Origin of the sequence: Burkholderia sp. L27(2015) (genome assembly GCF_009765705.1) — a bacterium.
Taxonomy (GTDB): Bacteria; Pseudomonadota; Gammaproteobacteria; order Burkholderiales; family Burkholderiaceae; genus LMUX01.
Map to the genome: position 1 here is coordinate 1 of NZ_LMUX01000015.1, position 46,269 is coordinate 46,269.

At 60.4% G+C, this 46,269-nt stretch carries 39 protein-coding genes; 17 read left to right on the top strand and 22 right to left on the bottom strand.

Annotation, left to right across the window (positions count from 1 at the left end; genetic code table 11):
- Positions 1 to 290 precede the first annotated feature (290 nt).
- Positions 291 to 2,267 carry a tetratricopeptide repeat protein gene (locus GSQ77_RS07480; RefSeq protein WP_158900643.1) on the top strand — a complete coding sequence of 659 codons (1,977 nt, stop codon included), beginning with the start codon at positions 291 to 293 and terminating at the stop codon, positions 2,265 to 2,267.
- Here GSQ77_RS07480 and GSQ77_RS07485 read toward each other — a convergent pair.
- Both GSQ77_RS07485 and GSQ77_RS07490 read right to left on the bottom strand, forming a co-directional pair.
- Positions 2,242 to 3,540 (bottom strand): MFS transporter, encoded by a 1,299-nt coding sequence (locus tag GSQ77_RS07485; protein ID WP_158900645.1) that lies wholly within the window; start codon positions 3,538 to 3,540, stop codon positions 2,242 to 2,244. The two genes, GSQ77_RS07480 and GSQ77_RS07485, sit on opposite strands and share 26 nt — an antisense overlap.
- A gap of 94 nt (positions 3,541 to 3,634) precedes the next feature.
- Positions 3,635 to 4,720, bottom strand: a complete 1,086-nt coding sequence (locus tag GSQ77_RS07490) for a tartrate dehydrogenase (RefSeq protein ID WP_158900647.1) — start codon at positions 4,718 to 4,720, stop codon at positions 3,635 to 3,637.
- A 125-nt stretch (positions 4,721 to 4,845) separates the two neighbouring features.
- Here GSQ77_RS07490 and GSQ77_RS07495 point away from each other — a divergent pair, with 125 nt between their 5' ends.
- Both GSQ77_RS07495 and GSQ77_RS07500 read left to right on the top strand, forming a co-directional pair.
- Positions 4,846 to 5,760 carry a LysR family transcriptional regulator gene (locus GSQ77_RS07495; RefSeq protein WP_158900650.1) on the top strand — a complete coding sequence of 305 codons (915 nt, stop codon included), beginning with the start codon at positions 4,846 to 4,848 and terminating at the stop codon, positions 5,758 to 5,760.
- Between the two features lie 19 nt (positions 5,761 to 5,779).
- Positions 5,780 to 6,775, top strand: a complete 996-nt coding sequence (locus tag GSQ77_RS07500) for a tripartite tricarboxylate transporter substrate binding protein (RefSeq protein WP_158900652.1) — start codon at positions 5,780 to 5,782, stop codon at positions 6,773 to 6,775.
- Between the two features lie 4 nt (positions 6,776 to 6,779).
- On the opposite strand, the gene GSQ77_RS07505 is transcribed toward GSQ77_RS07500, so the two are convergent.
- Both GSQ77_RS07505 and GSQ77_RS07510 read right to left on the bottom strand, forming a co-directional pair.
- Positions 6,780 to 8,219 (bottom strand): MmgE/PrpD family protein, encoded by a 1,440-nt coding sequence (locus tag GSQ77_RS07505; protein ID WP_216854863.1) that lies wholly within the window; start codon positions 8,217 to 8,219, stop codon positions 6,780 to 6,782.
- Positions 8,220 to 8,331: 112 nt separating this feature from the next.
- Complete coding sequence (locus GSQ77_RS07510; protein ID WP_158900656.1) at positions 8,332 to 9,066, bottom strand: GntR family transcriptional regulator; 735 nt, start codon at positions 9,064 to 9,066, stop codon at positions 8,332 to 8,334.
- Positions 9,067 to 9,443: 377 nt separating this feature from the next.
- Between GSQ77_RS07510 and GSQ77_RS07515 the strand changes: the two genes are divergently transcribed.
- The 5 genes from GSQ77_RS07515 (at position 9,444) to GSQ77_RS07535 (ending at position 14,663) form a co-directional block, all read left to right on the top strand.
- Positions 9,444 to 9,875, top strand: coding sequence for a VOC family protein (locus GSQ77_RS07515; RefSeq protein WP_158900658.1), 432 nt, complete (start codon positions 9,444 to 9,446; stop codon positions 9,873 to 9,875).
- An 85-nt stretch (positions 9,876 to 9,960) separates the two neighbouring features.
- Complete coding sequence (locus GSQ77_RS07520; RefSeq protein WP_158900660.1) at positions 9,961 to 11,319, top strand: MFS transporter; 1,359 nt, start codon at positions 9,961 to 9,963, stop codon at positions 11,317 to 11,319.
- Positions 11,320 to 11,757: 438 nt separating this feature from the next.
- On the top strand, positions 11,758 to 13,278 hold the full coding sequence (gene adh, locus GSQ77_RS07525) for an aldehyde dehydrogenase (protein WP_158900663.1): 1,521 nt from the start codon (positions 11,758 to 11,760) through the stop codon (positions 13,276 to 13,278).
- A gap of 104 nt (positions 13,279 to 13,382) precedes the next feature.
- Complete coding sequence (locus GSQ77_RS07530; RefSeq protein WP_158900665.1) at positions 13,383 to 13,775, top strand: DUF779 domain-containing protein; 393 nt, start codon at positions 13,383 to 13,385, stop codon at positions 13,773 to 13,775.
- 36 nt (positions 13,776 to 13,811) lie between these two features.
- The gene (locus GSQ77_RS07535; RefSeq protein WP_158900667.1) at positions 13,812 to 14,663 is read left to right on the top strand and encodes a DUF72 domain-containing protein; all 852 of its coding nucleotides are present in this window, start codon (positions 13,812 to 13,814) and stop codon (positions 14,661 to 14,663) included.
- A gap of 47 nt (positions 14,664 to 14,710) precedes the next feature.
- On the opposite strand, the gene dctA is transcribed toward GSQ77_RS07535, so the two are convergent.
- A complete protein-coding gene (dctA, locus tag GSQ77_RS07540) occupies positions 14,711 to 16,015 on the bottom strand; it encodes a C4-dicarboxylate transporter DctA (RefSeq protein ID WP_158900669.1) in 1,305 nt (434 codons plus the stop codon).
- Positions 16,016 to 16,204: 189 nt separating this feature from the next.
- Positions 16,205 to 17,371, bottom strand: a complete 1,167-nt coding sequence (locus GSQ77_RS07545) for a mandelate racemase/muconate lactonizing enzyme family protein (protein WP_158900671.1) — start codon at positions 17,369 to 17,371, stop codon at positions 16,205 to 16,207.
- A gap of 130 nt (positions 17,372 to 17,501) precedes the next feature.
- Between GSQ77_RS07545 and GSQ77_RS07550 the strand changes: the two genes are divergently transcribed.
- Positions 17,502 to 18,473 (top strand): LysR substrate-binding domain-containing protein, encoded by a 972-nt coding sequence (locus tag GSQ77_RS07550; RefSeq protein WP_158900673.1) that lies wholly within the window; start codon positions 17,502 to 17,504, stop codon positions 18,471 to 18,473.
- Positions 18,474 to 18,607: 134 nt separating this feature from the next.
- Positions 18,608 to 20,182, top strand: coding sequence for a methyl-accepting chemotaxis protein (locus GSQ77_RS29755; protein WP_158900675.1), 1,575 nt, complete (start codon positions 18,608 to 18,610; stop codon positions 20,180 to 20,182).
- Here GSQ77_RS29755 and oxlT read toward each other — a convergent pair.
- The 5 genes from oxlT to GSQ77_RS07580 all read right to left on the bottom strand — a co-directional run bounded on the left by oxlT (position 20,179) and on the right by GSQ77_RS07580 (position 28,812).
- Positions 20,179 to 21,459, bottom strand: a complete 1,281-nt coding sequence (gene oxlT / locus GSQ77_RS07560) for an oxalate/formate MFS antiporter (protein ID WP_158900677.1) — start codon at positions 21,457 to 21,459, stop codon at positions 20,179 to 20,181. The two genes, GSQ77_RS29755 and oxlT, sit on opposite strands and share 4 nt — an antisense overlap.
- 465 nt (positions 21,460 to 21,924) lie before the next feature.
- Positions 21,925 to 24,108 carry an EAL domain-containing protein gene (locus tag GSQ77_RS07565; protein ID WP_158900679.1) on the bottom strand — a complete coding sequence of 728 codons (2,184 nt, stop codon included), beginning with the start codon at positions 24,106 to 24,108 and terminating at the stop codon, positions 21,925 to 21,927.
- Positions 24,105 to 24,518, bottom strand: coding sequence for a response regulator (locus GSQ77_RS07570; RefSeq protein WP_158900681.1), 414 nt, complete (start codon positions 24,516 to 24,518; stop codon positions 24,105 to 24,107). Before GSQ77_RS07570 ends, GSQ77_RS07565 begins: the two co-directional genes overlap by 4 nt.
- A gap of 11 nt (positions 24,519 to 24,529) precedes the next feature.
- Positions 24,530 to 27,043: a PAS domain-containing hybrid sensor histidine kinase/response regulator gene (locus GSQ77_RS29425; RefSeq protein ID WP_158900683.1), complete on the bottom strand. Its 2,514-nt coding sequence runs from the start codon at positions 27,041 to 27,043 to the stop codon at positions 24,530 to 24,532.
- A gap of 368 nt (positions 27,044 to 27,411) precedes the next feature.
- Complete coding sequence (locus GSQ77_RS07580; RefSeq protein WP_158900685.1) at positions 27,412 to 28,812, bottom strand: trehalose-6-phosphate synthase; 1,401 nt, start codon at positions 28,810 to 28,812, stop codon at positions 27,412 to 27,414.
- Positions 28,813 to 29,037: 225 nt separating this feature from the next.
- Between GSQ77_RS07580 and GSQ77_RS07585 the strand changes: the two genes are divergently transcribed.
- Together GSQ77_RS07585 and GSQ77_RS07590 are read left to right on the top strand one after the other, a co-directional pair.
- On the top strand, positions 29,038 to 29,346 hold the full coding sequence (locus GSQ77_RS07585) for a hypothetical protein (protein WP_158900687.1): 309 nt from the start codon (positions 29,038 to 29,040) through the stop codon (positions 29,344 to 29,346).
- A gap of 107 nt (positions 29,347 to 29,453) precedes the next feature.
- A complete protein-coding gene (locus GSQ77_RS07590; protein ID WP_254067518.1) occupies positions 29,454 to 30,872 on the top strand; it encodes an MFS transporter in 1,419 nt (472 codons plus the stop codon).
- Positions 30,873 to 30,986: 114 nt separating this feature from the next.
- Here GSQ77_RS07590 and GSQ77_RS07595 read toward each other — a convergent pair whose 3' ends face one another.
- The 4 genes from GSQ77_RS07595 to GSQ77_RS07610 all read right to left on the bottom strand — a co-directional run bounded on the left by GSQ77_RS07595 (position 30,987) and on the right by GSQ77_RS07610 (position 33,886).
- Positions 30,987 to 32,045 carry an alkene reductase gene (locus GSQ77_RS07595; RefSeq protein ID WP_158900689.1) on the bottom strand — a complete coding sequence of 353 codons (1,059 nt, stop codon included), beginning with the start codon at positions 32,043 to 32,045 and terminating at the stop codon, positions 30,987 to 30,989.
- A 55-nt stretch (positions 32,046 to 32,100) separates the two neighbouring features.
- The gene (locus tag GSQ77_RS07600; RefSeq protein WP_158900691.1) at positions 32,101 to 32,397 is read right to left on the bottom strand and encodes a helix-turn-helix transcriptional regulator; all 297 of its coding nucleotides are present in this window, start codon (positions 32,395 to 32,397) and stop codon (positions 32,101 to 32,103) included.
- A 216-nt stretch (positions 32,398 to 32,613) separates the two neighbouring features.
- Positions 32,614 to 33,357, bottom strand: coding sequence for a transporter substrate-binding domain-containing protein (locus tag GSQ77_RS07605; RefSeq protein WP_158900693.1), 744 nt, complete (start codon positions 33,355 to 33,357; stop codon positions 32,614 to 32,616).
- Between the two features lie 61 nt (positions 33,358 to 33,418).
- Entirely contained in the window at positions 33,419 to 33,886 is a 468-nt protein-coding gene (locus GSQ77_RS07610; RefSeq protein WP_158900696.1) for a CreA family protein, read from the bottom strand.
- A 148-nt stretch (positions 33,887 to 34,034) separates the two neighbouring features.
- Here GSQ77_RS07610 and GSQ77_RS07615 point away from each other — a divergent pair, with 148 nt between their 5' ends.
- The gene (locus GSQ77_RS07615; protein ID WP_174246410.1) at positions 34,035 to 34,685 is read left to right on the top strand and encodes a DNA-3-methyladenine glycosylase I; all 651 of its coding nucleotides are present in this window, start codon (positions 34,035 to 34,037) and stop codon (positions 34,683 to 34,685) included.
- Positions 34,686 to 34,689: 4 nt separating this feature from the next.
- Here GSQ77_RS07615 and GSQ77_RS07620 read toward each other — a convergent pair whose 3' ends face one another.
- From GSQ77_RS07620 to GSQ77_RS07635, 4 genes are read right to left on the bottom strand one after another with little or no spacing between them, the layout of a single operon-like run.
- A complete protein-coding gene (locus GSQ77_RS07620) occupies positions 34,690 to 35,601 on the bottom strand; it encodes a LysR family transcriptional regulator (protein WP_158900698.1) in 912 nt (303 codons plus the stop codon).
- 48 nt (positions 35,602 to 35,649) lie between these two features.
- Complete coding sequence (locus GSQ77_RS07625) at positions 35,650 to 37,287, bottom strand: DHA2 family efflux MFS transporter permease subunit (protein WP_158900700.1); 1,638 nt, start codon at positions 37,285 to 37,287, stop codon at positions 35,650 to 35,652.
- Complete coding sequence (locus tag GSQ77_RS07630; RefSeq protein WP_158900702.1) at positions 37,284 to 38,399, bottom strand: HlyD family secretion protein; 1,116 nt, start codon at positions 38,397 to 38,399, stop codon at positions 37,284 to 37,286. Before GSQ77_RS07630 ends, GSQ77_RS07625 begins: the two co-directional genes overlap by 4 nt.
- Before the next feature lie 15 nt (positions 38,400 to 38,414).
- Positions 38,415 to 38,966, bottom strand: coding sequence for a helix-turn-helix domain-containing protein (locus GSQ77_RS07635; RefSeq protein WP_158900704.1), 552 nt, complete (start codon positions 38,964 to 38,966; stop codon positions 38,415 to 38,417).
- Positions 38,967 to 39,090: 124 nt separating this feature from the next.
- Between GSQ77_RS07635 and GSQ77_RS07640 the strand changes: the two genes are divergently transcribed.
- From GSQ77_RS07640 to GSQ77_RS07650, 3 genes are all read left to right on the top strand, one after another.
- Positions 39,091 to 40,659 carry an efflux transporter outer membrane subunit gene (locus GSQ77_RS07640; protein WP_158900706.1) on the top strand — a complete coding sequence of 523 codons (1,569 nt, stop codon included), beginning with the start codon at positions 39,091 to 39,093 and terminating at the stop codon, positions 40,657 to 40,659.
- A gap of 95 nt (positions 40,660 to 40,754) precedes the next feature.
- Complete coding sequence (gene panE / locus GSQ77_RS07645; protein ID WP_158900708.1) at positions 40,755 to 41,699, top strand: 2-dehydropantoate 2-reductase; 945 nt, start codon at positions 40,755 to 40,757, stop codon at positions 41,697 to 41,699.
- Positions 41,700 to 41,868: 169 nt separating this feature from the next.
- Positions 41,869 to 43,161 (top strand): aspartate carbamoyltransferase, encoded by a 1,293-nt coding sequence (locus GSQ77_RS07650; protein WP_158900710.1) that lies wholly within the window; start codon positions 41,869 to 41,871, stop codon positions 43,159 to 43,161.
- A 62-nt stretch (positions 43,162 to 43,223) separates the two neighbouring features.
- Here GSQ77_RS07650 and GSQ77_RS07655 read toward each other — a convergent pair whose 3' ends face one another.
- Positions 43,224 to 44,123 (bottom strand): Rossmann-like and DUF2520 domain-containing protein, encoded by a 900-nt coding sequence (locus tag GSQ77_RS07655; protein WP_158900712.1) that lies wholly within the window; start codon positions 44,121 to 44,123, stop codon positions 43,224 to 43,226.
- Between the two features lie 381 nt (positions 44,124 to 44,504).
- Between GSQ77_RS07655 and GSQ77_RS07660 the strand changes: the two genes are divergently transcribed.
- The gene (locus tag GSQ77_RS07660; protein WP_158900825.1) at positions 44,505 to 44,747 is read left to right on the top strand and encodes a hypothetical protein; all 243 of its coding nucleotides are present in this window, start codon (positions 44,505 to 44,507) and stop codon (positions 44,745 to 44,747) included.
- Between the two features lie 171 nt (positions 44,748 to 44,918).
- Here GSQ77_RS07660 and GSQ77_RS07665 read toward each other — a convergent pair whose 3' ends face one another.
- Positions 44,919 to 45,953 carry an asparaginase gene (locus GSQ77_RS07665; protein WP_158900714.1) on the bottom strand — a complete coding sequence of 345 codons (1,035 nt, stop codon included), beginning with the start codon at positions 45,951 to 45,953 and terminating at the stop codon, positions 44,919 to 44,921.
- Between the two features lie 29 nt (positions 45,954 to 45,982).
- The coding region (locus tag GSQ77_RS07670) for an aldehyde dehydrogenase family protein (RefSeq protein ID WP_158900716.1) at positions 45,983 to 46,269 on the bottom strand (287 nt) is incomplete at its 5' end.

Sequence of the window (46,269 nt, forward strand, 5' to 3'; positions counted from 1 at the left end):
ACCGTGAAGCAAGGGCTAGCCATGGGTCGGCCGTCGGAGATCAGCGTGCGGTTCGCGAATCCCGCAGACGGCCCGCATGCCGGCTGTTGGCTCAGCGGCGCTGTAGAACTTGCTGGCGAAGCGGACCACTAGGCTGATCAGGGCAGCGACCGCCGGCTGGGTGCAACACAATGAAGTCCCGCTCAATCAGGTGGATAAAGGCACCGGATTAACGGCCGGGTTCCATAGAATTTGCTGTAATCTTTCGGTCGATGAGCGTGTCGATCGGACCGCCGGATTACACAACGCATATGGACACAGGACCTCTCGCCGACGCTTTCCCTGAATCGCCCGCCGCCGCGCCGTCTATGGTGTCTGCGGCGGCGCAGTTGCAGCAGGCGCTGGCGCTGCATCAACAGGGGCGTTTAAGCGAGGCCGAAGCCGGTTATCAAATTGTGCTTCAGCAGCAACCGGAGCATTTCGACGCATTGCATCTCCTGGGCGTGATCGCGCTGCAGAACGGCCAGACCTTGCGCGCCATCGACCTGATTACGCAGGCACTGGCGCACGAGCGATCGAACGCCTACGCCTACTCGAATCTCGCAAGCGCTTATCAGAAGCTGGGGCGATACCCCGAGGCCATCGTGCGCTTCGAGCGTGCGCTGGCGTTGCGGCCTGACTTCGTCGAAGCGCTCTCGAATCTTGGCAACACGCTGCGGGATGCTGGGCGCCGTGAAGAAGCGCTGGCCAGTTACAACCGCGCGCTAGCGCTCAAGCCGGATCGCCCTGATGTACTGGCCAATCGCGGTAATGTGCTGCGTGAGCTGCGCCGGTTTGACGAGGCGCTCGACGATTTCGACCGTGGCCTCGCGCTCGATGCGCGGTCTGCGGTGCTTCTGTTCAATCGTGCCAATGTGCTCTTCGACCTGGGCCGCCTCGACGGTGCGTTGGTGGACTACGACGCGGCGTTGGCCATCGCCCCCGATTACTGCCAGGCGATCTCCCATCGCAGCAGCACGTTGCGTGCTTTGAGGCGCTACGACGAAGCGCTCGCGGCGATCAACCAGGCGCTGCTGTTACAGCCCGATTCGGCCGAGATCCTGACCAACCGTGGCGACACGCTGGGCGAGCTCGCTCGGTATGCGCAAGCGTTGAGCGATTACGATCGCGCGCTTGCGCTCAAACCGGCCTATCCCGAAGCGTGGTGCAACCGCGGCAATGTGCTGCGCGCGTTGAGGCGCTATGACGAAGCGCTGGCCAGCTATATCGCCGCGCTCGACATCGATCCCGAGCATGCGGTGGCGCATATGAACGAGGGCCTGTGTCGCTTGTTGGTCGGCGACATGGCAGTGGGCTGGGAAAAGTATGAATGGCGTTTCAAGACGCCGGATATGCTGCCGCATGTTCGCCGTTTCGAGCAATCCTTGGGGCAGCCCACGCGTCAGCCTCCGACTCAGCTCCAAAGTAAGCCTCTATGGCACGGACAGCTCCCGTTGTCGGGCAAGCGCATCTTGCTCTACGCCGAACAAGGCTTCGGCGACACCATCCAGTTTTGTCGCTATGCGCAGCTTGTGGCCGAGCGTGGTGCCCATGTGATCCTCGAAGTGCAGCCGGCGCTAAAGTCACTGATCCTGCAATCGACGGATATAGCCGATATCGCGCAAGTATTTGCCCAGGGCGAGGCCTTGCCGGAGTTCGATTATCAATGCCCGTTGCTAAGCCTGCCATTGGCTTGCGCGACCACGCTCGAAAACATCCCGGCCCCAGCTTCATACCTGCACGCCGAGGACGCCAGGATTCGACGCTGGGAAACGCGCTTGGGCAAGAAGCCCGCTCACGCGAGGGTCGGCTTGGCGTGGAGTGGTAACCCCGAACACAGCAACGATCGTAATCGCTCGTTGCCATTGACGGCGTTGGCTTCGCTGCTGGACATCCCCATGCAGTACGTGAGCGTGCAGAAGCTGCTACGCGACGAGGCGACGCAAGCGCCATGGCTTGCGCAGCACGGCGTCGCACATTTCGGCGACCGATTGCAGAATTTTGCCGATACCGCGGCCTTGCTTTCCTGCATGGACCTGGTGATCACGGTCGATACCGCGGTCGCGCACTTGGCCGGTGCGTTGGGCCGGCCGGTATGGGTTTTGTTGCCCTACGGCCCGGATTGGCGTTGGTTGACCGAGCGCGACGATAGCCCTTGGTATCCGTCGATGCGCTTATTCAGGCAGACCGCGCTCGGCGATTGGGATGGCGTGATCGAACGCGTCAGGCAGCATCTGCAGATTCGATAGCTACCTTTTGCCTACTAAGCATCACCGTAAGCACCGCCGAAATCGCTAACGTCGCACCCACCACATACAAGCCGCCCGCATAGCTCCCCGTCTTATCCTTGATCCAACCAATCGCGAACGGACCGACGAACCCGCCGACATTCCCGATCGCATTGATCATCGCGATACCCGCAGCAGCCCCGGCGCCCGACAGAAACATCGTAGGCATCGCCCAAAGCGGCGCCTTGGCCGCACTGATCCCCAGATTGACGACAGTCAGCGCCACGATCACCCACAGCGCCGTCTGAGCCTGACCCGCGAGCACAAAGCCCAGACACGCGAGTACGCAAGGAATGACGACGTGCCAGGTACGCTCTTCCTTGCGATCGGAATGACGCGCCCAGACGATCATGCCCACGACGGCGATCACACTTGGGATGGCATTAAGCAGCCCGGTTTGCCAGGAGGTAAAGCCGAACTGACGAATGATTTGCGGTGCCCACAGACCGAGCGTATAAAGCCCCGCCGACGTACCGAAGTAAATCAACGCGAGCACCAGTACCCGAGGATCGCGCAGCGCTCGCCACGCTCCCGAGGAATGGCCCGCGTGCGACTTGTTAGCCTGCGCTTCCGCTTGCAAGGTTGCCTCCAACCATACACGCTCATCCGGTTGCAACCATTGCGCCTGAGCCGGTGCATCGGTCATGTACTTCAGCACCACAAAGCCCAGAATGATCGCCGGCACAGCCTCGATGATGTAGAGCAGTTGCCAGTCAGCAAGCCCCGCAATCGAGGGCATCTGCATGATCGCGCCCGATATGGGCGAGCCGATCGCAGTCGAGATGGGCGCTGCCGCCATGAACCAGGCGGCGGCCACTGCGCGCTGCCGCGCAGGAAACCAAAGGCTCAAATAAAGAATGATGCCGGGGAAAAAACCGGCTTCCGCAACCCCGAGCAGAAAACGCAGAACGTAAAAGCTGTTGGGGCCGATGACAAATGCCGACGCCGCCGAGACGATGCCCCACGTCACCATCACCCGCGCAATCCAGAGCCGAGCCCCCACACGATGGAGGATCAAGTTGGAGGGAACCTCGAACAGAAAATAGCCGAGAAAGAAGATCCCTCCACCAAAACCGAACGCCGTCGGCGATAAACCGATCGCCTTGTTCATCGTCAACGCGGCGAATCCCACATTGACGCGATCGAGGAAGCTGACGAAATACAGCAGCATGACGAACGGGAGGATGCGCAGCATGATCTTGCGCGAAACGCGTGCTTCGATATCGGTAGTCATTTGTCTCCTTCTGGGAGGTTGAGCATTGCTCTATTGGCGGCTTCAACCGGGTGCTTCAAACCGACGCTTCGGTCGGATGCTTCAGTGGGATGCTTTAGCCAGCCATGGCTTCCGCCTTGGCAAGATGCGCACACATGGCCGCCGTCACTTGGGCGGTGGTCGCTTTGCCGCCGAGATCTCGCGTATGCAGCGATACATCGGCCGTCACGGCTTCCACGGCCTGCATCACTTGCTTGGCAGCGGCAAATTCGCCCAGATGTTCGAGCAGCATCACGACCGACCAGAATGTGCCGACCGGGTTGGCCAGTCCTTTACCCATGATGTCGAAGGCTGAGCCGTGGATAGGCTCGAACATGGACGGATAGCGGCGCTCCGGGTCGATGTTGCCGGTCGGTGCGATGCCCAGGCTGCCTGCCAAGGCCGCAGCCAAATCGCTGAGGATGTCGGCATGCAAATTCGTGGCGACGATCGTGTCCAGCGACGCGGGGCGGTTGACCATCCGTGCCGTCGCGGCGTCGACCAGTTCCTTGTCCCATTTGACGTCCGGAAACTCCTTCGCGATCTGGTTGGCGATTTCGTCCCACATCACCATCGCGTGGCGCTGTGCATTGCTTTTGGTGACCACCGTCAATAGCTTGCGCGGACGGGACTGTGCAAGACGGAACGCAAAGCGCAGGATGCGCTCGACGCCCGCGCGCGTGAGGATCGTCACATCGGTCGCTACTTCGATCGGATGGCCTTGATGGACGCGGCCGCCGATACCGGAATATTCGCCTTCCGAGTTTTCGCGCACGATCACCCAGTTCAAATCTTCAGCGGTGCAGCGTTTGAGCGGCGCATCGATGCCGGGCAGGATGCGGGTCGGACGCACGTTCGCGTACTGGTCGAGACCTTGGCAGATCTTCAAGCGCAGACCCCAGAGCGTGATGTGATCGGGAATATCCGGATCGCCGGCCGAGCCGAACAAAATCGCGTCCTTGTCGCGCAAGGCATCCAGGCCGTCCGCCGGCATCATCACGCCGTGCTTGCGGTAGTAGTCGCCGCCCCAGTCGAAATCCTCGAACTCGAATTTGAAAGAAGCGCTTGCCTTAGCCAGTGCTTCCAGAACCTGCTGCCCCGCAGGCACGACTTCCTTGCCGATACCGTCGCCAGGAATGGTCGCGATGCGATATGTCTTCATGGTGTTTCCAGCCTTAATGTGGGTTGATCAATCGCATGACTTTACCGGTGTTTAGAACGATAAGATCGGTGCTAAACTAAAAGCATCTTTAACTTGAATTCATAAATCGGAGCAAGGTCAGGCAGATGCGGGAGACGATACATCCGTTGGATTTGGGGTTTTTTTCGACGCTGGCTGGCTGCGATAGCCTGAGCTCGGCCGCCCGCGAGCTGGGGATTACGGCCGCGGCGGTGAGCAAGCATCTGGCACTGATGGAAACGCGCGTTGGCGTCTCGCTCGTCAATCGGACCACGCGGCGCATGAGTCTCACACCGGAAGGCGAGCTATATCTCGCGCACGCGCGACGCATCCTCGACGACATCGACGATCTGGCCCAATTGCTGGGCAGTTCGCAAGAGCAGCCGAAAGGTCTGCTCAGAGTCAATTCGACGCTGGGTTTTGGACGCAGTCACGTGGCGCCCGCCATTTCCCGTTTCGTCGCTCAATATCCGCAGGTCACGCTGCAACTGCAGTTGTCGGCGAGCCCACCGCCGCTTAGCGACGATACCTTCGATGTTTGCATCCGCTTTGGTGAGCCGCCCGATACGCGGATCATTGCCCGCCGCATTGCGCTTAACCGGCGGCTGCTATGCGCCTCGCCCGCGTACCTCGAGACGCATGGCACACCGGCGACGCCGCACGACCTGACGAAGCACAACTGCATCGGCATACGCCAAGGCGATGAAGCCTACGGGGTGTGGCGCTTGTCGAGTGGGCGGGGCAGCACGCGCCGCACCGATACCGTTAAGATTCGAGGCAACCTGACGACCAACGACGGGGAGATCGCGGTGAAGTGGGCGCTGGACGGCCATGGGATACTGATGCGCGCCGAGTGGGATATCCGGCATTATCTGGACAGCGGCGATCTGGTTTGCATATTGCCTGACTACGAAACGCCGAACGCGGACATTTTCGCGGTGTATTCGCAGCGGCACCAGCTATCGACGCGTATCCGCGCGTTCGTCGATTTTATTGCTGTCTCACTGAAAGATCCGCACTAACTAAAAATAAAGGAGACCCATGATAGCGACCCCCTTGACGCGGCGCCTCACCCGCGCATTCCTTTGCGCAACGATACTCACCACCGGCATGAACGTGACGCTTGCCTACGCGGACGACTATCCATCGCGTCCGATCCGGCTGGTCGTCGCGCAGGCGCCCGGGTCGGGCGTCGATCTGGTGGCACGCAAGGTCGCGCAGAAAATGACCGAGGGCTTGGGCACCTCGGTCTATGTCGAGAACCGCCCCGGTGCGAATGGCATCATCGGCACCGACTACGTCGCGAAAGCCAAGCCCGACGGCTACACGATATTGGCCGTGGTGCCGAGCACGATGTCGGTCAACCAGTTCATGTATGACCACATACCGTACGACCCGCTCAAGGATTTCACCGCGGTCGCGCAAACGCACATCATCTTGTTTGGTCTGGTGGTCAATGCGGCCTCGCCGGTAAAGACCGTGGCGGACTTGATCAAGCTCGCCAAGACCAAGCCCGGTGGCCTCAATTACAGCTCTGGTGGCGTCGGTAACTTGAACCAGCTCGGCGCGGAGTTATTTTCCGCAAAGGCGCATATCAAGATGCAGCAAGTGCCGAACCGAGGCGAAGCCCCGGCGATCATCGACTTGGTATCGGGTCAAACCGACCTGATGTTTTCGACCTTGCCCACTGCGGCGCCGCTGATCGCTTCAGGTCAATTGCGTTTGATCGCCACGCTGGGCACGCGCCGCGCCACTAGCTACCCGGATGTGCCGACGTTTGTCGAGCTGGGATACCCGAGCGTGGTGGTCGAAGGCTGGGAAGGGCTGGTGGTGCCAAAAAATACGCCGCCTGCGATCGTGATGAAATTACAGCAAGAGGTCATCAAGGACCTGAAGGACCCGGACTTGCGCAAGACCATCGCCGAGCTGGGCGGCGAGCCGGTCGGCAGCGGTTCGCAAGCGTTTGCCCAGGTCATGCAGGACGATGCGAAGAAGTGGCAGGGCGTTATACAAGGGGCGGGCCTGAAAGCCCAGTAGAGCATCAAGTCCGCGTGCACAGCGCCGTCAGTTCATGAATATCGGCCAGCGTCTCCAATCGACGCACGGTCTCGATGATCGCCGTCGCTTTTGCCGCAGGCCAACGGGCGGCTTCGGCACAACCGCGAAACTTCTCGGCCACTTCCTCGTAGTTCATCGGATTGGCTGGGCTGCCCTTGCCGAAATCGGCGCGTCCTGAAATCGTGCGGCCATCTTTCATATGGATGTCGATGATGGTTGTCATCTTGTCATAGCCCGCAGCCTCGGCTTCCGGATGCACATGGAAATTGACGCGTTCGAGCATCGCCTGTACATCGGGACGCTGCACCACCGCGTCCGTGTATTGCAGCAGGCCGGCCTTGCCATCCAAAAGCAGGATCGCCATGCTGAATTCCATGCTGAATTTGGCCTGGAGTTCGTTCTGCGGGCGGCGGTGGATCAGCGTGTTCGGCATGTTGTGGTTCGTACCCACATCCACTCTCTCGACGGCGTCCGCAGTCAGACCATGCTCGGCGATGAGTTCCAGCATCTTCGTCATGCCGGGGTGCGTCAAAGAACCCGACGGATGCGGTTTGATCGACACACCGGGAAACGCAATGGTCCACGGGTTGCCGAGCCGTCCGACAATCGCGTCTGGGCTGTAGCCGCCGCCCGCAGCATGGAAGAAGCCGCGCGGCGCTTCCAGGATTTTGTCGGTTGCCGTCCATCCCATCGCGGCCAATTCCGCTGCGACTACACCGCTCTCAGACGCGCGACCCGCATGGAACGGCTTGGTCATCGTGCCGAAATTTTCACGCAGCCCGGCGGATTGGCTGCCCGCGATGGACAGCGCGCACAGCGTTTGGTCGAGGTCGAGGCCGTCGAGCTTGGCCGCAGCGGCGGCAGCGGCGAAGGTGCCGCAGGTGGCCGTCGCATGAAAGCCATCCTGATAGTGGCGCGGTGCGATCGCTTCGGCAATCTTGCACTCGACCTCGACGCCGAGGTGGTACGCGAGCATCAACGCCGCGCCGGAACTGCCGGTCTCTTCCGCCTTTGCCAGCGCGGCCGGCAATGCAGGGGCGGTCGGATGGGTCAACAGCCCATACACGCGATCCTTGGCCACCGCGAGTTGCGTGTCGTCGAAATCGTCGGCGTGTATGGCGACACCGTTGACGAAAGCGGCGAAGCGAGCCGGCACATGGAGGGCCGTGCCGATGACCGTGGCGGGCCCGCTACTGAGCCCGCTAGTGAGGCCCAGTTTATGCAAATAGGCGTGAGCGATTTCGCCGCTTTCGGCAATCGAGCCGGCCAGCGCGAGTCCGATCCCATCGAGGATGGACTTCTTGCCCAGTTCGATCACTTCCTCGGATAAATCTGCGTAGCGTGTGTCCACGATAAATCGCGCAACATCGCGGGTCAAATTGGGCGTCTTTGGAAACGCCGTTGCTTTCGTCTGGTCGCTCATCATGGTTCCTTCAAGTGAGAGTTAGGCCCGCGCACGAGTGCGGGCACTACATACGTTTTCAGGGCTGCATACAGGTCGAACAGCGGCCAATCGAAAGCAGGTCGGTCGAATCTCAGTCTTGCAAACCGCGCACATTTCGATATGAGCACTGCGTTGAATCGACGAAGCGAATGCGAAATTCGACGGGTCTATCCTTGAACGTGTAAGCCGTGCGCTCGATCCTCAAAATGGGCGCACCAGGTTGCACCCCCAGCATCTCCGCCACATCGGCTTCGGCCAGCGTCGCGCTCAGGTTCTCGGCGACCCGCACTACAGAAATCCCGTAACGCTCCTGATAAAAACCATAAATCGATCCGCGTCGCGCACTGAAACTTTCGGCGTCGAGACCCGGGAATAGATCGAGTGGGAACCACAACCGGTCGAGCATGATGGGAACGTCGCCGCGCAGCCGCAAGTTCTCGACTCGCGCGAGCCGCGCGCCGCGTTCCAACTCCAGGGTTGTCGCCAAGGCCTGCGTGGCGCGCTCTTTGCCGAAGCGCAGCAGGCGCGCACTCACCGCAAGCGTTTCGCCTTGCGTATCGGTAAAGCTGAAGTACAGATCGAACGCATGTTGGTCGGTGAATTTGGCGACGATCGTACCGCGCCCGGCTCGGCGTATGAGCAGCCGTTCCGCGACCAGTTCTTCCACCGCGCGCCGGATGGTGCCGATACCGACGCCGAATTCCTGCGCCAGTTGCGGCTCGGTCGGAATCTTATTGCCGGCGGCCCAACTACCGGTGCGTAGTCGTTCCATGATGCCCGTGCGGACAATTTCGTAAAGGGGTTGGTCTCCCGTAGGGGCTGGCATCGTGTCGGAGCAAAAAGTAATGATTAAAGGCACGTCCGGCCGGCTCGAAACCGGGCCCGCAACGCGCTTTTTTAATATCGAACCTGCATGATTCATATCAGGTTCGCCGAATTCCAGAAGGATACAGGATCATCATCAGGGCTCGACAGGTTGCGGCCGCTATGCAGCAGGCAAGGCGGGCAGTGTCATAACCGCGGTCATTGCCGCAGCGGTTGTCATGCAGTTGCCACGGGGTTGCCAAATCCGCATCAGGGTCACGATAGGGAACATACTACCATTCGAATCATTCGAATGATTCGCTTGACGTGAGAAAAAAGTGATTCTAAGATTCTTCTCGTTGCGCCACGGTTGACGCAAAAATTCCCCGGAGATCATTCATGCCTAATTTCATCAAACATATCGCTTTCAAAGTAGAGAACGTCGACACGGAACGCGCGTTCTACGAGAACGTCTTTGGTTACAAGCACGTCAATACGGTGCGCCGCAAGGGCAAAACCGGCGATCATATTTCGCATCACATGACCGACGGCTACATGGACTTGACGCTGATTCACTACGAAGCAACCAATGCCGATGAAGCAGATTTCGCAGGCCCGGCGCCTTGCATTCACCACATCGGCATGGAAGTTGAAGACCTCGACGCGTTCATCGCTTTGATCAAGAAAAACGGCGGCGAAATCTTGACGGCCCCTGGCCACTTGCCGGTGAAATTCCGCTCGCCGAACGGCCCGGTCGCGGAAGTCGTACCGATGGAACGCTGGGAAGCAAAAACGCTGGCAGCCGGCGTGCATGGCGAAGTACTCGAATAACGCGCGATAAGCTAAAAACAAAAAAATACAGCAGCTTATTCAAACGTGACGGCGACCGCCGTCACGTGCGCGTGAAGGAGACACCATGCAACCGAAGCGCACGCGGACCTTCTCCGCGGCGACTGGCGTACTGATTGTGCTGTGCGTCATGTCGTTTCTGATGTATGTCGATCGAACCAATATCTCGACGGCCGCTCTCGCCATTAGCAAAGATCTGCACCTGAACAACTCACAGCTCGGTCTGGTCTTTTCCGCATTCGCGGTCACGTATGCAGTCGCCATGATTCCGGGCGGTTTTATCGCCGACAGGCTCGGCTCGCGCAAGATGCTCGCCATCTGCGGTGTGCTCTGGGGTGCCGGCACGCTGCTCACAGGTTTTGCGACCGGCTTGGTCTCGTTGTTGCTGGCGCGTTTTGTCGTGGGCTTGGGCGAAAGCCCGATCGTGCCTGCTTCGGCCCGCGCACTGACCACCTGGATGGAGCCCGAACGGCGCGGTTTCTCGCAAGGCATCACGCACGCTTGCGCACGCCTGGGCAATGCCTCCACGCCTATCCTGATCGCGGGCTTGATCGCCGCTTATTCCTGGCACATCGCGTTTGTCGTCCTGGGCATCGCAAGCCTGGCGTGGGTGGGGCTGTGGCTCTGGTATTACCGTGACGATCCGCTGGACCACCCTGGCATCACACCCGCAGACATCGCACGCCTGCCAACCGCGGTCAGCAAGACACGCGTGCCGATGCGCTGGCGGCCGCTTTTGCGCACATTGTGGCCGGCCACGGTGGCGAGTTTTTGCCATGGCTGGACCTTGTGGTTTTTCCTGAATTGGATGCCGTCGTTTTTCGCACAGTCGTACCACCTGAACATCAAGCACTCGGCGATTTTCAGTTCCGGCGTGTTTATGAGCGGCGTGGTGGGCACCACATTAGGCGGCTGGTTCAGCGATTTTCTCTTCAGGAAAACGGGAGATATTCGCCGCGCGCGTCAGATCGTGATTACGTTCGGATTCTTGAGCCCAATCCTATTTTTCGTCCCGATGTTCCTGCACCCGACGGTGACACTTGCCGCGGTGTGCCTGGGCGCCGCGCTATTTCTCTCGGAGCTCGTCACCGCGCCGTTGTGGGCCGTGTCGATGGATCTCGCGCCTAACCATGCCGCGACGTCGAGCAGCATCATGAACACCGGTTTGGGTATCGCCGCCTCGGTGTCGCCGCCGCTGGTGGGCTGGCTGGTCGATCGTACCGATTCATGGCAGCCGGTGTTCGCGCTGTCTATCCTGTTCCTGCTGCTCGGGCCGATTGCCACGCGCTGGATCCGGCCGGACCGTCCGTATCTGGGCGAGCCCGTGACGGGGCCAGAAGCGACATCGACGTCGACGACGGTGACGGCATCTGCATCTGCGCGGGCTGCCCGGCTCGACGCATCGCTGCAGACCGGCAAGGGCTGATCGGCTGACCGCCCCTGTCGATCTGCCTCAGGCCGGTCGGATTTGATCCTGGACGCGTCGCCGCGGGGCGGCGCGTTTCTTTATTTGTGCTTTCGTTTGCATTCTCGCTTGTACCTTCGCTTGTACCTTCATTTGCGCCATTCTGGGCGTCCTGCCTCACCCCGCCGTCAACCTCATCGAACACGCGCTCGCGTCCGCGCAAACGCATCACGCTGTGCCCTTCCATTTCGGAACATTCCACGCTCTCCAGTATCTAAACGTAGCAATGCCTAGCCTGTCGTACCGCACGGCGAAACGCCATTTCAGTGCCGCCGGCAAACGCCGTGCGCACCGGGCCGAGGGCAACCGCATTGCTGGCTGGTATCTGGCATATCCCTGTTCACCGTCGATGGGTGTCATGCCTCGAGTACGTTAAAACGATATGGAAGGAGCAAGCACATGAATCATGCAGAAATGCAGTTTTTGAACGCCGAGTTCCCCTACAAGAAGCAATACGGTAATTTCATCGGCGGTCAGTGGACGAAGCCTGCCGGAGGGGAATATTTCGATAACATCTCGCCGATTACCGGTGAGCCGTTTACCTCGATTCCGCGCTCGCGCGAAGCCGATATCGAACTGGCGCTCGACGCCGCGCATCGCGCCAAGGCAGGGTGGGGCGCCACTTCGGCGGCGGATCGCGCGAATATTCTCAACAAGATCGCCGATCGCATCGAAGCCAACCTGACCCGACTCGCGGTGGCCGAAACCATCGATAACGGTAAACCCTTACGCGAATCGATGGCGGCCGACCTGCCGTTGGCAGTCGATCATTTCCGCTATTTCGCCGGCTGCATACGCGCTCAGGAAGGCTCGCTTTCGGAAATCGACCAAGACACGGTGGCCTATCATTTCCACGAACCGCTCGGCGTGGTCGGCCAGATCATCCCGTGGAATTTCCCGATCCTGATGGCGACCTGGAAACTCGCCCCGGCGCTGGCGGCCGGCAATTGCGTCGTACTCAAGCCTGCCGAGCAAACCCCGGCGTCGCTACTGGTCCTCATCGAATTGATCGAGGATCTGCTGCCGCCCGGCGTGTTGAACGTGGTCAACGGCTTCGGCCTGGAAGCGGGCAAGCCGCTGGCATCGAACAAGCGCATCGCCAAGATCGCGTTTACCGGCGAAACCACCACCGGCCGCCTGATCATGCAATACGCGAGCCAGAACATCATCCCGGTGACATTGGAGCTAGGCGGCAAAAGCCCGAACATTTTCTTCGCCGACGTGATGGATCAAGACGACAGCTATTTCGACAAGGCGCTGGAAGGCTTTGCGATGTTCGCGCTCAATCAGGGGGAAGTCTGTACCTGCCCGTCCCGCGTGCTGGTTGAAGAAAAGATCTACGACCGGTTTATGGAACGCGCGCTCAAACGCGTCGCTGCGATCAAGCAGGGGCATCCGCTCGATAGCACGACCATGATAGGCGCGCAGGCTTCGCAGGAGCAGCTCGAGAAGATCCTGTCGTATATCGATCTTGGCCGGCAGGAGGGCGCGGAGTGCCTGATCGGCGGCGAGCGCAACAAGCTCGACGGCGAGTTGAAGAATGGCTATTACGTGCAGCCGACCGTGTTTCGCGGTAATAACAAGATGCGCATTTTCCAGGAAGAAATCTTCGGTCCGGTGGTGTCGGTTACGACCTTCAAGAATGAGGAAGAGGCGCTGGAAATTGCCAACGACACGCTGTATGGGCTCGGTGCCGGCGTGTGGACGCGCGACGGTACGCGTGCTTATCGCTTTGGGCGGCAGATCCAGGCTGGCCGAGTGTGGACCAATTGCTATCACGCTTACCCGGCGCATGCGGCATTCGGCGGTTACAAGCAATCGGGCATCGGTCGCGAAAATCACAAGATGATGCTCGACCATTACCAGCAAACCAAAAATCTGCTGGTGAGCTACAGCCAGAAGCCACTGGGCTTTTTCTAGATGCCGATGATGGCGTTGGTGAGGGGCACGATGTAACAGGTGTTCGGCCGCGTCGCAGTGTCAGGTGCGATGCGGCCGACCCCAACTCTTTTCAGGAATACGTGATGGCCGAGAAGACGATAGAGCGCGTGGTCGCAACGCCTGCCGCGTTGGAATTGCTCGCTACGCTGGTGGCCCGGCATGGGCCCGTATTGTTTCATCAATCCGGCGGCTGCTGCGACGGCAGCGCGCCCATGTGCTTTCCCATTAACGAATTCATGGTGGGTTCGGTCGACGTCAAGCTCGGCACGATAGGCGATGCCCCGTTTTACATGAGCGAATCCCAATTCGCGTACTGGCAGCACACCCAGCTGATTATCGATGCGGTTCCTGGCAATGGCGGCATGTTTTCGCTGGAACGACCGACCGGCCTGCGCTTCCTGACGCGCTCCCGGCTTTACGACGACAGCGAGTCGGCATGGCTGGATCAGCATCCCGTCGAGCGGGTCGTTTCTTAGTAACAAGCCCTGCAGCAAACCTCACAGGAAGTTCACATGCCAGATGATCCGCGCACGTGCCACGAATCAGTCGAGCGATTGCCTGGCGCGCTGGCGCAACACATACGCGTGGGTATCGGTGGATGGAACTTTGAACCGTGGCGGACCACGTTCTATCCCGAAGGCCTGGCGCACACCAAAGAGCTCGCCTACGCGAGCCGTCAGATGACGGCCATCGAAGTCAACAGCACCTACTACGGCTCGCAGAAACCCGCGACGTTTGCCAAGTGGCGCGACGAAGTGCCCGACGACTTCGTCTTTTCGCTCAAGGCGACCCGGTATGCAACCAACCGTCGCGTACTCGGCGAGGCGGGTGAATCGATCGAACGCTTTGTCACGAGCGGCATCGCAGAGCTTGGCAAGAAGCTCGGCCCTATCGTCTGGCAGTTTGCTCCGACCAAGCAATTTGATGCAGAGGATTTCGAAGCGTTTCTTGCGTTGTTGCCGAAGAAAATCGATGCGCATCACTTGCGGCATGCGCTGGAAGTGCGGCACGAATCTTTCGCGGTGCCGGAGTTCGTCAAGCTCGCTCGCAAATACAAGGCCGCGATCGTGCTCACCGACTCCGAGAAATTTCCTATGGTGCCCGATTTGACTGGCGATTTTGTGTACGCGCGATTGATGCGCAGCGAGTCCGAGAGGAAGACGGGCTACGCGGCGAAGGCGCTGGAGCAATGGGCCGATCGGGCACAGACGTGGGCCAAGGGCGCGGCCCCCGACGATCTACCGCGGGTTGAAGAGAAGGCGCCCGCAGCGGGGAAGTCACGGGACGTTTTTGTCTACTTCATCAACGGGGCGAAGGAGCGCGCGCCAGCTGCGGCGCGTGCGTTGTTGGAGCGCATCGGTTAAAGCTGGCGCGTTTCGGTTAAAACTGGAGCGCCTCGGCTAAGGCGCGATCAAGCTTTGGTGGCTTCGACAGCCGGTATCGCCTCACGCGTACGCCCGCTCAAAGCCGCGGCCGCCTGACGATCGTCGAGCACACCTTCCCAGCGCGCAATCGCAATCGTCGCCACGCCGTTGCCGATCAGGTTGGTGACGGCTCGCGCTTCGTTCAGGAAGCGGTCGATACCGAGCAGCAGCACCAAGCCCGAAACCGGAATCTTGTGCATCGAAGACAGCGTGGCTGCCAACGCGACGAAGCCGGCGCCGGCCACTCCGGCCGAACCTTTGGAGGTCAGCAGCATCACGCCCAGGATCAGCAACTGATCCCAGATCGACAGGTTCACGTTGGTCGCCTGGGCGACGAAGATCGCGGCCATCGTCAGGTAGATGGCGGTTCCGTCCGCGTTGAACGTGTAACCGGTAGGCAGCACCATGCCGACCACCGATTTCTGGCAACCCATCGCTTCCATCTTCATCAGCATTTGCGGCAAGACCGCTTCGGTCGAGGCCGTGCCGAACACGATCAGGATCTCGTCCTTGATGTATTTCATGAAGCTCCACAGCGAGATCCGGCACAGGCGCATCACCGTGCCCAGCACGACCACCACGAACAGCACGCAAGTCAGGTACACCGCGACCATCAACTGGCCGAAGGACGCGAGCGTGCCTATGCCATATCGGCCGATGGTGAACGCGATGGCGCCGAACGCGCCGATCGGCGCCACATACATGACGATCCTGACGATGCCGAACATGCCGTGCAGGAAAAGATCCAGTAGATCGACCAGCGGCTTCGCGCGTTCGCCCATGCGCGTCAGCGCAATCGCGAACAGGATCGAAAACAGAATGATCTGCAACATCTCGCCTTGCGCGAATGCGCCGACCACGCTATTGGGCACGATATTCATGAAGAATTCGGTGATCGTGCTGTGTTGCGCGACGGTGGTGTAGCTCGTGATCGAGGCCGCGTCGATATGCCCCGCGTCGATGTTCATGCCTACGCCGGGCTTGACGATGTTGATCACGATCATGCCGAGCACCAGCGACAGCGTAGACAGAATCTCGAAGTAGAGTATCGCCTTCAGCCCGACACGCCCGGCCTCGCGGATATTACCCATCCTCGCGATGCCCACCACCACCGAGGCAAAGATAATGGGCGCGAGCAGCATGCGGATCAGCTTGATGAAGAGATCGCCGAGCGGCTTGAGTTCGACACCCAGTTTGGGATCCAGGTAGCCGACGATCACGCCCGCAACAATGCCGAGCAAGATCTGAAAATACAACTTGGAAAAAATAGTCTTGAGCCGTGAACTATGCATCGTTGTCTCCTCGATGTTTCGGGAATATTTTTTTATCCGGCGTTCTGGTGCGGCTTTTTATGGTTTTCACAAAGCAGGCCGCACCAGGCCGTTTGCGTTGCAATGCGGTGAGACGGTCTTGATCTCCTTACGTTGATTGTCGATTCTCGAAGCTTGGATCGCGGCGCTTGGGGCGCTGCTTCAGGTCCCTTATTCGGCGAGCTTTTTCATTTCACTGTAGAGATCGGCTTTGCCTTCGAAGCCGATACCGACCAGGTCCGGCATCGTCATATAGCCTTGCTCGACACGCACGCCGTCCGGGAAGCCGCCATAGGGCTGGAACAAGTCCGGGTATGACTCGTTACCGCCCAAGCCCAGGCCCGCGGCGATATTGAGCGACATCTGGTGGCCGCCGTGCGGGATGCAACGTTTGCGCGACCAGCCGTGCTCGTGCAGCATGTCGAGCGTGCGCAGGTATTCGACCAGCCCGTAGCTGAGCGCACAGTCGAATTGCAGCCAGTCGCGATCGGCGCGCATGCCGCCGTAACGAATCAGGTTGCGGGCATCCTGCATCGAAAACAGGTTCTCGCCGGTCGCCATCGGGTTCGTGTAGTAATTGCGCAGGGTGGCCTGCAGCTCGAAATCGAGTGGGTCGCCGGCTTCTTCGTACCAGAACAGGTCGTATTGCGAGAGCGCTTTGGCGTAGGCGATTGCGGTGTCCAGGTCGAAACGGCCATTTGCGTCGACTGCGAGCTTCTGTCCGTCCTGCAGCACGCTGAGGATGGAGTCGATGCGGCGCAGGTCTTCATCCAGGGTTGCGCCGCCGATTTTCTTTTTGACCACCGTATAACCGCGATCGATATAGCTGCGCATCTCATCCTTGAGCGCATCGTGGTTCTGGCCCGGGTAGTAGTAGCCACCTGCCGCGTAGACAAAAATCTTGCGATCCGGCGTGCCGTTGCCGTACCGGTCGGCGAGCAACTGGAACAAGGGCTTGCCGGCGATCTTCGCGGTGGCATCCCATACCGCCATGTCGATCGTGCCGATTGCCACCGAACGCTCGCCATGGCCGCCCGGCTTTTCATTGGTGTACATGCAATTCCAGATCTTGTGCGGATCGAGGTTGTCGCCGGCGTCGTCAAGCAGGCTTTCCGGTGCCGCTTCCAGCAGGCGCGGAATAAAACGTTCGCGCATCAGCTTGCCTTGGCCGTAGCGGCCATTCGAATTGAAGCCGTAGCCGATTACCGGGCGGCCGTCGCGGATCACATCGGTGACCACGGCGACCAGGCTCAACGTCATCTTGCTGAAATCGATATAGGCGTTGCGAATCGGGGAGCTGATGGGGACGGTTTTTTCGCGAATCTCGACAATCTTCATGGCTACATCTCGTAGTGAACGGGTATTAGGACAGGTGTGTCTCCTAGACTACCCAAGAAACACCTGTCTATAATTCACCTGAATTAATACCATTATTTACTTTTGGTGAATAATAAACATCAAGGGATGTATGAAGAACGATGCCGCTTCCGAGCTGACTTTTTTCGTCTTGTTGGCCAAACATGCGAATTTCTCGGCCGCCGCCCGTGCGCTCGACATCACGCCCCCGGCTGCCACCAAACGCTTGGCTCAGTTGGAGCAGCGCCTGGGCGTGCGACTGTTGAATCGCACCACGCGGCGCGTGAGCCTGACCAGCGAAGGCGAAATCTACCTGGTGCATGCCACGCGGATTCTTGCCGAGATTCGTGAGATGGACGATCTGGTGACGAGCAGCCGCGCGGCTCCGCGTGGCTTGTTGCGAGTCAATGCGACGCTGGGTTTTGGTCGCACCACCATCGCACCGCTGATCTCCGCGTTCGCGCAACGCTATCCGGAGGTGGAGATTCAACTGCAGTTGACCGACAGCCCGGTCGATCTGGTCCAGGAGGGCTTTGATCTGGGGATACGCTTCGGCGAACTGCCCGACACGCGGCTGAGCGCGCGACGCATCATGTCGAACCGCCGTTTTCTGTGCGCTTCGCCGGCATACTTGCAGCAGCACGGCGAGCCCCAGACGCTGGCCGACCTGGCGCAGCATCGCTGCATCATTCACCGGCAGAACGACAATGCTTATGGCGTCTGGCGCTTTACCCGCAATCGCAAGAGCGAAGTGGTCAAGGTCCACGGTGCGTTATCGAGCAACGATGGCGACATCGTGCTCGGCTGGGCGCTTGACGGCCACGGCATCCTGATTCGCTCCGAGTGGGATCTGGCCAAGCATCTGGAAACCGGACGCTTGAAACTGGTGCTGCCCGCGTTCACGCTGGCGCCCGCGGACCTGTTCGTCTATTACCCGAGCCGCCAGCATTTGGCCGCTCGCGTGCGCGCTTTCATCGATTTCCTGGTGGCGGGTATTGCTTCACACGCGGGTTCACATGCGGGCTCACATACGGGTTCACGAGCAACTTCCCGTGCGGCTAGGCGCACGAAGCGCTCGGGCTAGGCAGCGCCAGCGCGAATTCAACCGCCGACATAAAATGTTTTCACGCGCCTGCTATGATCGCCGGCGCCAAGCGTGCATCTAAAGAGTGCATCGATGTTCTAAACAGCGCCGTTACCCGATTTTTCCGAGGCTTTATGACTATCGTTCGACGCTTGATCCTGACGTTGTTCATCGCGCTCATCGCGCTGGTTTTTGTCGGAGGGTATGGCTTGCTACAGCTGCACCATTCCTACGAGCGAGTGGATGGTCTTGAAACCCGGACGGTTCCCGGTTTGAGGGCGATTTCAATGGCACTCGACGATGTCGGTACGATGCGCCTGACCGTGTACCGGTATGTGGTGGATGGGATAGACACTGCGAGCCAGGCGGCGATGCAGAAGGTGATAGCCGATACCGACAAAAGCTTCGACGCGCATATCGCCGATTACGCGCAAAACGACATAGCCGACGACACCGATCGTGCGCTGCTGGAAGCGGACAAGGCGCACATGACGGCCTATCGCGCCGCACGTTCGAGCTTTTTCGAAAAATGGCGCGCGGGCGACAAGGATGGCGCGTTGGCGTTATTGCACGACCAGGGTCTAGTGCATAACACGGCGGTGGCGCTCGACGACGGCCTGCACGCGCATATCGAATACACCATCAAGCATGCCGACGCGGTGCGCCAGGAAAACGCCACGGCGTATCAGTTGGCGTTCTGGCTGCTGACGGCGATCGTCGTCGGCGCGTTGGCGCTGACCGGCGGCTTCGGACTGCATCTTTATCGGCTGATCAGCCGCGGCCTTGGCGCCTTGCAGGGCACTTTGCAAAAAGTCAGCACCTCGCTCGATCTGTCCAGACATGCGCGGGTCGAGCACATGGATGAAATCGGCCATACCGCCGTTGCGCTGAACCGCTTGCTTACACGCATGGAGGAGGTGGTCGGCGACGTTCGGACGTCGAGCGATTCGGTAAGCGTGGCCTCCCGGGAAATCGTGGCGGGGAACATCGACTTGTCGGCGCGCACCGAACAGCAGGCCGCCTCGCTCGAGCAGACCGCCGCGAGCATGGAACAATTGACCACCACCGTGCAGCAAAATGCCGAGAGTGCGAAGCAGGCGAGCACATTGGCGTCGGACACCGCGGCGATTTCCGACCAGGGCCGGGCGGTGGTTGAACGTATGGTCGGCACCATGAGCGAGATCGCGGCGAGCTCAGCCAAGATTGCCGATATCACCACGCTGATCGAGGGCATCGCCTTCCAGACCAACATACTCGCGCTTAACGCGGCGGTAGAAGCCGCCCGTGCCGGTGAGCAAGGGCGTGGTTTCGCGGTCGTTGCCACCGAGGTGCGCAGCCTCGCACAGCGTTCGTCTGCGGCGGCCAAAGAGATCAAAGGCCTGATCGAACGTTCGGTCGAAACAATACAGTCAGGGTCGACTCAGGCCGAAGAGGTCGGGCAGGCCACCGCACAGGTGCAACATGCGGTGCGCCGGGTGACGGAAATCATCGGTGAGATCGCGGTCGCGTCCGACGAGCAGGGCCGCGGCATCGAACAGGTCAATCAGGCGATCGGCCAGATGGACGATGTCACGCAGCAAAACGCGGCGCTCGTCGAGCAGGCTGCGGCGGCTGCGCAGTCGCTCGAGGAGCAGGCGGAGAAGCTGAACCGCACCGTATCGATTTTTACCGTGAGCGGTGCGGCGCGCGGGATGTCCGCGACCGACTAGCGCGCGCCGGCAAGCCGCCGCGCCATCAAGCGTGCGCGCAGCGGTTTAAGCAGGAAAATCGCGAGCACCGCGGTGGCGATATCCAGCGCGATGGCGGTATCGAACACCGGCACCCAACTGCCGGTTTGCTGATGCATGAGTGCCGCGAGCGGGCCACCGAAGATCGCACCGATACCGAACGCGATATATAGCCAACCGTAATTGGCCGTGGCGAACCTCGCGCCGAAGGTATCGGTCAGCGTTGCGGGGAACAGCGAGAAAATCTCACCCCAGCCGAAGAACACGACACCCGAAAGCAAGACGAACAACACCGGGTCGGTGCGCGTCGCCAGCCACAGCGCCATCGCGATACCTTCAAGCGCGAACGCAAAACACATCGTCTGCTCGCGACCGAAGCGATCGGAGATCAGGCCGAAAAAAGGACGCGTCAAGCCGTTGGTGAAGCGATCGATCGTCAAGGCCAGCGGTATGGCGGCCAAGCCGAACACGGTCATGCTGCCCACGCCGAAGTCGCGCGCGAAGGTGGCCAACTGCGAGGTCACCATCAGGCCGGAGCTGCACATCATCGTCATCATCAGGAACATCAGCCAGAACACCGGGGTCTTCAGCATTTGCGTCGGACGCCAGTCGTTGCTGGCCTGCGCCTGAGCGGCAGCCGATAGCGCGGGCGGCGTGCGCAGGCCTTGCGCCGCGATCAGGCCGACCACGGCGAAGATGGCGCCGAACAGCCAGAGCGTCGACTCCAGGCCGCGTTGTTCGAGCGACGAAGCGATCGGGAATGTGGTCACGATCGCACCCATGCCGTAGCCCGCGGCCACTGCACCGGCCGCCATGCCGCGATGGTTGGGGAACCAGCGCACCATCAGGCCGACCACGCCGACGTACACGATGCCGGTACCCAAACCGCCCAAGCCGCCATAGGTCAGGTAAAGCATCGATGTGCTGTGCACTTGCGATGCCAACACCCAGCTCAGGCCGGACAGCACGGTGCCGATGGAGATCAGCAAGCGCGGGCCGTAGCGATCGATGAGCGCGCCCTGGAACGGGGAAAACAGCGTCTGCAGCACGATCAGGATGGAGAAGGTGACCTGTAGCTCGGGCAGCGCAATGCCGAGTTTGGCCGAGAGCGGCTTGGTGAAAAGCGTCCAGACATATTGCGGGCTGGCGATCGCCATCATGCAAATCAGGCCGAGTAGCAACTGGAGCCACCGGGTGCCGGCGGACGTCGTGGATTGCACGGATCCGATGGTCTCGAAGTTTCGTGTCGGTGTGTTCATAACTCTTTCGGGTAAAGCGCGCTATCGCGCTGAGCCGGCCGGAGCCGATCGCGAGGCACGCAAAATGGGGAAGGGGCCGTTGGTTATCGTCGTAGGGGTTCGAATGTTCCGAGGGCACCGCTCTGATATATCAACTCTGATATATCAAGCATCTTTAAAGCATGCACCGTGCCAGTTCACGCGCGCGTCGTGTCGATATGGCAGAACCGCCGCCGTATATAGGCGTGGGGCCGGAAAGGCGGACAGTGGAAGATGACCGGATACTGTCAATAGACTGACAATCGGCGAAATGCAGCGAGTTGGTGCGGCCACTGCATACACTGTGCACAGTATGGCGGCTTCGTTCCACCGTTTTGGTGCGTGCGCGTTGCTGCCGCGGAGGATCCGCTGAGGCGAGGGTTGGACTTCGAGCCTCGGACACGTTCCTGGTTAGCCACTAAAACGCCGCAACGGGAGCCGCACCCGTCACCGAAGCGGGTGGGCCCCCGCTATCGACAGCGGTGCCGAGACACGCGCGGCGACCTCGCCGCCTGGCGGCCAAAGCTGCTTTTTCTCGCGCAGCATGGATTCCAGTTCCGGCACAGGTAGCGGCGGGCTGTAGTAATACCCCTGTATCTGATCGCAGTGATGGCGATGCAAATATGCCAGCTGCGCCTCCGTTTCCACGCCCTCGGCAACCACATCGAGCTTCAGGCTATGCGCCATGCCGATAATGGCCAGTGCAATCGCTGCATCGTCGGGATTGGTCGTGATGTCGCGGATAAAGGCGATATCGATCTTCAACTTATCGATCGGAAAACGTCGCAGATAAGCCAGGCTCGAATAGCCGGTACCGAAATCGTCGATGGAAATCTGGACACCGCGCGCGCGCAGGTTTTGCAAGGTGGCGATCGTGTGCTCGGTATTCACCATCAAGGAGCTCTCCGTCAATTCGAGTTCCAGCAGCTCGGCCGGGATGCCGTTATCGTTGAGCGCCTTCACAACGTCGCCATGCAGGTCGCCTTCGACGAACTGGCGTCCAGCCACATTGACCGCCACTTGTATCGGACCGACTCCGGAGTGCATCCACCGGCTGATTTGCCTGCAGGCCGTAGCGATCACCCAGTTGCCCAGGCGCACGATCAGTCCGGTCTCTTCGAGTATCGGAATGAAGGCTTGCGGCGAAACCAAGCCGTGTCCGGGACGCTGCCAACGTAACAACGCTTCCAGGCCCGCGACCTCGCCGGTAGGCACGTGCACCTTGGGCTGGTAGTACAGCACGAATTCTTCGTTCTCGATGGCGCGACGCAGCGCTGTCTCCATGTCGAGTCGAGCGAGCACGTCGGCATTCATTTGTGCGGTAAAGAAACGGAAGGTGTCGCGCCCCGCCTGTTTCGCCCGATACATGGCCGTGTCCGCGTATTTGATCAGGGTCTCCGGGTCGTGCGCGTCGACGGGATGAACGGTGATGCCGATGCTGGCGGTCACGGCCACCTCATGGCCTTTCAGATCGAACGGTGCGCGCAGCACGTCGCGGATTTTATTGGCGATGAGCACGGCGCCTTGCTGCCCCTCTTGCATCATGACGATCAGCGCAAATTCGTCGCCCCCGAGGCGCCCCACGGTATCGCGAATGCGTACGCATTGAACCAGGCGGTTGCTGAGTTGGCGCAGCAACTCGTCGCCTACGGCATGGCCCAAGGTATCGTTCACATTCTTGAAGTGATCGAGGTCGATGAATAGCACCGCGACCATCCAGCCATTTTCCTTCGATTTGGCCAGGGTTTTTGTGAGCGTTTCGTAGAACAGTGTGCGATTGGGCAAGCCCGTGAGCGCGTCGTAGTGAGCCATGCGATGCAGGCGCCTTTGTACTTCCATGCGCTCGGTGATGTCGCGTATCACGCTGACAATGATCCAGTCGGAGCCGGCGCGATGAGCGTGCCGATGTACCTCCACGTGTATCTGGGAGCCATCCTTGTGCCGCACTCGGGTCTCCCTCAGATCGCCGCTGTCGTGCCCCGCGATCAATGCATCGTAGGCGAGCTCCAAGCGTTCGAGCGAGGTCACGCCGATCTGGGCAGGACTCATCTCGAACAATTTCTCACGCGGATAACCGAGCATTCGGGCAGCGGTCGCGTTCGCTTCGACAAACCGCATGGTGCGGCGATTGACCATGACGATCGAATCGGCTGTCGCGTCCATCGCAGCGCGAAAGCGTTGCAGGTCGGCCGTGCGAGCCAGCACCTCGCGCTCCAGGATTGCACTGTGGTTTTGCAGAAAATCGTTAAACGCTTTTATGCGCAGGAGGTTGCGTACCCTTAACCACAACTCGGCCCGATCGACCGGTTTGGTCAGGAACTCTTCCGCCCCGGCATCCAGACCCGCCAGCCGCGCTGCGCGGTCGTATAGCGCGGTCACCATGATGATGGGGACGCTCGCGGTGGCAGGGTCGGCTTTCAACATGCTGGCCAACTGATAGCCATCCATGTCCGGCATCATGACATCGAGCAGTATTAGATCGGGCGCGTGCTGCGCGATCAGGGCGAGCGCTTCGTCACCGTTGGCCGCGCACAGGGTTCGATAGCCTTCCGGCGCGAGCATCGCCTCGAGCAGCTTGCAACTGCGGACTTCATCATCGACGATGAGGATAGTCGCGACCGGGCGGATCACGGTGTTTGGCCTACAGGATGGGGCTGGGCGACCGTTTGCAACGTATCTCTTACCAGCAGCGCGTCGATCGCCGCATACAATTCCTGGTAGCGCAGTGGCTTGGCGATGTACGCGTCGCAGCCCGCGATCTGGCTCTTCTCCTGGTCCGCCTTCATTGCCAGCGCGGTCAGCGCAATCACCGGAATCGCCACTGTGGCAGGATCCTGTTTCAGCAGTGCGGTCGCGGCAAGCCCGTCCATGCCGGGCAACTGGATGTCCATCAGTATCAGGTCCGGACGTTCGGCGCGCGCCTGCATCAACCCGGTTTCCGCATCGACTGCGCTGAGCACTATGTGGCCCGCGTTGTGCAGCAGTAGGGAGGCCAATTTCATGTTGGCCGGGTTATCTTCAATCACGAGTACTTTAGCCATCGTTGGCTCTCCTACTGTGGTAATAGCGCGCGCCGTACCTCGGCGATAAAATTTTCCTTGTTGAACCCGATCTTTTCGACCATCTTGATGATTGTGCCGGAATCGCCATTGAGCGCCGCACGATCGATCTCTGTGATCGGTTTGGCAGTCACGATCAGGATGGGGATGCGGGCCGTGACGGTATTCCGCCGAAGCGCTTCCACGACATCGAAGCCACTCACCTCGGGCATGATCAAGTCGAGCAAAATCAAGTCAGGCCGCACGCGCTGCGCCAAGGTAATGGCCTCGGTACCGCTGTACGCGCGCACCACTGCGTAGGCTGGCGGCGGCAAGAAAGCCGCAATCATTTCGACGGCCTTGGGATCGTCGTCCACGACCAGTATCGTGTGGCTTTGTTCTTGAACCGAGTGCAAGCCCAGATTCGCCAAGGCGCTTTTTAACTGGGCGCGGCTGACGGGCTTTTGCAATACGGTGGCGACGCCGCCGACCAGGGCGAGGCTGTTGTCGGCCTCGCCGGCGATAATCACCACCGGCACATGCGCGAGCGCATTGTTCTCGCGAATACGGTGGAGAAATTCCCAACCATCGATGCCCGGCAATTGGATATCCAGCGTGATCAGGCTGAACGTGTGTTGCGACGCCAGCTTGAGCGCGGCTTCGGCACTCCCGGCATGCACGACCGTAAAGCCCTCGGCCTCGAGCAGCAAGCGGATCAAATCGGCGGCCAGTTCGTCGTCCTCGATCACCAGGGCCACGCATTCCCTGCACTCGACGAGGGACAGACCTAGACCGCCTGTACTCAAGGGCAGCGTGTTGCTGACCTGAGCCTGCGTGCGCAGCGGCAACCAGGCCGCGAAGCGCGCTCCCTCGCCTTGCGCGCTGGCCACAGCGACTGCCCCGCCGTGCAGCTCGGCTAGTTGCTTCACCATCGCCAGACCCAGTCCGGTGCCCTCGAATTTACGCGCCAGGCTGCTATCGATTTGACTGAAGGCCTGGAATAATTTGGCCATGTTTTCTTTGGAGATTCCGATGCCGCTATCGCTGACGCAGATTTCCAGAAAATCGTCGAATTCGTTATCCGCCAAAGGGAAGCTCTGCACCGACCAAACGCCGGGTAGCGTGCCCACGGTACTGCGCGGGACGCGTCGCGCGCGCAAGGTCACGCGGCCACCGTTCGCGCTGAACTTGACCGCGTTGGACAGCAGGTTATAGACAATCTGCTTGGTCTTGCGCATGTCCAATAGCGGAACGCCCAGATCCTCCCCGACTTCAAGTTCCAGCCTGATGCGCTGAGCGGCGGCTTTTTCCCGCACGATCGACAAGCTGTTGGCCAGCAGGCTGTTCAAGTCGACCGCTTCGAGTTCGAGTGCCATCATGCCGGCCTCGACTTTCGATAAATCGAGAATGTCGTTGATCAGGGACAGCAAGTGCTGGCCGCTGGTGAAAATGTCGCCAATGTATTCATGCTGGCTTTCGGTCATCTGACCTATCAAGCCATCCTTGAGCACCTCGGAAAAACCGATGATGGCGTTCAGTGGCGTACGCAGCTCATGCGACATGGTGGCGAGGAACCCCGACTTCATCCGGCTCGCATGTTCCAACTCGATATTTTTTTCTTCCAGCGTGCGTTCGAAGCGCTTGCGCTCGGTGACATCGCGCGCGGCGGCGAACACGCCTTGCAACTTGCGATCGCGGTCGTGGAACGTCGCGGCGTTGTACGACACCACGGTTTCTTCACCGTTGCGGGCACACACGGTCAATTCATAATTGCTCACCTTGTTTTCAGTGAGCACTCGCCGGATCGCGGCATCGGCGCGCACGGGATCGGTGAAGAAGTTCTTGCAGGGCGCGCCGATCAATTCGTCGCGCGTGCAACCGGTGAGCGCCATCATCTGCTGGTTCACGTCCGAGATGATGCCGCGCGGGTCGGTCATCATGAGCGCGTCGATGTTCGATTCGATCAGCGAGCGCGTATAGAACTGCTGATCGCGTAGTTGCTGATCGAGCAACGCTTGCGCCGCCTCGACTTGTTGGCGCGCGGTGTTATCGGTGCCGATCAGCAGATAGCCGATGATGTTTTCTTGCGCGTCGCGCAGTGCCGTGACTGAGACGATGGCGCCAAAGCGGCTGCCGTCCTTGCGGATATAGGTCAACTCGTAGATATCTTCGATGCCGCGCGAGGCCTTGAATACCAGCGCTTCGAAACCGGGCGTGATGGGCGTGTCCAGTTCAAGGCTCAGCACGGCCGCGCGTGCGATCAATTCTTGCGGATCGGATATATCGGCCGGCGTAATCCGATTTACGACATCCGCAGCTTCGTAACCGAGCATGCGCTCGGCGCCGACATTAAAAATCTGGATGACGCCTTTTTCATCGGTGGCAATGCTGGAGAAGTAGGCGCTATTGAAAATCGCATCCTGCAGCGCACCGGTTTTTAGTAATGTCTTTTGACGCTGGAATTCAATGATGCCGTCATGGTCAGCGTGCTTTTCGCCAGCGCCTTCACCGGAAACCGTTGTCGACATGAATTCGTCCGCGTGGGCAATCACATCAGCAAAGCCAAGCGAATCAGGAAAGTACGTGGCTTTACTGTAGAGCAGGGCTCACGGATTGCCGAAATGCGAAAGTCGAGCGGCAAGGAGGAGATAATGGTTTAAATCATAGCAGAGGTGTGCGAAATAAGCGTCGATTTGTGTCTGGATGCACACTTTATCGACGAATTAATAATCGCGCACCGCAATGAAGCGATTATGAAATTGGCATGTACTTCCCTCGAATATAAGCGTCGATGTTAAGTGTCGGCGCAAAAGTAATCGGGTTGAGGATTATCTAGGGAGGAGCGCGATATCGAGCGCTATCGCGCGCGATATCAGGCACGATCGCCACCGCGACGTCATGCCGGCTGCGGCACTTCCACTTCGTTCATATCGCGCAGGAACGACGCGCTCCACCAATGAATGTCTTGCTCGCGAATCCGGCGCAGCAGCGCCGCATGGCGGTTGCGCCGCTCATCGAGCGACATCGTCAGCGCGCGCTGGATCGCATGCGCTGTACCTTCGGTGTCGTAAGGGTTCACCAGCAGCGCTTCCTTCAATTGTTCAGCACTCCCGGCGAAGCGCGACAACACCAGCATGCCCGGGTCAGCCGCGTCCTGCGCGGCGATAAATTCCTTGGCCACGAGGTTCATCCCGTCGCGCAGCGGCGTCACGAGGGCGACACGGCTCGCGCGGTACAGCCCCGGCAATCGCTTGCGCGCGATGTTGCGGTGGATATAGCGCACCGGCATCCAGTCCAGGCTACCGTAATCGCCATTGATGGCGCCGCACAGGCTGTCCATCTGGCGGCGAATCTGATCGTAGGCTTTGACCGCTTCGCGGCTGGGCGATGCGATCTGGATGAGTACGGCATTGTTGCGGGTCTCGGGGTAGTGCGCGAGCAGCTCTCGGAACGCGAGAATGCGCTGCGGCAGCCCTTTCGAATAATCGAGCCGATCCACGCCCAGCAACAGGTTGCGCCGCGAATACTCCTGGCGGGTGCGCTCGAACATCGCGCGCCCCTCCTTGCCTTGGGCCATCTGCTCGAACTCGTCGACGTCGATGCCGATCGGGTAGGCGTTGGCGCGTACCGTGCCGCCATACGCGCGGTAAACGTTGTCGCCCAGCGACTCAGCCTGCGCTTCGCCTTCGATGTAGTGAATGAAATGGGTGAGATCGGTGTGGCTCTGAAAGCCGACCAGATCGTAGGCGAATAGCGAGCGCATCAGCCACGCGTGTTCTGGAATAGCCGCCATGATTTGTGGCGGCGGCACCGGAATATGCAGGAAAAAGCCGATCCGATTCGTGCAACCCAGCGCGCGCAACTCAGCGGCGAGCGGTATCAGATGGTAGTCGTGTATCCAGATCAGGTCGTCGGGCTTAAGCAAAGGCAACAGTTTGCGTGCGAAAAGCGTGTTGACGCGCCGATATCCTGCGGCAAATCGCGTATCGAAGTTCGCCAGATCCAGCCGGTAATGAAAAACCGGCCACAGCACGTCGTTGGCGTAGCCGAGGTAATACGCGTCGTGATCCTCGCGGCACAGGTCCACCGTGGCCATCGTCACGTTGCCGGTCTTGCGCACGTGCAGCTCGCCTTCGCCCCTGATTCCACCATCGGCTTCCTCGACGATGTCGCCGCTCCAGCCAAACCATAGGCCGCCGGTCTGTCTCAGGGTCTCGCCTAATGCTACTGCAAGGCCGCCGGCGGCCGCCTTGCGTAAATCCGCGGTGCGATTCGAAACTGCGACTAAACGGGGCATGGTTATGGATACTTTCTCAGGTTAATTAAGTCGCGATTTGCAAAACTATGCGCTGGGATACACGTTGTATCGCCTTGTATCCTAAGCTATGAGAGTGCCGCGCCGCCTTGCAGTTCAATTTCCCTGCGATGGCATCCTTTTAAACAGGGAATCGCGTGCGGGTAAAAGTATTCGGAACGATCTCGCGATTGCCGGGACCAAACAATAAATACGGAGGAGGGCGACATGGAAATCGATACGACGGATTGGTTTGACGCGGCCGAATTTGATCCCAAGCGGCACGGCTGGTATGAAGTGCAGCTCACCAACGCAAGCACCGCGTTTGCGAAATTTGGCGAAGAGGGATGGACCGAAAAACCTGTGCTCGCATTTACTCACTGGCGCGGCTTGGTGGCGGATCCGGTTAAATCGGGTGAGACCGACACGATAGCGGCCGACGTTTCCGTGGCCACCGGGGTACGCGCGGCATGGGACGCTTTCTTCCCTGCCGGTCACATTGGCAATCCCCTTAACGGGGCCGCATCGGGCAAATAGTGCCGAAGCCGCAGTCCGCTCCAGAGCCGGCGCTGGAGCCCGCCCGGCAGCCCGCAGCGCAGTCCGCGCATGCTGCCGGCGCGGCGGTTGAGCCAGCGGGCAAAGTCATCGAGACTGACCTGCCGCCCCGGCTCGACCGGTTGCCGTGGGGTGGCTTTCACACGCTGATCGTGGTTGCGCTCGGCATTACCTGGTTGCTCGATGGGCTTGAGGTCACGCTGGCCGGATCGGTCGCCAGTGCACTCAAAACCAGTCCCACGCTCCATTTCAGCAACGCCGAGGTCGGCTTCGCCAGTAGCGCGTACATCGGCGGCGCGGTGCTCGGCGCACTGGGCTTCGGCTGGCTGACCGACCGGCTTGGCCGCCGCAAACTGTTCTTTATTACGCTGGTCTTGTATATCGCGGCCACGGCTGCCACCGCGTTTTCTTGGAATTTGTGGAGTTTTGTACTGTTCCGTTGTTTAACCGGGGCGGGAATCGGCGGCGAATATACCGCGATTAACTCAACGATCCAGGAGTTTACGCCGGCACGCATGCGCGGTTGGACCGACTTGGCAATCAACGGCACGTTCTGGATAGGTGCGGCGATCGGTGCGGCAGGTTCGCTGGTCTTGCTCGATACGCAGCGGTTCGGGGCCGATTTGGGCTGGCGTTTGTGTTTCCTGATTGGCGCTGCGCTCGGTCTCGCGATTTTTCTGATGCGACTTTGGGTGCCTGAGAGTCCGCGGTGGCTGATCCTGCATGGCCGCGGCGTCGAAGCGCGCAAAATCGTCGAGGGCATCGAAGACGGGTTGCGTCGTGGCGGCCACGCGCTTGCTACCGGAGCGCTCGTGCCCCTGAGGCTGAAGCAAGGGCAGGCGGTGGGTTTGCGGGTGGTGTTTCACACGCTGTTTCACCTGCATCGGCGTCGCGCGCTCACGGGCCTGACGTTGATGACTGCCCAGGCGTTCTTGTACAACGCGATCTTTTTTACCTATGCGCTGGTGCTGACCGATTTTTACGGGGTGCCCGGCGATCGTATCGGCTGGTATTTATTGCCGTTTGCGCTCGGCAATTTTCTGGGGCCAGTCATGTTGGGTCATTTATTCGACACGATAGGGCGCCGCAAGATGATTGCCTTTACCTATGGCGTCTCGGGAATTCTCTTGGCGGTTACCGCGTTCTTATTCGAACGCGGGCTGCTGACCAGTACCACGCAGACCTTGGCCTGGATGGTGATCTTCTTCTTCGCGTCTGCCGCTGCGAGTTCGGCTTATCTGACGGTCAGCGAAACCTTTCCGCTGGAGATACGTGCGCTGGCGATCGCTGTGTTCTATGCATTCGGCACAGCGTTAGGCGGTGTGATCGGGCCCGCGTTGTTCGGCCGGCTGATCGATACGCATAGTCGCGTGGCGGTGTGCGGCGGGTATTTGTTGGGCGCGGGCTTGATGATAGTCGCCGCGGTGGTGCAGGCGGTTTGGGGGACGGCCGCGGAACGCAAGTCGCTGGAGGAGGTGGCCACGCCGCTATCGGCGGCAAGCGATTGAACGCCGCCGCCGATAGCTATGCCACGGTATGACGAATCGAAAGGCGGCTTCAGCCTTGCCTGAATGGATTTACCCGAGCGGACTCATCTGAGCAGCCTCACCTGAAATACCTGTTCAGGAGGCCATCGCCGGGTAATCGATATACCCCTGTGGGCTGGACGCATAGAACGTTTCGGGAATCGGCGTGTTCAGAGGCGCGTCCACCTTCAGTCGCTGCGGCAAATCCGGATTCGCAATGAACAATTGGCCGAACCCGACCGCGTCGGCCTCGCCCGAGCTGAGCAATTTTTCGGCGAGCACCTTGGTGAGCTGCTGGTTGGCAATGTAGACGCCGCCAAACGCTTCCTTGATTTTCGGTCCGATGCGCGTTTCGCTCTGCCCTTCACGGGCAAAAATAAACGCGACGCCGCGCTTGCGCAACTCGCGTGCGACGTAAGTAAACGTCTCTAGCGGGTTGGAGTCGCCCATCGTGTGGGAATCGCACGCGGGTGCCAGATGCATGCCCACGCGCGACGCGCCCCACACGTCGATACAGGCGTCGGTAATTTCCAGCATCAGGCGAGCGCGGTTTTCCAGCGAGCCGCCATAGATGTCGGTGCGATGGTTGGTGCTGTCCTGCAGGAATTGATCGAGCAGATAGCCGTTCGCGCCGTGCACTTCAACGCCATCGAAACCGGCCGCCTTGGCGTTTTCGGCACCCTTGGCGAAGGCTGCCACGATTCCGGGAATTTCGTCGAGCGCAAGCGCGCGCGGCGTCACGTATTCGCGTTGCGGCCGCACCAGGCTCACATGGCCCTTGGGCGCAATCGCGCTGGGCGCGACCGGCAAATCGCCGTTGAGAAATACCGGGTCGGAAACGCGGCCGACGTGCCAGAGTTGCAGCAGGATGCGCCCACCGGCGGCATGCACGGCATCGGTGATTTTCTTCCATCCGGCGACTTGCTCATCTGACCAGATGCCCGGCGTGTCCGCATAGCCCACACCTTGCGGCGACACGGCCGTGGCTTCGGCAAGGATCAGGCCGGCCGAAGCGCGTTGCACATAGTACTGAACCATCAAATCGTTGGGCACCCGACCCGGGTTGGCCGCGCGCGAGCGCGTTAACGGCGCCATGATGATGCGGTTGGGCAACTCGAGAGCGCCGATCTTGATCGGATCAAACAAAGTGGTCATGGATTGTTTCCTTGGATTAAGTTGAGCCGGCGGTACTGCGGCGCGGCCTGCGCCGTTACAGCTCGCCGTTGACGTGGTCGCGAAAAGCCTGCAGCGTGGCTTCGTTACGGCTGAAGAAAACCCACTGGCCGATCCGCCTTGCCTGGATTAACTGCGCTTTTTGCAGCGTGGCGAGGTGGGTGGACACAGTCGACTGCGAGAGGCCTGTGCGCTCGTCGATTAGCCCGGCGCATACGCCGAAATCGAGCGGGTGCGCCTGGTGTGCGAAGTACTGCTGCGGCTCTTTGAGCCACAGCAGTATCTGCCGCCGAACCGGGTTCGCGAGCGCTTTGTGTATGAGGTCGAAGTCCATCGCTGATTCCTGTTGCTGCTTGTTGATGCTCGTTGCTACTACTTGTCCCCTCACTTATATCCCAATATCTCGAAATTAATATCGAGATATTGGGATATAAGAATCGACATTATACGATATAGATAATTGTCGTGCTGGCCGCGTCTTGGGCTCGTGCGTTACCGCGACGACGCCGCTAGACTAGGTCTATCAGCGCGCTGACAGTAGCCGCAACACTCACTCAGCGCCAGCGACGGGTTCGTCGTGCAGACCGGCCGCGTCGAAGATCTCGCGGACCAGCCCAGAGGCCTTGGCTTCAACGAGAAAGGCGCTCGCGTAAGCCAGTGCCGCCGGCCGGTCGAGTGGCACCGCGATAGCGATACCGGTTTGCTGAAAGCCACCGTCGACAATGCGTGCACCGGGCAAGTCGGCCAGGAACGATTGCAGCGAATCGCGTGACAACGCCAGCGCGTCGGCTTCGCCCGTGCGGATTGCCGCGACTGCCGCGTCGACCGATTCGATCGGTGTCGGCGTCGTGTGCGTCAGCGTGCGAGCGGCGGCGCGGATGGTGGTGGTATTCGCGATGCCGACTACGCGCACATGCGCCTGGTCGACACCGGCCAAGTCGACAATTCCGGAAGCGCCGGAAACCAGATACGTGCTTTCCAGCAGGTAGTAGGCCGGGCCAAACGCCACCTTTTCACGGCGCAACGCATCGACCGGCATAAAGGCCACGTCGACCGAGCCCGCATTGACGGCTTCCGTACAGGCTCCGGAATTCGGAAATACCGAATAGCCGACCGGAACGCCGAGCTGGCGCGCCAGCTGCGCCCCGAGTTCGACGGTCACGCCTCGAACGACGCCGCTCGCATCATCGCGCGAGACGAAAAACACGCCGGCGTTCGGCGCTTCGACTACACCCACTCTCAAGCTGCCGGTCGCAACCAGCTCTTGCGTCACTTCGGTATCTGCGGCTTTCAAACTAAGCTCCTCGTTTAAGTTGAGACACCCGGTTGAGACACCCGGTTGATCGACACCCGGTTCATTTGACCGGGATCGGCGTGGCAGCGGGCACGGGCACGGCCGTCACGCTATTTTTGGGGCTACCGGTGGCAACCCGGTCGCTATACGTCAGGTAGACCAGGGTGTTGCGCTTGCGGTCGACGACCCGCACCACATGCAGCGTCTTGAAGATAAACGACAGCCGTTCGGTAAACACATCGGTTTGAACGGGCAGTGGCGAAGTAAAGCCGATGGTGCTCACTTGCCGGCAGGCTATCGACGCTTCGGTCGGATCTTCGGCGATGCCGAGCGTGCCCTTGACGCCGCCCGTGCGAGCGCGAGACACATAGCACGTGACGCCGGTGACCAGCGGGTCGTCGTAGGCTTCGACCACGACCCGGTCGGAACCGGTGAAATGGAAGTTGGTGTTGACGCTGGCGATTTCCTCGGCGGTGCACACATGGGCCAGTGGCAGTAGAGCGGCAAGTGCAATCAGTTTGTGAATCATGGTATTTCCTTCTCGGGGGCCTGCTGGATCGGACCAACTCGCCAATCTCACCGATACTACTTTAGTATGTGCGACGTGCTCAATAAGTCGAGACGCAATCTGCACGCGGAATCGGCACGCATGAGCGTTTCATCCAGAGACTTCTTTTATGACAACTACACCTGCTATCGCCAACGGGCTGCACACCGACGCGGATTCGGTAGTGCGCTGCCAGTGGTGCGGAATCACATCGATCTATCAACGCTATCACGATACCGAATGGGGTTTCCCGGTGGACGACGACCGTCAGCTATATGAAAACGTGTGCCTCGAAGGGTTTCAGGCGGGTTTGAGCTGGCTGACGATTCTGAACAAGCGTGACGCTTTCCGTCGCGGTTTTGAACAGTTCGATATGGACAAGGTCGCCAAATTTGGCGAGAAGGATATTGAACGGCTGGTCGCGGATGCAGGCATTGTGCGTCATCGCGGCAAGATCGAAGCGACCATCAATAACGCTCAGCGCGCCATTGAGATGCGTAAGGAGTTCGGTTCGCTGGCCGCTTATTTTTGGCGCTTCGAACCCCACGCCACGAGTCGGCCCAAGGTCATGACCCACGACGCGTTTCGAGCGATGCCGCCGAGCGAGCAGGCAGTGGCCTTGTCCAAGGATCTTAAAAAGCGGGGCTGGAAATTCGTCGCACCCACGACGATCTACGCGTTCATGCAGGCGATCGGTCTGGTCAACGATCATCTCGAAGGGTGCGGCGCGCGCAAGCTTGCGCTGGCTGCACGGCGCAAATTCAAAGTCGCGACCGAATAAGAACTTACGGCCCCGGCACCCCATCGGGAAAAGCCGTGAACTTTTCCACCATGAAATCGACGAAGGTTCGCACTTTCGCCGACATGTTGCGTCGGCTCGCGAAGGCGAGGTTCATGCCGATGGGCGGCAGTACGCGATCGGGCAGCAGCCGCACGAGTTGACCCGCAGCGACCTCGGCGGCGACCAGATAACAGGGCAGCACGGCGATACCGAGGCCGCCGACCGCAAAGCGTCGCAGCATTTCGACATTGTTGGCGACCACGCATTGGTCTTCGCGCAGCACGGTGTCGCCGAGTTCTTCGATCGTGCGTTGGCTCACGTTGAGCTCGTTGCTGGCATGGGTCAGGAAGACATGCCGATCAAAATCGGCCGGACTGCGCGGCATGCCCTTGCGTGCAATGTATTCGGGGGAAGCCACCAGAAACAGCGCACTCGACGTGAAGCGCCGCATGACGAGCGAGGTACCGTGCTCGTTGCCGTCGGGCGTAATCACCACATCACAGCGATGCGCGACGAGATCGACCGGCTCGTCGCTCACCATCACATGCGGTATCACCTCCGGGTAGCGCTCCATATATTCTTTCAACAGCCCGGTCATATTACGCAGCCCGAAAGCCACCGGTGCCGCGATGCGCAGGATACCCGCAGGCGCTTGATGCTGCGCCGTGATCAGGTTCTCCGCGTCGTCGATATCCTCGACGATCTGCCGGGCTCGTTCCAGGAAAATATGCCCCGTTTCAGTCAGCGAGACACGCCGCGTAGTGCGCTGGAACAGGCGTATGCCGAGACGTTCTTCCAGCGCGGCTACCAGCCGAGTGGTCACGGCATTCGACAGATCCAGGTTTTCCGCTGCGCCGGTGAAGGTACCGATGTCGGCAACTTTGACAAACACACGCAGTGACTGAAGATGATCCATCGGTAAGCTCCATGATCGAGCGCGATCTTTTTTTGACGTTCGCGCGGTTCAATGGGCGTCGGCTGACGGCCCCTTGGGCGGTGCAATTTTACGCATCAGCGGCACCAGCGCCGTAGTGATAATAAAACACACCATGATCACGACATACGTGTCGCTGAAGGTTTGCGTCTGCGCCTCCCTGAAGGTGAGCAGCCACAATTCCTTGAGCGCGGTGCTCTGTGCATCGAGCGTGTCTTTCCCCCACGTCGCCATATTGCCACTGACATCGGACAATAAGCCATTCATGGCTTCATTCGTGGTGTTCAAATGTTCGGCGAGCCGCAAGAAGTGCAGGTTGGTGCGATCGTTGAGAATCGTCGCGCAGCCGGCAATGCCGATGGCTCCGCCCAGGTTGCGCATCAGGTTGAACAAACCGGAGGCCAGTTTCAAGCGCTCGGGCGCCAAGCCGCCCAATGTCAGCGTGACAGTGGGTGCGACCGCGAATTGCTGTGCCATGCCGCGCAGCGCCTGCGGCAAGAGCAACTGCCGCGCGCCCCAATCGTGGGTAATGGGCGTGAAATTCCACATCGACAGCGCGAACAGCGCCAGCCCCAGCATCAGCAACCAGCGCAGGTCGACGCGTTTGGCCAGGTACACATACAAGGGGATCGACATGATCTGGAACACGCCGGTCGAAAACACGGCCAAGCCAATCTGCAACGCACTGAAACCCCGCACTTGACCGAGGAATACCGGCGTCAGGTAAATCGTGGCGAAGATCCCGATGCCGGCCACGAACGAGAACAGGCAGCCGAGCGCAAAATTGCGGTTCTTCAACGCGCGTAAGTCGACGACGGGGTTGGCGTAGGCCAGCGAACGCCAGATAAACGCAACGCCCGCAATCCCGGAGATCCATGCGGTGGTCAGGATCACGTTGTCGCTGAGCCAATCCCAACGCGGTCCTTCCTCCAGCGTGTACTCGAGGCAACCGAGAAAGAGCGCCATCAGTACGATGCCCGGGTAATCGGCGCCGCGCAGCAGCGAGAGATTGGGTTTGTCGATGCGTACCAACATCGGCACCGCAATCGCGACGAAGATACCCGGCACCAGGTTGATAAAGAATAGCCAGTGCCACGACGAATGATCGGTAATCCAGCCGCCCACGGTCGGTCCCAGCGTGGGCGCCAGCGATGCGATGCCGCCGACTGTCGCCGCCGCGATGACGATTTTCGGGCCTTTGAAAAAGGCAAACACGGTAGTGAACACGAGCGGGATCATCGAGCCGCCGAGGAAACCCTGCATGGCACGAAACACGATCATGCTCTGGATGTTCCAGGCCGCACCGCACAGCAGGCTGGCGATCGTGAAGCCGGCCGCCGACGCGCAAAACAGCCAGCGCGTGGACATCACGCGAGAGAGCCAGCCCGAGAGCGGTATCACGATAATTTCGGCGATCAGGTAAGCGGTCTGGACCCAGGCGGTTTCATCGGCCCCGGCCGAGAGGCCGCCGCCGATATCGCGCAACGAAGCCGAAACGATCTGGATGTCGAGCAGGGCGATGAACATGCCCACGCACATGGTGGAGAAGGCGAGCAGCTTCTGGCCTTCGGTCAGTTCAGCCGTGGGCGAGGGCGCGACGGGCGGTGCTGGCGGGATGCGCGTAGCAGCACTGCTGGGCGCTGAAGCGGTGAGGGCCGTGGCGCTCATTTCTGCCCCTCTTGTGCGAGATGGGTGTCGACGTCGGCTTCTACCGACAGGCCGGGTCGCAGCGTACCCAGTTGCGAATCTTTTTCATCGAGCACGATGCGTACGGGCACGCGCTGCACGATTTTCGTGAAGTTGCCGGTCGCATTTTCCGGCGGCAGGATGCTGAACTGCGCGCCGGTGGCTGGTGCGAGGCTGCCGACCGTGCCATGGAATACACGGCCCGGCATGACGTCGGCCCGCACCGTGGCACGCATGCCAGGCTGCATATGCGCCAACTGGTCTTCCTTGAAATTGGCATCGACCCACAGGCCATGCGCTGGTACGACCGATAGCAGCTGGCTGCCGGCCGCGGCATAGGCGCCGTCGCGGGCGCGCCGATTGCCGATGGTGCCGTCGATCGGTGCGCGCAACTCGGTATAGCCCACGTTCAGCTTGGCGATATCGCGCTCGGCGATCGCCTGTTCGAGCGCGGCTTGCGCCTGCTGCTTCTGGGTGGCGATCACGTCGAGTTGGCGTTGGGCTGCGGTGACAGAAGCGGCGGCTTTGTCGCCGTAAGCGACGGCCTGTTTGTATTCGGCGTCGGCCTTTTGCGAACTCTGGATCGATACCGCCGCCTTGTTCGATAAATCGAGGTAGCGGACCTGGTCTTCGTGTGCACGCACGGTGTCCGCGCTGGTCGCTGTCACTGCGGCACGCGCTTGCGCAATCACAGCTTGTTGCAGCTTCGCGGTGGCGTCCAGGTTGGCCAGCGTCGCTTGCTGTGCGGCCACCGCGCCTTCGGCCTTGGCGAGCGCTGCGCGATAGTCGCGATCGTCGATCTTGACCAGCAAGTCGCCGGCATGCACGGCCTGGTTATCGACCACCGCGACTTGCGTGATATAGCCTGGCACCTTGGTGCCGATCACGGTGACTTCGCCGCCGACATAGGCGTCGTCGGTACTTTGGAAAAAGCGCCCGGTAGTCCACCAGTGCACGCCATAGCCCGCGGCAGCCAGTGCGGCGAGCGTAAGGCCCGCGGCGATCAGCAATCGCTTGCGGTTCGGTTTCGCCTGCGGCTTGGGTAGCGGTACGGCGCCTAAATGTTCGGTCAGCGTGTTGGACGTGGACGACATGGTGTTTCCTCTGGATTAAATAGTGGCCGTACTGGGCGTGATTGGGGTCGCAGGGGCGGCTGGGCTGGCGTCGACTCCCGACGGCTTGGCCGCGCGCGTCAGCCGTTGGCGCAAGCGTTCGCTTGCGGCCGGCCCGGGCAGCACGGCGTGATCTTCGAGCGTGATCGGTTTGCCGGTATTGCGGTCCACCAGGATCAGGTCGACCGGCTTGCCGGTGGCCAAGTCAGTGAGTTGAGCGCTTGCGCCTTCGGCCTCGAAATGTTTGTTGCCCCAGTCGACCAGCGTCAGGATGATCGGGCGAAAATCCAGGCCGACCGATGTCAGCACGTATTCATAGCGCGGCGGTTTTTCACAGTATTGGCGGCGTTCCAACAGGCCTTCCGCGACCAGCACGCTCAAGCGGCGGCTGAGCATGTTGGTCGCGATGTCCAGGTTTTTCTGGAATTCGTCGAAGCGTTTGGTGCCATAGAACGCCTCGCGCAAGATCAGGATGCTCCACCACTCGCCGACTCTTTCGAGGCTGCGAACGACGGGGCACTGCACGTCGCTGAGGATCTTTTTCTGCATGATCGGAAAATCTCCCGAAAAAAGTTTGTTGCTTGCAATATGAAAGTTAGTATAAAGTAGTGACTTGCATGTTGCAAGCAACAAAGCGAAATAGTCGATTTGGCCTGATCACGAGGAGTTTGGAATGTCTGAAAATCTGGGCGCGCATACCCGCGCGCAGTCCGGTTCGCGTGACTCGCGCAGCCGAACGAGCGCTGTGCCACCGCGATCGGCTAGGGGAGTGGCTGCCAGCGTGGCCGCCAGCGCGGCGAAGGGTTCGGCTTCGGGTTTGGCTGTGATTGCACTCGTATGCGCACTGAGTTTGGCCGGCTGTGCCGAAGTCGGCCCGGACTACCGGCAACCGGCCTCGACCATGCCGGCCACGTTTCACAACAGCACGGCGTTGGCTGCGCACGATGCGGCGGCGCCCGTACCGGCGCCTGCGCTAGACACGTGGTGGAACGGGTTCAACGATCCTGAATTGACCCGCATCGTGCAGCGCGTGCTCGAGCAGAACCTGGACCTTGCCGCGGCCATGGCGCGCATCCAGCAAGCCCGTGCCGCGGCGAACCATGCCGGCGCCGAGCGCCTGCCCGAAGGCAGCGCGTCCGCCAGCATCGCGGGCCAGCGTCAATCGCTCAATAGCCCGCTTGGTGAAGCCGGCCGGACACTTCCCGGCTACACCCGCAACCAGTCACTGACCGATCTGGGCATAGGGGCGAGTTGGGAGCTCGATTTATTTGGCGGCTTGAAGCGCGGCGCCGAAGCGGCCGATGCGCAAGCGCAGGCTGCGCAAGCGGACGGCGACGGCGTGCGTATTTCTGTGGCGGCCGAGGCGGCCGATGCCTATTTCCGCGTGAGAGGCGCGCAGCAGCGTATTGCGATCGCGCAAAGCCAGGTCGATACCGACTCGCATTTGCTGCAACTGGTGACGTGGCGCATGAACGACGGCTTGGCGACCAATCGGGAATTGGCCGAGGTGCAGGCGCTGGTAGCGCAATCGCGCGCGACCATCCCGCCGCTGCGTATCGAGCTGGAGACTCAGTTGAATCGACTCGACGTACTGATGGGCGCGCAGCCCGGCACCTACGCGGCCGAGCTGCGCAGTCCGGCCAACGGGTGGGTCGTGCCGGCCATTTCGACGGCGCAAGGGCCGAGCGATCTGTTGCGGCGGCGCCCCGACGTGATCGCGGCAGAACGTCACGTGGCCGCGGCCAATGCGCAAATTGGGGTTGCCACGGCGGAGTATTACCCCAAGGTGTCGATCTCGGCGCTGCTCGGTTTCGAGAGCTTGAGCGGCGGTAAATTGCTCAGTGCAGCGTCTTTTCAACCTGAGGCGCTCGCCGGTCTGCGCTGGCGGTTGTTCGATTTTGGGCGCGTCGATGCCGAAGTGGCGCAAGCCAAGGGCGTCAATGCCGAAGCACTGGCGAACTACGGCAAAGCGATGCTGCGCGCGACTGAAGATGTCGAAAATTCCATCGTCACGCTGACTCAGACCGAAACGCAGAGTCAGGAGCTGAGCACCGAAGTGGATGCGCAGCGGCGCGCGCGCGATGCGGCGGAAGATGCTTATAAAGGCGGTGCGATTGGCCTTTACGAAGTGCTGGATCAGGACCGCCAGTTGTTGGCTGCGCAGGATCAGTTGGCGAGCGCGCATACCGACGATGCGCGCGCGGCAGTGTCGACGTTTCGCGCGCTGGGTGGCGGATGGTAAAGTCTTACACGATGGGAACGGATGGAAGCGCAGCGAAATAATCGAGCAATTGAAACGCGGTCGCGTCAATTGCTCATCACACAGAGATAACTTAGATGCGAATTCTTGTAGTAGGAGCCGGTGCGACCGGCGGATATTTCGGTGGCCGGCTGCTCGAGGCCGGGCGCGATGTCACCTTTCTCGTTCGTGCCCCGCGGGCCAGCCAGATCGCGCAGCACGGTCTGATCATCAAAAGTCCGGATGGCGACGCAACACTGCGCGACGTAAAGACGGTACAGGCTGAAACGCTGAGCGAGACCTACGACCTGATCTTGCTGAGTTGCAAGGCGTACGATCTCGAGGGGGCGATGGCTTCGTTCGCACCGGCGGTGGGGCCCGAGACAGTCATCCTGCCGCTGCTGAATGGATTGCGCCATCTCGATGTCCTCGATCAGGCTTTCGGTCGACACCGCGTGCTGGGCGGCCGCTGCGCGATTGCCGCGACGCTCGACGCCGAGCGCGCGATCGTGCATCTTAACGCCCAGCCCGGCATCACTTTCGGCGTGCGCGAAAGCACGGCGCCCGCGAAGATCGAGGCCATCACGGCGGCCATGCAAACCGGCCGATTCGATGCCACGGCCAGCCCGGACATCATGCTGGAGATGTGGGAAAAGTGGGTGTTCCTCGCTACGCTGGCGTGCAGCACTTCGCTGTTTCGCGCCACCATCGGCGACATCATCGCGGCGCCAGAAGGTGAGAAGAGCATCGCCGAACTGTTCGAAGAATGCCGTGCGGTCGCTCTGGCCAACGGGTATACGCCGCGAGAGGCTTTCGTCGCCAACGCGCAGAAGATGCTCCTCGCCGCGGGTTCGACACTGACCGCTTCGATGATGCGCGATGTCGAGAACAACTCCCGTATCGAGGCCGACCACATCGTCGGCGATTTGATTTTGCGCGCTGCCGCCGCCGGCATGAGCGATCAGCAGACGTCGATGTTGCGGATCGCCTATACGCATTTGAAGGCGTATGAAGCGCGCCGGGCGCGTACTGAGGCTGCTTGATTCGAGACGGATCAAAAAATCCAGGAAGCGCTGCTGTCGCGCAAATAGGCGGCACGCTTTCCGGCAGGTTCTGACATTTACGCTCCGACATTTGGGCCGCTAGCCTTGACAGCGGCCTTAGTCATGACCGAATATACGCAAAGCGTATATTTTGTGATCGAGGTGCTCCATGGACACTCCCCAGCAGACTTTCCTCCGCGACGCGATGCGGCAACTCAACATGACGCGCGAATCGTTCGCCAATCGGCTCGGGGTCAGGCGTAGAGCCCTGGATTCCTGGCTTTTACCCAGCGATTCCCACGAATTCCGGGTCATGCCGGAAGTGGTCGAGCGCTTTACCGGTGAAATCCTGCACGCCCACCTGCAAGAAAAAACGGTGACGCAGAGTGTATATCCCGGCGCCTTGCGTGATGCCATGCTTTTTGAAGGCCGGCCCCAATTGTTGTCGGTCGATCAATTCAACCGCGACTCGGCCGAGGCGCTGTTTCGCGTTGCCGATTTGATGCAGCCGATTGCGCGACGTCAGAAGATTTCACGCGTGCTCGAAGGGGCGGTACTGGGCAATCTGTTTTTCGAGGCCAGTACGCGTACCCGGGTCAGTTTTGGCGCCGCGTTTTGCCGTCTGGGCGGCTCCGTGTGCGACACCACCGGCTTTACTTTTTCGTCGATGGCCAAAGGCGAATCGATTTACGACACGAGCCGGGTCATGAGCGGCTATGTCGATGCAATGGTCGTGCGTCATCCCGAGCAAGGTTCAGTGGCCGAGTTCGCGCGTGCCACCAATATCCCCGTGATCAACGGCGGCGATGGTGCCGGCGAGCATCCGAGCCAGGCCTTGCTGGACCTCTACACCATACAGCGCGAGTTTTCGCGACTGGGCAAGTTGGTGGATGGAGCGCATGTGGCCATGGTCGGTGACCTGAAATACGGTCGCACTGTGCATTCGCTGATCAAATTACTGTCGCTTTATCGCAATCTCAAATTCACGCTGGTTGCGCCTCACTCGCTGGAAATGCCGTCCTATATCCTGGAGCGGGTCGCGGCTGGCGGCCATGTGGTCGAACAGACGCAGACGCTGGACGAAGGCCTCAAAGATGCCGACGTGATTTATGCGACACGCATCCAGAAGGAGCGTTTCGCCGACGAGGCGTTCGAGGGTTATACGCCCGATTTCCAGGTCAACCAGGCGCTGATCGATACTTACTGCCGCCCGGACACCATCATCATGCACCCGCTGCCGCGCGATAGCCGGCCCGGGGCGAATGACCTCAGCACCGACTTGAATCACGACGCTCGGCTGGCCATTTTCCGGCAGACGGACAATGGCATACCGGTACGTATGGCGATCTTCGCTGTGCTACTGGGCGTGGATCAGCAGGTTCAGCATTCGATGCGCGACGCCGCGTGGCGGCCACCGTCTCACATCGGACCGGACGACGCGCTGTTCCACGGCATCGACTAGCTCGCCGTCAAGGCGTTTGCGGTGAAGGGTGCCGCAAACGATGCTGTTGTCGCGGGCGGGGCTTACAGGTAGGGCTCCAGCATCGCGTCGATTGCGTCCAACGCGCCCGGCATCGGCTTGCGCGCGCGGGCAAGACGCACCGCACGCCGGGTCATCTGGGCGTAAAGCCGCGCGTGCTCGCCGCCCAGTTGCTGCAAGCGCTCAAGGTGCCGTTCGACCACTGCGGCGTCGCCGCGCGATACGGGGCCTGCCAGCGCGGACGAAAGACCCAGGTCGCGCGTCGTCTTGAGCGTGCCCTCGAGCATGGGCCACAGCGCCGCCAAGGTGTCTTCCTCGTTGACGCCGAAACTACCCCATACCTCCACTGCCTCACGCAGCCCACACAAAATAAAACTGGCCGCATAGTTAGCGGACGCGTGATACAGCATGCGCGCGCCGTCAGGGATCTCCAAGGGCGTGCAACGCAATGCGTGAACCAAGGCGGTCAGTTGCGCTTTCAACGGCTCGGGCGCTTCCAGCGTGATGTACGCGCCGACGATGCGTTCGCGATCGGCGGCCAAGCCGCTGAACAAATAGAGCGGATGAAAACCGCCGATCACGGCCCCCTGTTGTCGGGCGGGTTCGAGCAGGCTGACTTCCGATGCGCCGCTGCAATGCACGACTGCCTGGCCAGGCCGGAAATTGAGCGACGCGGCGCTCGCCGCGATCGCATCGTCGGGAACCGTAATAAAAATCAACTGGGCCGCGTCGACCACTTGCTGAGGGCCGTCACTTGCCGTGCATGCCTTGCATCCCGGCACCTCGGCGGCGAACTGCTCGGCCGACGCACGCGAACGGCTGGCCACAGCGGATACGGTGTAGCCGGCTTGGGCCCAAACCGCAGCGAGGCAGCGGGCGACGCGGCCTGCGCCGATAAAGCCAAGGGTCGGCAGGGCAGCAGTAGCGGTGTCAGCGGAGGGCATCGTAAGACTCGCAATTCGGTTTGAAGCCGGTAATTTACCTGCAAGCGATGCGGTTGCCTACTCTATGCGCGCACTGCCGCACTGCCGCACTGCGTTAACGGCGTTCGGCGCGCGCAATGGGCTTGTCGGTGAACGAAGAGCGAAGAGGTTGTGTACCAAAGTGTGAGCGCGAAACTTGCGTTGCAGCGCATCTACACCGGTAGAAGAAGCACAAAGCCAGTCCTGGCTTGGGTTACGGCGAATTATTTTGGGATGTCACAACTTGCAATTTGCAACAAATGCGCTGTGCGCCCTGTCTAAAAAGTGGTTATATTTATTCAGTGCAAGCCCCTGAGGGATTGCTTTTGCAAGGAGCAGCAAGTGAAAAAGATCATTTCCCTGATGGCCGTCGCAGTGTGTGCCGTGGCTGCATCGACTGCCGCGCAGGCGCGCGTAACAGTCGGTATCGGGATCGGCGTACCGGGTTATTACGCCCCGCCTCCGGTTTATTACGCGCCGCAGCCTGTTTATGTGCAACCGCAACCTGCGTATGCGCCGGTGTATGTGGCTCCTCCGATCGTGTACGCACCGGCTTACTACGGCGGCTATGGCTATTACGGGTATCGCCGCGGTTATCGCTACTAAGCGCATGCAAGGCTAGCGCGCGGGCGCGCTTATTTGCTCGTGTATTTCCTCGTCTATTTTCTGGCCGAGTATTCCCGAGCGCTTACCAAGCCGACGCGATTATCAATTGCTATGCAACTCGACTGGCCGCCCATTTTTATGGGCGGCCAGTTTCATTTTCAGGTGATGTAGTCAGGCGCGCTCGAGCTTGAGCGTGACTTCGGTATGGCCCGTCGTGATGCCGACCGTATTGACGATGGCGGGACGTCGCCACGCATCGAGCTTGGCACGCATCGCTGGCGTGCCGAGTTCGAGTTGATGCAGTAGTTCGACCACCAACGCGTACACAACAGTGGTGTCGCCATCTTCGACCTTCACTGCGAGCCCAAGGCCACGGTCCGGATAACCCAGCGCGTAACTGGCTCCCGCGCCCACTTTGCCCACCAGCGTGCCTTCATAAGCTTGCATCAACTCGGTACAGAAGCGTCGCTCGCCACCGACCAGCTCCGGATGCCGCGTCATTGCCCGATACAAGCGACCCAATGCCGACGTGCGCGCATCAGTAGTAGTGTCCGTAGCCGCGGGTACGCGCGCGCCACTGGCGCTCGCTAACTTGGCAAAAACCAGGGCCAAGCGGTCGAGCGCAAAACTTGGAGTGGGCAAGTTGCAGCCATCCGTACCCCAGGCGATCGCGTCGGGCGGCAGTTCGCATAACTGCGCGAGGGTCTCGGCGACGCGCCGCTGCAGCGGATGCTGGGGCGCATGATAGTCGGCGCTGGGCAGACCCAGCGCACGCGCCGCCGCGAGCATACCGACGTGCTTGCCCGAGCAGTTGCTACACACCGGCGTCGGCGTGAAATCGGCCTTGATCCAGGCGCGGAACACTTCGTCGGATAAAGGCGGGTGGCCGCCGCAGCGCATCTCGGCCTCGCTCGCACCGATTGCCGCCAGCATATGGCGCGTGCGTTCGATATGCCGGGGCTCGCTGCTGTGCGAGGCGCAGCATAGCGCGAGGTCGGCTTCGTCGAGCGCGAACTGGTCGAACGCGCCCGATTCCAGGATCGTCAGCGCCTGCGCAGGCTTGATTGCGGAGCGGGGCAGGGTGGCGCGCTGCGGATCGCCAAAGCGATACAGCAGCGCACCACCCGCATCCACCACGGCGACATGAGCGGCGTGGCGGTTCTCGACTGCCGGTCCACGGTAAGTGACGGCTGCGATGTCGTTCATGATGGATGCCGTCTCGTTAGGTCGCGTTGTTACATGCCACCCAAGCACAGGTACTTCATTTCGAGATATTCATCGATCCCGTACTTCGAGCCTTCGCGGCCCAGGCCCGATTGCTTGACTCCGCCAAACGGCGCCACTTCATTCGAGATCATGCCGGTATTCACGCCCACCATGCCGTATTCCAGCGCCTCGCTCACGCGCCAGATGCGGCCGATATCGCGGCTGTAGAAATACGAGGCCAGCCCGAACTCGGTGTCGTTAGCCATCGCCACGGCATCGCTTTCTTCGGTGAATTTCGAAATCGCTGCGACCGGCC

Coding starts and splice junctions, on each gene's coding strand:
- GSQ77_RS07665 (WP_158900714.1), bottom strand. CDS start 45,953: ATGAACGACATCGCAGCCGTCACTTACCGTGGACCGGCAGTCGAGAAC.
- GSQ77_RS07500 (WP_158900652.1), top strand. CDS start 5,780: ATGATAGCGACCCCCTTGACGCGGCGCCTCACCCGCGCATTCCTTTGC.
- GSQ77_RS07615 (WP_174246410.1), top strand. CDS start 34,035: ATGACAACTACACCTGCTATCGCCAACGGGCTGCACACCGACGCGGAT.
- oxlT (WP_158900677.1), bottom strand. CDS start 21,459: ATGAACACACCGACACGAAACTTCGAGACCATCGGATCCGTGCAATCC.
- panE (WP_158900708.1), top strand. CDS start 40,755: ATGCGAATTCTTGTAGTAGGAGCCGGTGCGACCGGCGGATATTTCGGT.
- GSQ77_RS07520 (WP_158900660.1), top strand. CDS start 9,961: ATGCAACCGAAGCGCACGCGGACCTTCTCCGCGGCGACTGGCGTACTG.
- GSQ77_RS07655 (WP_158900712.1), bottom strand. CDS start 44,123: ATGCCCTCCGCTGACACCGCTACTGCTGCCCTGCCGACCCTTGGCTTT.
- GSQ77_RS07625 (WP_158900700.1), bottom strand. CDS start 37,287: ATGAGCGCCACGGCCCTCACCGCTTCAGCGCCCAGCAGTGCTGCTACG.
- GSQ77_RS07480 (WP_158900643.1), top strand. CDS start 291: ATGGACACAGGACCTCTCGCCGACGCTTTCCCTGAATCGCCCGCCGCC.
- GSQ77_RS07630 (WP_158900702.1), bottom strand. CDS start 38,399: ATGTCGTCCACGTCCAACACGCTGACCGAACATTTAGGCGCCGTACCG.
- GSQ77_RS07600 (WP_158900691.1), bottom strand. CDS start 32,397: ATGGACTTCGACCTCATACACAAAGCGCTCGCGAACCCGGTTCGGCGG.
- GSQ77_RS07570 (WP_158900681.1), bottom strand. CDS start 24,518: ATGGCTAAAGTACTCGTGATTGAAGATAACCCGGCCAACATGAAATTG.
- dctA (WP_158900669.1), bottom strand. CDS start 16,015: ATGCATAGTTCACGGCTCAAGACTATTTTTTCCAAGTTGTATTTTCAG.
- GSQ77_RS07545 (WP_158900671.1), bottom strand. CDS start 17,371: ATGAAGATTGTCGAGATTCGCGAAAAAACCGTCCCCATCAGCTCCCCG.
- adh (WP_158900663.1), top strand. CDS start 11,758: ATGAATCATGCAGAAATGCAGTTTTTGAACGCCGAGTTCCCCTACAAG.
- GSQ77_RS07485 (WP_158900645.1), bottom strand. CDS start 3,540: ATGACTACCGATATCGAAGCACGCGTTTCGCGCAAGATCATGCTGCGC.
- GSQ77_RS07530 (WP_158900665.1), top strand. CDS start 13,383: ATGGCCGAGAAGACGATAGAGCGCGTGGTCGCAACGCCTGCCGCGTTG.
- GSQ77_RS07620 (WP_158900698.1), bottom strand. CDS start 35,601: ATGGATCATCTTCAGTCACTGCGTGTGTTTGTCAAAGTTGCCGACATC.
- GSQ77_RS07550 (WP_158900673.1), top strand. CDS start 17,502: ATGAAGAACGATGCCGCTTCCGAGCTGACTTTTTTCGTCTTGTTGGCC.
- GSQ77_RS07660 (WP_158900825.1), top strand. CDS start 44,505: ATGGCCGTCGCAGTGTGTGCCGTGGCTGCATCGACTGCCGCGCAGGCG.
- GSQ77_RS07535 (WP_158900667.1), top strand. CDS start 13,812: ATGCCAGATGATCCGCGCACGTGCCACGAATCAGTCGAGCGATTGCCT.
- GSQ77_RS07490 (WP_158900647.1), bottom strand. CDS start 4,720: ATGAAGACATATCGCATCGCGACCATTCCTGGCGACGGTATCGGCAAG.
- GSQ77_RS07595 (WP_158900689.1), bottom strand. CDS start 32,045: ATGACCACTTTGTTTGATCCGATCAAGATCGGCGCTCTCGAGTTGCCC.
- GSQ77_RS07650 (WP_158900710.1), top strand. CDS start 41,869: ATGGACACTCCCCAGCAGACTTTCCTCCGCGACGCGATGCGGCAACTC.
- GSQ77_RS07585 (WP_158900687.1), top strand. CDS start 29,038: ATGGAAATCGATACGACGGATTGGTTTGACGCGGCCGAATTTGATCCC.
- GSQ77_RS29755 (WP_158900675.1), top strand. CDS start 18,608: ATGACTATCGTTCGACGCTTGATCCTGACGTTGTTCATCGCGCTCATC.
- GSQ77_RS07505 (WP_216854863.1), bottom strand. CDS start 8,219: ATGAGCGACCAGACGAAAGCAACGGCGTTTCCAAAGACGCCCAATTTG.
- GSQ77_RS07515 (WP_158900658.1), top strand. CDS start 9,444: ATGCCTAATTTCATCAAACATATCGCTTTCAAAGTAGAGAACGTCGAC.
- GSQ77_RS07580 (WP_158900685.1), bottom strand. CDS start 28,812: ATGCCCCGTTTAGTCGCAGTTTCGAATCGCACCGCGGATTTACGCAAG.
- GSQ77_RS07510 (WP_158900656.1), bottom strand. CDS start 9,066: ATGCCAGCCCCTACGGGAGACCAACCCCTTTACGAAATTGTCCGCACG.
- GSQ77_RS29425 (WP_158900683.1), bottom strand. CDS start 27,043: ATGTCGACAACGGTTTCCGGTGAAGGCGCTGGCGAAAAGCACGCTGAC.
- GSQ77_RS07610 (WP_158900696.1), bottom strand. CDS start 33,886: ATGATTCACAAACTGATTGCACTTGCCGCTCTACTGCCACTGGCCCAT.
- GSQ77_RS07635 (WP_158900704.1), bottom strand. CDS start 38,966: ATGCAGAAAAAGATCCTCAGCGACGTGCAGTGCCCCGTCGTTCGCAGC.
- GSQ77_RS07640 (WP_158900706.1), top strand. CDS start 39,091: ATGTCTGAAAATCTGGGCGCGCATACCCGCGCGCAGTCCGGTTCGCGT.
- GSQ77_RS07495 (WP_158900650.1), top strand. CDS start 4,846: ATGCGGGAGACGATACATCCGTTGGATTTGGGGTTTTTTTCGACGCTG.